This is a genomic window from Achromobacter sp. GQ309, assembly GCF_059759315.1.
Genome location: NZ_JCAXDP010000009.1, coordinates 112,043 through 168,977 on the forward strand (window position 1 = coordinate 112,043; position 56,935 = coordinate 168,977).

The following is a 56,935-nucleotide window of genomic DNA, read 5'->3' on the forward strand; positions in this document are numbered from 1 at the left end:
CATGGGCTCCCCCGCCAACCGGCGCTGCGCGAGCGCCTCATACGCCGCCGCCACTTCGGGCGCCAGCGGATCGGTGTCGTGCGCCAGCAGCCACGCGCGGGGCTTGTTCAGCACGTGCTCCAGCAGCATGCGCACTTCCAGGCGCGGCAGCCGCGCGTCGAGCAGCAGACTCTTGATCTGGGGCGCGGTCATGGCGTCGGCCTTAAATGTCGTCGCCCAGCGCGGCAAGCTGCTCGGCCTGATGCTCGGCGATCAGCGCGCCGGTCAGTTCCTCGAGGTCGCCTTCCATGATCTGCTGCAGCTTGTACAGCGTCAGGTTGATGCGGTGATCGGTCACGCGGCCCTGCGGATAGTTGTAGGTGCGGATGCGCTCGGACCGGTCGCCCGTGCCGATCAGGCTCTTGCGCTCGGCGGCTTCCTTGCTCTGGCGCTCGCGCTCTTCCTTGTCCTTCAGGCGCGCGGCCAGCACCTGCATGGCCTTGTCCTTGTTGCGGTGCTGCGAACGGTCGTCCTGGCATTCCACCACCAGCCCGGTCGGCAAGTGGGTGATGCGCACGGCCGAATCGGTCTTGTTGATGTGCTGGCCGCCCGCGCCGCTGGCGCGGAAGGTGTCGATGCGCAGGTCGCTGGGATTGATGACGATTTCGGACATGGCATCGGCTTCGGCCATGATGGCCACCGTGCACGCCGACGTGTGGATGCGGCCCTGCGCCTCGGTCGCCGGCACGCGCTGCACGCGGTGCGCCCCCGATTCGAACTTCAGCCGGCCATACGCGCCGTCGCCGTCGATGCGCGCGATCACTTCCTTGTAGCCGCCCAGCTCGGACGCGCTTTCCGACATCAGTTCCACGCGCCAGCCACGCTGTTCCGCGTAGCGCGTGTACATGCGCAAGAGGTCGCCCGAGAACAGCGCGCTCTCGTCGCCGCCCGTGCCCGCGCGGATTTCCAGGAACACGCTGCGCCCGTCGTTGGGGTCGCGCGGCAGCAGCAGAAGCTGCAGCGCCGCTTCCAGCGATTCCAGCTTGACGCGCCCGGTCTTGATCTCTTCTTCGGCCATGGCCTTCATGTCGGGCTCGGACAGCATCTCCTGCGCGGTCGCGATGTCTTCCTCGGTGCGGGCGAACGCGGTAAAGGCTTCGACCACCGGTTCCAGTTCGGCGCGCTCGCGCGAAAGCTTGCGGAAGCGGTCCATGTCGGACGCGGTTTCCGGTTCGGCAAGCAGAGCATCGACCTCGATCAGGCGATGGCACAGATGCTCCAGCCGGCTGCGCATGGAAGATTTCATGAGGGGAGGACCAAAAGAGAAAACAGAGAAAGCGGGCGCCCACAAAGCGAACGCCCGCCAGGAGGCGGGGCGTGGGGCAGAGCCGCTAACGGCGGGAGTCGCGGCCGGGGAAGAGGCGCGGCATCCAGGCAAGCAGTTGCTTGCGGTCGTCGCCTTCGCTGCGGTTCAGCGCCGCAAGCGGGCCGTGCAGGTACTTTTGCGTGAGGCCGTGGGCCAGCTGCTCGAGCACGGCTTCGGGCGATTCGCCCCGCGCCAGCAGGCGGCGGGCGCGTTCCAGCTCGGCGGCGCGGACGTCTTCGGCAGCCTGGTGCAGGTCGCGGATGACGGGCACCACTTCGCGGGATTGCATCCAGTGCATGAAGCCCTGGACGCGGGTTTCGATGATGGCTTCGGCCTGCACCACCGCGGCGCGGCGCGCGTCGGTGCCGGTCTGCACCAGCCGGCCCAGGTCATCCACCGAGTACAGATAGACGTCGTCCAGACGGCCGACTTCGGGTTCGATGTCGCGCGGCACGGCCAGATCGATCATGACCATCGGGCGGTGACGGCGCAGGCGCGTAGCCCGTTCAACCATCCCCAGGCCGAGGATGGGCAGGGAGCTTGCCGTACAGGAAACGATGACGTCGAACTCGGACAGCCGCTCGGTCAGGTCGGACAGCTTCATCGTGCTGGCCGAGAAGCGGTTGGCCAGCAGTTCGGCGCGTTCGGCCGTGCGGTTGGCCACCACCATGCTGCGCGGACGTTGCGCGGCAAAGTGCGTGGCGCACAATTCGATCATTTCGCCCGCGCCGATGAACAGCGTGCGGGCCTGGTCCAGGTTGCCGAACACGCGCTCGGCAAGACGCACCGCGGCGGCGGCCATGGACACGGATTCGGCGCCGATGGCGGTTTGCGACCGGACTTCCTTGGCGACCGAGAAGGTGCGCTGGAACATCTGGTGCAGCAGCGTGCCGAGGGATCCGGCTTCGCCGGCGGCGCGCACCGCGTCCTTCATCTGGCCCACAATCTGGGTTTCGCCCAGCACCATGGAATCGAGGCCGCTTGCCACGCGGAAGGCGTGACGCACGGCGTCGTCTTGATGATGGCGATAGAGGTGCGGGCGCAGCGTGCCGGCGTCCAGGCGGTTGTGTTCAGCCAGCCAGGCGGGCAACTGATCCGCCACGTGGCCGTCGGCCGCGCAGTAGATCTCGGTGCGATTACAGGTGGACAGGATGGCGGCTTCGCGGACGGAGCCGCCGAATGCCGAACGCAAGCCTTCGAGGGCGGGCTTGACCAGATCAACGGGCATGGACACGCGTTCGCGGACCGACACCGGCGCGGACGTGTGATTCAGACCGAAGGCAAGGACAGCTACCGACATGTGTGAGGGATGGCGGAAAGCCACCCGCGGCTAAGCGTTAAGTACTGCCACTATAAGAACAATGCGTCGCAGCCCGCTTGTCGCGCGTCAAAGGCGGGAAAGCATCCGGCTGTAACAGCAAAACCGCTGACGATTATACTCCTGCGGGTTATCCCCAGGCCATTCCCGTCCCCAATCGCGGACAGTTGGCGCCCAATCGTGCCTTGTAGGCAACAGTTGACCGCTTTGCTGCCCCTGTACGGCGACATCGCGTGCCGGGTCACGAAAAAAAGCGACGCTTCCCCCGCCCGGCTGGCACAACGCCAAAAAATTGTGTATAGTTGCGGACTTCGTTGGCCTGGTAGCTCAGTCGGTAGAGCAGAGGATTGAAAATCCTTGTGTCGGTGGTTCGATTCCGCCCCAGGCCACCAAAAGAATTTCCGGGAGCTTCGGTTCCCACAAAAAGCCCAGCCTTGCGCTGGGTTTTTTGTTGATGGCGTCGCTGCGCCGCCCGTATTTTTTAGTGGTGGCGCTACACGCCGCCCGTATTTTGTTAGTGGTGGCGCTACAGGCCGCCCGTATTTTGTTAGTGGCGGCGCTAAACGCCGCCACGTGTCCCGACATTTTGTGTATAGTGGCGGGCTTCGTTGGCCTGGTAGCTCAGTCGGTAGAGCAGAGGATTGAAAATCCTTGTGTCGGTGGTTCGATTCCGCCCCAGGCCACCAAAAAATTCAGATCTTCGCCATGCCGAGGATTGTTTCTCCCAGATCGGGATGCTGCTTCCCCGACAGCCAGCGGATGGGGCCGCCGCGGGGACGTGCAGTTGTACGCCGCCGCACACAAGCCTCCATCACATCTCCTCGATTTCATCGCCCGCGAGGTCTCCGTGCGTAAATATCGATCGATTGCACCGGTGAATGGCCGCATGCGCCAGCTGAACCGCCGACAGCGCAAGAAGTTGCACGTTGGCGAATTCCAAGAGCTCCATTTCGAAGTGCGCGGCTCGCTCGTTAGCGGCATCGATGAAGACGCGTTCCTCAATGAGTTCATTGCGTGGATTGAATCCTGCAACCTTTACTTTGCCGGCGGCTTCAACGAAGGCGAGATCGGTGGCATAGTGCTTGCCGGAGCGGGGTCTCCAACCGAAGAGCAACGGCAATCTGTCGTCCGCTGGTTCAAGGAGCGCCCAGAAGTTGCCGAAGTCGAGGCGGGCAACTTCCAGGATTCCTTTTACGGTTACGACTGAGAACCGCCCGAACTGCGACGCTAGCGACCTAAGTCGGCGTTAATCTACTCATTATCTGCACAATATTGAGCAATTTATGAGCAGATTGCCGACGCTTCGCCAATCTCATGATGGGTACGACTGCCGTCTGCCAAAGAGCTACGCTTCGAAACCCCGCGTGAACAGCAGCCACCACCGTGCACGTCCTGCGCGCTCACGCCCGGTGAACGGTCACGCAGGCCCAGCCCCCGATTTCAGCACCCGATCTCAGCCCCTTAACGTCTTCAGGCGTTCCATGATGAGATCGGCACGCTCCGGCTCGGCAAGAAGTCCTGGAAGCACATTCGCCAAGTCGGGATTCTCGACGAGCTTGGAGATCGCGGCGCCCATGGCCTGGCGCAACGGCGCAGGCGAGGCGGCAAGTTCCGCCGCCAATTCCTCACGCCCATCCACAATGTTCAATATATCTTCCAGGTCGTGACTGTTCATAAAGTCACCTCCCCCCCGGCCAGCAAATGCCTCTAGCTTCGTCGCGACAAAGGCGACGGCGCTGATCAGCTTGATCGTCACCCCCCGTTCCAGCTCCATATCGCCAGCCGTCTCGACCGCGTAGGAATACCAGCGATTGGAGAAGCCTAGGATCTCCGGCTGAACGGGCATGAGATCGAAAAGCACGCCGGATTCCTTATGCACCCAGCGGCAAATGACATCACTGCTGACATCGCGCGCAAACCCACGCGCCGCAACGGCTTCTTCGAACCTATGAAACGCTGCACGATTGGCCTCCAGCACAGCGTCCACGTCGCGCGTCGCACGCACAGGGTCCGCCAAAGGGTCCGTGATCAGAAGGCCCGCCACAGCTCCGCCGACAAATACAACTTGTTCCCGCAATTCGCCCAGCGCCCTGGCGATGCTACGTAAATAGGGCAAGTTTGGGTCATCCGTTCGCATCTAAGACTCCTGCATCGGCGCGCATCAGTTCGGCCTCCAAAAGTTGCGTAGCGAGGTCGCGCTCACGGGCTCTGCCTGTGCGCAAGGCATCCACCAACGCCAGCATGCGGTGCAGGGCCGGATCCGCAAGCGCGGCCTGCGGCGCCGTCCGATACAGCGGCGAAAGCGTTGGTCCCTTGGCCACGCCCGTGGGATACGCCCAGACGGGGGCCTCCCCTGGCGCGGCGTTCAAGCGGCTGGCTAGCGGCTCGGTGCCGAAGGCAGTCGGAATGCCACGCTTGACCGGCCCCGGCGTCGCCGGCCAGACATAACGCACACCGTGGACGACAAACTCCAGAATATTCCCTCTTACCGGCCGCCATTTACCGCGTGCCGGCGCCACCGCCAACCCTGACGCGACCGCCCGCTTGACGCTTGCGTGGGCCTCCGAGGCGCTCATGTGCAACGCAGAACCCAGCGCAGCGTAGGTCCAATGCTGCGGCGGGTGGGCAGCAGCCTTGAGTAATACCAGGAGGTCTTGAGGCTTCAGGTCCATGAGCATATTCGCTATTCGCGAATAGCGAATATCACCCATGAACCGGTTTTTTGCAACTGCTACATGCGGCGCTCAGCGCCAGAGGCGGCTTCCGAATCGCAGCCTCCCGCACTCGTGCGTCCCTCTTCCCGCAACAGCCCTTCTAGCCCGCCGCATTTCGCGATATCGTGACATGCCGCCGTTTCGCAGTCGATCCCAAGTAACCGCACGTCCGTCCCCCACCACGGAGTCGCAACATGCGCGCACGCGCACGAATCCTCTTCTGGCTGTTTGGCCTGGTGCTGGGATGGGCGCGTGTGGCGCTTGCAGCGGAAACGCCGGCGCCTGCCGCGCCGCCCGCCGCGATCCAGATGGCCGAGATTCCGCTGCGGGCGGACACGGATTTGCGATACGCCGAGGGCGTGTTGCAGCGCGCGGCGACGGCGGATCCGTTGAGCGCGCTGATGCCGCCGCTCGATGCCATCGCCAAGTCCGCGGACGAAAAGCTCTACGAATTCCAGCCGGCCCAGCTGCGCAACTTTCCCATCATGCGGCTCGAAAGCCTGGAGCGGCACTGGCTCTTTGACGTGCGGCGGCTGGCGCGCTGGCGGGCCGACATGCGGCAGGCGACGGCCTGGTACGCGAGCGACGCGGCCGAGCTGCTGCGCCGGCGCACGGCGTGGCAGGCGATCAAGGACGCGCCGGGCGCGGCGGGGCTGCCGGCGGCATTGGCCGACCGCGTCGACGTGGTGATCGCGCAGTTGCTGGCGGCCAGCCAGGCGCTGTCCGTGCCGCTGTCGCGCCAGGTCGAACTGGAACAGCGGGCCAACGCGATCGAGGAACAGATCAAGGCAGGCCAGCGTCAGGTGATGGAGGCGATCAGCTATGTCGATGCGCGGCTCCTGCGCGTGGATTCGCCGCCGCTCTGGGCATTGGACTGGTCCGGAAGATCCGACCAGGACACCATGACCCTTTTGCGCCAAGGTCTGGACATCGAGGTCCGCTTCGCGCGCGACTACGGCGCCGCCGGCGCCAGCAATCAGCGCGCGCTGCACACTTTGCAACTGCTGCTGCTGCCGCTGCTGATCTGGCTGGCCAGAAAAAGCCGCAACGCCATCCGCACCGGCGTCATGAGCGAAACCGCTGCCGGTGTGCTCGGGCGGCCCATCTCCACGTGGGTCCTGTTGTCGATGATGGGCGTGCTGGCTCTGGAGCCGGACGCGCCGTTGATGGTGCAGCAGATCGCCCTGGTGCTGGCGGCGGTGCCGGTGCTGCGCCTGCTTCCACCCGCCAGCCGCCGGCATCTCGATCATTGGCCGCGGGTCATCACCGCGCTCTTCCTGGCCGAGCGGCTGGGCTTTCTGTTCCTGGCCAACACCCTCTTCTATCGTGTGTCGACCGTAGCGGCGGCGGTGGCGGCCCTGACGGCCATTCTGTGGCTGCTGGCGCGCGGACGGCGCCAGACCTATCCGCCCGGTTCCGAGCGGCTGGTGCGCGCCTTGCGCGCCGTCGCCTGGTGCGCGGCAGCCCTGCTGTGCGTGTCGCTGGGCGCGAACCTCATCGGCAATGTGTCGTTGTCCGAGATGCTGACCAGCGGCATCATCGGCAGCGGCTACTTCGGGCTGGTGCTGTATGCGGGCGTGACCGTCATCATCACGCTGCTGCAGCTTCTGCTGGCCCGTCAGGGCATTTCGCGCTTCCGGCTGGCGCGCGAACACGCGCCGCCGCTGGTGCTGCTGCTGATCCGCCTTGTCAGTGCCGCCGCGATCGTGGGCTGGGCGGTCTACACCATGGACCGGTTCCGCGTCCTGCGCGCCACATACGCCTTCGTGACGCAGGTGCTGTCGTACACGCTGGAAGTCGGCGAAGTCTCGATCAGCCTGGGCAACATCCTGGTCTTCGCGATCTCGGTCGTGATAGCCTTCTGGGCCGCGCGCGCGGTGCGCCTCATCCTGCACGACGAGGTCCTGACCCGCATGTCGCTGCCGCGCGGCGTCGGCAACAGCATCGCCTCGCTGTCTTACTACCTGGTGCTGCTGCTGGGTTTGGGCATCGCCCTGTCGGCCGCGGGTTTCCAGACCAGCCAGCTCACCATCGTGTTCGGCGCCCTGGGCGTGGGCATCGGCTTTGGCCTGCAGGGCGTGGTGAACAACTTCGTGTCGGGCCTGATCCTGATGTTCGAACGGCCGATCCAGCCCGGCGATGTCGTGGAGATCGGCGGCACGTCGGGCCAGGTAAGGGATATCGGCATGCGCGCCACCCGTATCAAGACGTTCGACGGCGCCGACGTGATCGTCCCGAACGGCACGCTGCTGTCCGACAAGCTGACCAACTGGACGATGCTGGACCGCAGCCGCAGGATCGAGATCAGCATCGGCCTGGCCTACGGCACCGACCCGCGGCAGGTGCTCGCGCTGCTGGACGACGTCGCGCGGCAGACGCCGGGCGTGGTCACGGAGCCTGCGCCCATGGTGCTCTTCATGGGCTTTGGCGCCAGCACACTGGATTTCAGCTTGCGCGCGTGGACCTACGACTTTGACCGGTGGATCGAGATCCGCAGCGACATGCTGGCGCGGATGTACGACGCGCTGCGGGATGCGGGCATCCAGATCCCCTTTCCGCAGCGGGACCTGCACTTGCGCAGTGTTTCGGAAGAAGCTGGCCGTGCGCTCCACGCGGCCTGGCCGGCCGACCCGCACGGGCCTGGCCCCGCGCGAACCGGCAGCCGGGACGGCGGCCAGCCGTCAGGGGCTTGAGCGGCCGGTTGCGCGCACGCATGAGCGCCCATGCCGCCCGGTGCGCCGGTTCACTCCCCAGCCATCACCGGCACCGTCAGCCCATTCTTCACCCGGCTCATCACCACCAGCGTCGAAAACCGCTTCACGTTGGGATTGCCCCAAAAGTGGCGCTGCGCGAACACCTCATATTCCGCCATGTCCCGCATGGTGAGCGTCAGCACGAAGTCGACCTCGCCCGTCACCGACAGGCACTGCATGATCTCGGGCGCGGTCTGCATGGCGCGCTTGAACTGGTCGAGCTTGTCGGCGCGCTCGCTTTCCAGCGACACCAGCACCACCATCGTGATCCCGCGTCCCACGGCGGCGGGGTCCACGACGGACACGTCGGCCGTCACCACCTTGGCGTCGCGCAGCCGCTTCATGCGGCGCAGGCAGGACACGGGCGACAGGTTCACGCGTTGCGCGACGTCCTGGCTGGTGCGCTGGTTGTCTTCTTGCAGGCTTTGCAGGATCTGCAGGTCGAAATCGTCTAGTTCCATGGGGCGCTCGGAACGCTTTTTAGGTGAAACATCGGGCAGGTTGCGGGTATCGGCCGATTCTAATCGTGGCTACGACGCAAACCGTCGAGAATTTGACGGGAAACTTCATTTCGAGCGTGCCGGACGCAGGAATTATTCAAGCCGCTTGCTTACACTGGGAGCCCTCCGCCCGCGCCGCCGGGAATTTCCACGCAGCACCCTGCAATGCCCTCACTCCAGCTTTTCCTGCTGTTCCTGGCCGCCGACGCGGCCTTGAAGCTCACGCCCGGCCCCGACATGGCCCTAACGCTGTCGCGCGGCATGACGCAAGGGTTTCGGCCCGCCTTCCATAGCGTGCTGGGCAACGTGGCCGCCGGTTTCATCCAGGTTCCGGCCGTGGTGCTGGGCCTGGCTTCCGTGCTGCGAACCTTTCCCACGCTTTTCGTCGGCATCAAGGCGGCGGGCGGCCTGTATCTGGGGTACCTGGGCATCAAGGCGATGATCCGGTGCGCGAACGCCGCCGAGGTATCGCTGGCGGCCCGGCCGGGCGACGCGCGCGACGCCTTCTGGCAGGGCTTCATCACCAACCTGCTCAATCCGAAGGTGCTGCTCTTCATGATCGCCTTCCTGCCGCAGTTCACCTCGCCGGACAATGGGCCGGTCTGGATCCAGATGCTGGTGCTGGGCATCACGATGAAGGCGCTCAGCCTGCCCTACGGCAGCTGCTTTGCGTACGGCGCGTCGCGCATCCGCGGCTGGGTCGCGCGCAATCCGTGGTTCCTGCGCGCGCAGCAGGGCATTCTGGGCGCGATCATGTTGGGGCTGGCGATCTACGTGCTGGTTTCCACGGCGATGAATCCGCAGCCCTGACCGTCCACGCCACATCCCTGACACAAGCGTTTTTGCACAACCCCCGCCTTCCATGACCGCCGCCACCTTGAACAACGGACACAACAGCGCCACGTCCACCCTGCTCCCCACCCTGTCGCTGATCGGCGCCATGGCCTCGCTGTGCGTGGGCACGTCGTTCGCGAAATCGCTGTTTCCGGAAGTGGGCGCACAAGGCACCACCGCGTATCGCATCGTCATCGGCGCCATCATCCTCTTGGCCTTCTGGCGGCCGTGGCGCTTTCCGCTGACGCGCGTCAATGCCGCGAAGATCGCCCTGTACGGCGTGACGCTGGCGTGCATGAACCTGCTGTTCTACATGGCGCTGAAAACGCTGCCGCTGGGCATTGCCATCGCCATCGAATTCACGGGACCGCTGACGCTGGCTGTGGTGCTGTCACGGCGCGCCATCGACTTTGTGTGGATCGCCTGCGCGCTGGCCGGCCTGATCCTGCTCATTCCCACCGGCCAGTCCGTCCACGACCTCGATCCGCAAGGCATCGCGTACGCGCTGGGGGCAGCGGTGTGCTGGGCGCTGTACATCATCTTCGGCAAGATGGCCGGCAACGTGCATGGCGGCCAGGCGACATCGCTGGGTCTGCTGGCGGCCGCGATGGTCGCCCTGCCCGTCGGCGCGGCGCACGCGGGCATGGCGCTGCTGGATCCCAAACTCATTCTGGCGGGCGTGGCCGTCGGCATCCTGTCCAGCGCTTTGCCCTATTCGCTGGAAATGGTGGCGCTGCGGCGGCTGCCGCAAAAGACGTTCGGCGTGCTGCTGAGCATGGAGCCGGCGATGGGCGCACTGGCCGGGGTCGTCGTGCTGAACGAACACCTGTCGCAGACGCAATGGCTGGCGATCGGAGGCATCATCATCGCCTCCGCCGGCTGCGCCGCGACGGCGCAGCGCAGCCGCAAGGCGCCGATTCCTGCGCCTGACTGATCGGCACCCTTCGCGGGCGGACACTGTCTCATCAGGTGTCTGACACTACCGCGGTCAATCGCCCTTGACCCCGCCATCAACCAAAACCCGGCTCGCGCTGCGGCAGCGATAGCGGGTCGAAGTCTTCCCAGTGGTTGTTGCGCCAGCGGCCGTTGGCGTGTTCCACGTCGGCGCCACCAGCATCGCGCAGAATGCGGCATGCCAGGATCTCGCGCTGCGGCCTGACCCGCACGGCGACCATGACCCCGGCCTGACGGATCTCGGCATGAGAGTCGGGATTGAAGTGGCCGTGCTGCGTGGTGCCATGCCCCGTCACCCAAAGCGCGCCGAACAGCGACCCGAGGTACGCGCCCACACCCGCCGCGGCCAGTATTGCGGCAGTGGAGTCGCTGAGTTCCGCCGCGACGAATCCGCCGAACACCGCAAACACGGCCCCTACGCCGCCCGCGCCCAGATAGGCGCCCATGTCGGCGCGCCCCGCGTCGGGGTCGGAACGCCGGTCGCCGCCATAGGGAAAGCGGCCGTGCTCGCCGGCGGGATTGACGTAGAAGGTATGGATATCCCAGTCGGGAAAGCCGCTGGTGGCAAGGCGGCTGGTGGCGGCCTTGGCGGCTTCAAAGCCCTCGAAGCGGGCAGCTACGATCAAAGACATGGCAGTCTCCTCGCCCGCGGTCCGGGCCGGATGCGCATCGTTTCATCGTACGCCCGCGCCGCCGCCGTGCACGCCGGCGTTACACCTTGCGGCGGCTGTTACCCCGCCCTTTGCTACCCAAACCCTTCTCACCCAGCGCCAAGTCCCGTTTACGCCTTGCCCGGCAACGCGTCACCCCGGCCCCTTATTCCGCGGAAAGCCCCTTGCCCTGAATGACCGCGCCCCAGCGTTCGTGCTCCTGCAGCGCGTACGCGCGAAAGGCATCGGGCGTGCTGCCGGTCGGCTCCAACCCCTGCAGCGTCAACTGCCTGACGACATCCGGCGATGTCAGCGCCTGCCGGATCGCCTGACTGAGCTTTTCCACGATGGGCGCGGGCGTGCCGGCCGGCGCGACCACGCCCTGCCAGGCCGCCGCCTCGAAGATCGGCCCGCCGGCCTCGGCAAACGTCGGTACGCCCGGCAGTTGCGCAGACCGTTTGGCGGACGGCATGGCAATCGCGCGCAGCCTGCCCGCCTGGATCAGCGGCCGGGCGGCGGCCAGGTCCGCCATCATCAGCGGCACCACGCCCGCGGCAACGTCCTGCAGCGCGGGCGGCGACCCTTTGTACGGCACCGCGGTCGCGCGGCCGCCGACGGTTTCCATGAACAGTTCCATCGCCAGATGATGCGGGCTGCCCACGCCCAGCGACGCATAGCTGCCCGGCGGCTCGCGTTTCAGGTAGGTCTTCACGTCGTCCAGCGTGTGCAGGCCCGAATCAGGCGCCGCGACCAGCACGATGGGCAGCGCCACCAGCGTGGACACCGGCGTCAGTTGCTGCTGCGGATCGTAGGGCAGATCGTCGTACAGCCACGGGTTGAGCGCCAGCGTGCTCATGCCCGCGGTCAGCACCGTGTAGCCGTCCGGCTGGGCGCGCGCGGCCTCCTGCGCGGCGACGATGGTGGCGGCGCCCGGGCGGTTCTCCACCACCACCGGCTGCCCCAGCGTCTGGCCGACATGCCGGGCCACGATGCGCGTCGCCAGATCGCTGCCCCCTCCCGCGCTGAACGGCACCAGCCACCGGATGGGCCGATCGGGATAGTCGGCCGCCCACGACGCGGCCGGCATGGCCGCGGCCAGCGCCGCCGAAAACAGCATGCGCAGCACGCCCTGGAACATGACGCTCACTCCTTTTGAACTTCAAATGCAGGATTGTTGCCGATCAGGCGCGCGCGGCGCTCAGCCAGCGCAGTCCGGCCGACGTGGAACCTGCGGGACGGTACTCGCAGCCGATCCAGCCGGTGTACTGCAACTCGCGCAGCACGCCGAAAACCCAGCCGTAATCGAGTTCGCCCCGGTCCGGCTCCTGGCGCAGCGGCACGCCGGCGATCTGCAGGTGGCCCACGCGCCCGGTGGGCAGGTACTCGCGCAGCTTGGCGGTGACGTCGCCTTCGACGATCTGGCAGTGGTACAGGTCCATCTGCACTTTCAGGTTGGGCGCATTGACCGCCTGCACGACGGCGTGCGCGTCCTCCTGGCGGTTCAGGAAATAGCCGGGGATGTCGCGCGTGTTGATCGGCTCGATCAGCAGCGTGACGCCGGCCGAACGCGCCTCGCGCGCGGCCCAGTCGAGATTGGCGTGATAGTAGTCCAGCATCGCCTCGCGCGAGGCATCAGGCGGCGCCACGCCCGCCATCACATGGACATTGGAACAAGACAACGCGGTGGCATAACAGAGGGCCTGCTCGATGCCGGCCTGGAACTCGGCCTGCCGGCCCGGCAGGGCCGCCAGCCCGCGATCGCCTTGCGCGCTGATGCCGGGCGGCGCATTGAACAGCACCTGCGCCACCCCGGCGGCGTCCATGCGCTCGCGCACGAACGCGGCGGGCGCTTCATAGGGAAACATGCACTCCACGCCCGCGTAGCCGTCGGCGGCGGCCGCCGCATAGCGGTCCAGGAACGCATGTTCCGTGTACATCATCGACAGATTGGCGGCGAACTTCAGCATGGCGGGCTCCTGGCGCGGGATGCCGCCGCGGACAGCGGCACCCGCCGAAAATAGCACAGCCCGCCGCCGCACCCAACCGGGTCAGTACGTCATGCGCACGCCCAGCAGCACGCTGCGGCCGGGCAGCGGCGCAACCGTCGAGATGAACGAGGCGTGGTTGTAAGCCAGCTTGTTCAGCAGGTTGGTGCCGCGCAGGAAGACCTCGTAGCCCGTGGCGCCGTACTGGCCGCGATAGGCCACCACCGCGTTGACCATGTTGTAGCCCGGCGTGGTGTCTTCATAGGCCGCAATGTCCTTCTGCGCGAACACGCGTGCGTATTCGACGCCGCCCGACCACTCTTGCCACTTGAAGTTGCCGCGCACGCCCGCACGTCCGGCCGGAATGCGCGGCAGATTGCCGTCGCCGCCCGTGAGCTTGCCGCGCACGTAGTCGCCGAACACCGCCGCCGAGAAGATCGGCGTGAACTGGTGCCGCAGTTCGCCTTCCACGCCCGTGAATTCCGCATCCTGCTGCGTGTATTCGATCAGGCGGAAGTCCTCGTAGCGATCCAGCGTGTTGGCGTAGATGTAGTTCTTCACGCGGTTGTGGAACACGCTTGCCGAGAACGTCGTGTCGCCCGAATGCTTGCGCAGCGTCAGGTCGATGTTGTGCGACGTTTCGCGCGTCAGGTCCGGATTACCCAGTTCATACGTATTGGTGGCGATGTGGATGCCGTCCGCATACAGCTCCTGCGCGTTGGGCAGGCGCTGCGAGCGCGACAGCGACAGCGCCACGGAATACTGCGGCGCAAAGTCCCAGATCGCGGCGGCCGACAGCGACGTGCCCGACAGACTGCTGCGCGGCGCGCCGCCCGACGGCGACACGCGCTGCCAGTCCTGACGCGCGCCCAGCTCGAAGCGCCAGTCGTTCAACTGGTATTCCTCCAGCAGGAACACGCCGTTCGAACGCGTCTTGCTCGGCGGCAGGAATGCCTCTTCGCCTTCGGCGCTGAAATCGCTGTATGCGTTCTGCAGGCCGATCACGCCGCGCCAGCCGGCGATGGGCTTGTGCTGCAGTTCCACCCGCATGTCGTAGCCCTTGTTCTTGAAACGCGTGCCGACCTCGCCGCCCTCGATCTCGTCGTGCTGGTAATCCGTCAGGCCACCGCGGAATCGGATCTTCTCGAAGCCTGCGAACGGATCCTGGTATTCGGCACGCAGGTCCATCCGGTTGCTGCGCAGCTTCACGTAGGGCACGCCGCCATGTTCATGATCATGGTCGTGGTCGTGGCCTTCCTCGCCTTCGTCCCCATGGTCGTGGTCATGGCCGCCGCAATGCAGATGCGTGCCGTGCGGATGGCAGCCTTCGTATTCGTGGTTGTGGCCGGGCAGGCCGTATTCGCTTTGCAGGTGCGTGAACGCCACGCCCACGTAGCCGCGCGGCGTGATCCACGACATGCCGACCGAGCCCTGCGTCGACTCGCTGTACGAGCCTTCCAGCTTGCCGCCGGGCCAGTCCGGCACGTCGTAGTCGCTGGTGCGGCGCTTCATGCCTTCGACGCGCACCGCGAACTGGCCCTCGCCCGCCGTGATGCCCACCGCGCCGGCGCGTTCCTTGGTGCCGGTGGCGCCGCGCAGTTCCGCTTCGGCCGCGATGCCCTTTTCCGGCACTTCGGTCGGAATCTTCTTGTCGATCACGTTCACCACGCCGCCGATCGCGCCGCCGCCGTACAGCAGCGTGGCCGGGCCGCGCAGCACTTCGATGCGGTCGGCCAGCAGCGGCTCGACGGTCACCGCATGGTCGGGCGAGATGGCCGAGGCATCCATCACTTCGGACCCATCGGACAGCACCTTTACGCGCGGAGCAGTCTGTCCGCGGATCACCGGACGGCTGGCGCCGCCGCCGAACGTGTCGCTGTTGACGCCCGGCAGGTTCTTGAGCGTTTCGCCCAGCGTGCCGTTGCGCTGCTCGATCAACGCATCGCCTTCCAGCACCGAGGCCGGCAGCGTGGTGCTGTTCAGGTCCAGCCCCAGCGGATTCGCGGAGACCGTGATCGGCGCCACGGTCTGCGTGCGGGTCTCGCCTTCGGTCTGCGCCTGGGCGACGGGCGCCATCAGCATCAGCGAGCACACCAGCGGCTTCAAGGGCGCCCGGCCAACCGCTCGAACGCGCGATGCTTTGCCGCGCGCTTTCCCCATCCCCAGCTTCTTACCGTTCATCTTTACTCTCTCGGATGTTATATCATTACAAACCAGCAGGCGGATGATATAACATTTCACTACGCATGCAGCGGCGTCCGGAAACGAAAAAGCGCGATTCCCCTGCAGGAATCGCGCTTCGGTGAAGCGGTCAGTGGCGCAAACGCGGGAAACGACGTCCCGCGTCCGTATCAACCCGCCTTGAACTCCTTGTTCCAGAACTCCAGCATCTCCGCCTTCTTCTCGGTCAATCCCTTCAGGTCGTACGCGTGCAGCAGCTTGACCTCGGCATCCGAGAAGCCCACGCGCTTCAATGCCTCGGGCAGCGACGCGTTGGTGACGGTGGGCGCGTAGCCCATCTTTTCCGCAAAGCCGATCTGGCCCTGGGGATCGAGCATGGCGTTCAGGTACGCCCACGCCGCGTCCTTGTTGCGGCTGTTCTTGGCGACGGCGGCTTCAAACGACACCGGCACCGATCCTTCCTTCGGAATCACGAAGCCCAGCGGCAGTCCGCTGTCCTTCCATTGCAGCGCACGCGCCTTCCACATGACGGCGATCGCGATTTCGCCGGACTTGAAGGCGGCCGCGACGGCTTCATTGGACGGGTAGATGCGCGGCGCGTTCGGCTTGAGCTTGGCCAGGAACCGCTTGCCGCCCTCGTAGTCCTTGGTGGTGCCGTCCGCGCCCAGTCCCACGAAGACCGAGTTGTAGAGATAAAGAATGTCGGAGAAGCCGACCTGGCCCTTCCACTTGGGATCCAGCAGCACCTGCAGCGAATCGGGCGGCGTCGGGAATTTCTCGGTGTTGTAGACCAGCGTCATCGCGCTGAAGATGTGCGGAATCGAGTACGGCGTCTTCAGCGTGTCGATCGCGTTGGCCAGGTTGGGCAGCTTCTTGACGTCCAGGGGCTCCAGCGTGCCGGAGCGCTCGGCGTCGTACATATCGACTTCACCCAGCAGCGCCACGTCCATGCTGCCGCGGCGCGAGTTCTTTTCGGCGCGCAGCTTGGTGACGCGGCCCACGGCGTTACCCGTGTCGTAGACCACCTTCACGTCCTGCTTGGCGACGATGGGATTGATGATCTGCTGCAGCAGGTTCTGGTAGTCGCCGCCCCAGGTGCCGACCACGATTTCCTTTTCGGCGGCGTGGGCCATGCCGGGCAGCCAGCCCAGGGCGGGCGCAAGCGCCAAGCCGGAGGCGGTCTTGATGAAGCCACGGCGATTCAGGTTTTTCTCTTGCATGACAACCTCGTATCGAAAAGAACTGACGACTAGCTACGGTGCACCGCGCGGCAGGCCAGTCTGGCCGCGCGGCCTTGGATTCAACGGTGTTCAGACCAGCATGTCGACCGGCGCATGCGGCGCGGAGGCACGGATTTCCTCGGCCTCGATGTCGCGCGCAATCACGATGATCGCGTCGCGCGCATCCGGCTGCCGCGTCAGCCGCTGCGGCAGGCTGAAGGTCGAGCCGACGGACTGGATCAAGATGGGTTCCTCGCAATCGCTGACGCGCACCACGGCTTTGACGCGCAGCAGGCGGTCGCCGCAGAGCCCGGCCAGGTTGTCCAGCCATTCGGAAAAATCGGTCCAGCTGATGCCGGGCTGCGCGCGCGCCGCCATCACGCGAATGCGCGGATGCGCCGCGCCCTGCCCGCCTGCCGACAGCATCCGCGCCGCCAACCCCGCCAGGTCGGACGTGCCTTGCGACGGCGCGAACGCGGCCCGCACGGCGCGGGTGCGATCCGGTTCCGCGACAACGACGGCCAGCGGATTCAGGGCCTCGGCACGCGCGGCACGAGCGCCCAGCGCACCGGGAACGGCCGGCAGCAGATCGGTCTTGGTCAGCACGATGCGATGCGCCGCCCCGAACTGCGCCATGGCCTCGTCCATCTCGGCCAGCGCGTCGGGATCACGCGCGCAATCGTCGGTGCAGACCACCGTCAGCCGCAGGCCGCGGCTGGCCAGTTCCGGATCCGCGAGCGACGCGATGATCGGGCCGGGCCGCGACAGCCCGCTGCATTCCAGGATGACGCGTTGCAAGGGGCCTTCGCCTTCGGGGCGGGGCGCGTCCAGCAGCGCGCTCAGCGTGTAGACCAGGTCGCTGCGCAGCGAGCAGCACACGCAGCCGTTGGCCATCAAGGTCATCGGCACGTTGTCGCTGTCATTGGCCACGATGGCCCCGTCCACGCCGACCTCGCCGGCCTCGTTGACGATCACGCCGGTGTCACGCGATTCCGGATCGCGCAGGTAGTCCACCAGCAGCGTGGTCTTGCCGCTGCCCAGAAACCCGCACAACAGGAACAGGTCGATGGCCATCAGGGTGCGTCCTCGCCCGTGTCGCATGGCGATCCCGACGGTGCGCCGCCGGTCGGCGGACGCTCGCCATCCGGATCGTCGGCCCAGCTGTCGCGGACCATCGCGCGCACGTCGGCCAGCAGCTCGGCGGTGTCGTACACCACGCCCGACTTGATGGTGGTCTGCAGGCAGCGCTGCCATTCGACCTTGGCGGTGTCGTCGTTCAGCCGCATGGCGCCCGTGCCGAACAGCAGCTTGAAGTCGGTCAGCGGGTTCTGGTCGTGGATCAGCAGGTCGGCGCGCTTCTGCACGTCGATGGAGCCGGTGTCGTCATCGATGCCCAGCAACGCCGCACTGTGCGACGTGGCCGCGCGCAAGACCTCGATGGGATGAAAGCCCGCTTCCTGCAGCAGCTCAAGTTCGCGGACGAAGCCGAATCCATAGATCTGATAGATGAAGCCCGAATCGCTGCCCGCGCAGACGCGTCCGCCCAGGTTCTTGTATTCGTTGATGAACTGCATCCATAGCCGGTAGTTCTGCTTCCACTCGATCTCGTTGGTGGTGCTCCAGCGATACCAGTAGGCGCCGTGGCCGCCGCGCTGCGGCTGGAAGTATCGCCACACCGCCTTCCACGTGTACTCGTCGTGCCAGTCCGCGCGGCGCGCGCGCATCAGGTCGCGGTTGGCGTCGTAGATGTTGAAGGTGGGCACGAAGGTGTGGCCCAGTTCCAGGAACTCGTCCATGACCTGGCGCCACTTGGCCGACCCCGGCTGCGCGGCCTGCATGAAGGTCTGGCCGGCCACCGCAAAGCGGTAATACTCGTCGCTGTAGTTGTAGTCCGTCGGAAACGACTGCACGACGCGGTCTTCGAACAGCGCCTCGGGCAGGCCGTAATAGTGTTCGGAACTGGTCAGCCCCCAGCGCGCGGACTTCATCGCGTTCACGCGCGTCACTGCCATCTGCGCATGATGGCAGCCCGAGCGCAGGCCTACCTTGGCCGCCTCGTCCAGCGCCGCTTCCATGATGGCGGGCGGGGCGCCGAAGAACTTGATGCCGTCCGCGCCGCGCGCGGCCAGCTTGCGCACCCATTCGCGGCCCTGCTCGGGCGTGTGGATGGTCTTGACGCGATCGTTCACCGCCGGGAACACGGAATGCACGATCATGCGCGGCGCGGCGATCTGGTTCGCGGCGGACAGCTCGCGCTGCTCCATCGTCCAGCCCAGGCCGCCCATCGCGCCCATTTCGCGCACGGTGGTGACGCCGTGCGCCAGCCACAGCTTGTAGATGTAGTCGGCGGGCGGCACGATGCCGCTCATGGCGTGATACGGCGTGCCGATGTGCGCGTGCGCGTCCACAAAGCCCGGCGTGACGAACTTGCCGTGGCAGTCGATCTCGTGGTCGCCCGGACCGGGCCGGCGCTTGGGATCGATGGCCTTGTGCGGCGTGCCCACATTGACCAGCGCCGTGATGCGATCGTTCTCGATCACGATGTCCACCGGCCCCCAGGGCGGCGCGCCGGTGCCGTCGATGATCGTGGCCCCGCGCAGGATCAGCCGCGGAAACGGTCCCAGGCCGCGGTCGCGCGGCGCGGGCGCCGAAGGCGGATGCCAGCCCTTGGCCGCGTTGACGTCACGCGACTCTTCGCCGACTTCCGACTGCGAAAACGTGGGATCGCTCATGGCTCCTAGACTCCCAGCTCGTTGTGTTCGATGACGCCGCCCTTCATGATCAGGCCGATGTGCTCGCCCTGTCCCAGCAGGCAAGACAGGTCGCGGTACGGATTGCCGTCCACCAGCAGCACGTCCGCCAGTGCCCCTTCCTGGATGCGGCCCAGCTGGCCGACCTGGTTCAGCACTTCGGCGGCAGTCGTGGTGGCGCACTGGATGACTTCCTGCGCGGACAGCACCTCGCGGCGGATGCGGAATTCGTCGCTCTGCAGGCGCTGGGACGGGCCCAGCAGATCCGACCCGTAGCCGATCTTCACGCCCGCCTTCTTGTAGATCTCAAGCGAATGCAGGCCTGCGGTGCGCACCGTCGCGATCTTGGCGACAGAGTCCGCCGGCAGGCCGTAATCGGCGCCTTCGTTTGCCAGGGCCTCGTAGGTCACCAGCGTCGGCACCACGAACGCGCCCTTCTCGGCCATGAAGCGCGCCACGCGCTCATCGACCAGATTGCCGTGCTCGATGGTGCGCACGCCGTTGCGGATGGCGCGCTCGATGGCGTCGGCGGTATAGGAATGCGCCATCACGTAGGTCTGGCGGCTGGCCGCCTCGTCGACGATGACGCGGATCTCTTCTTCCGAATAACCGAAGGAGGCGATGGGATCGGTGGGCGAGGCCACGCCGCCCGAAGCCATCATCTTGATCTGGTCCGCACCCATCTGCAGTTCCTGGCGCACGGCCTTGCGCACGTCGTCGATGCCGTCGGCGACGCGACCGATATCGCCCGCACGGAAGCAGCAGCCGCAAAAGCTCATGGGACGCAGGTGATCCGAGCGCGGACGCGGATCGCCGTGGCCGCCGGTCTGGCTGATGGCGCGGCCCGAGATGAACAGGCGCGGTGCCTTGACCGTACCTTCGTTGACCGCGCACTTCAGGCCCCAGCCCGCGCCGCCCGCGTCGCGCACGGTGGTGAAGCCCCGGCGCAGCATGGCGGCCATGATGGGCACCGCGCGCATCATCACCAGCGCGTCCGGCAGGACGCCCTGCGTACTCAGATTCAACTGCGTGGCCAGCACGTGCACGTGCAGGTCGATCAGACCCGGCATCAGCGTGCGGCCCGCGGCGTCGATCACGCGCGCCGAGGAAGCGCTGATCGGCTTGTCCGACACTTCCTTGATGACGCCATCCTCGACCAGCACGTGGTGCCCCTCCAGCAGGTCGGACTGCAGGGGATCGAGCAGGTTCGCATTCTTGAACAGCACAGCAGACATGAGAATTTCCTTATCGGGGTATCCAGGTCAGGACGCCATCGTCTTGATATAGCGCCGGTGAATCAGCCAGTTCGAAAAGAGGGCAATGACAAGCGTGCCGCACACCAATATGACTGCGAGCGCCGCGCCGAACGGCCAGTTCGAGGCCTTGGTGATCTGGTCGTATAGCGCCGGCGCCATCATGGTCAGCCCGGAACCGCCCAGCAGCACCGGCGTGGCGTACGCATTCATGCACAGGATGAACACCAGCATCGTGCCCGCGGCCACGCCTGGCGCGGCGATCGGCAGCACGATGCGCCGGAAGGTGGTGAAGAAGCTGGCGCCCACGTTGCGCGCGGCCTCTTCCACCGACAGGTCCATGCCTTCCAACACGCTTTGCAGCGTCAGGATCAGGTACGGCATGACCACCGCCGTGGTGCCGATCACCACCGCCGTCGGCGTGTACATCAGCGTCAGCGGCTTATCGATGATGCCCAGCCCCTGCAACACGGCGTTGACCACGCCCGCGTTGCCCAGCGCCACCATCCAGCCGGCCGCGCGCACCACGTTGCCCACCATCAGCGGAAACACCAGCAGGATCACGAACAGGCTCTTGTAGCGGCTTTGCGTTCGCGCCAGGAAGTACGCCACCGGAAAGCCCAGCACCAGCGCCAGCACCGTGCACAGCGCCGCGATGCCCAGCGTGGTGAAGAAGATGTCGCGGTAGTACGGGTCGCCAAAGAACTTGGCGTAGTTCTCGAACGTGAACGCGGTCTGCATCATCTCGACCGGGTCGAAATGATTGAAGCTGTAGCGCGCCAGCTGAAGGATGGGGATCATGATGATCACCAGCACCACCAGCGAGGCCGGAAAGGCCAGCCCCGGGCCCAGCCAGCGGCTGGGGCGTCCGTCCTGCGTTGCGGTCGTCATCGCGCCTCCTATTGCGTGAAGGCGACGCAGTCGTCGGGTTCGAAGCACGCATACACGCGCTCGCCGGCGGTAGGCGGGGCGGCGCGCGTGCCGGCATTGACGATCTGGCTGATCAGGCGGTCGCCGCCATCAAGCTGCACACGCACCTCCAGCACCGATCCCAGATACAACGACGATTCGATGACGCCTGGCAGCGCATTGCCGCCAGACGGCTGCGCTTGCAGGCGTACACGTTCCGGCCGCACGCCCACATGCGTGGCATTGCCGCCGCCCGGCGCGGCGATGCGCTGGCCGGCCTTGGTTTCGAACTGGTCGTTGGCCTGGCCGCGTCCCGTAAAGACATTCATCTTGCCCAGGAAGTCCGCCACGAACAGATTGGCGGGCCGCTCGTACAACGTGTCGGGCGCGCCCACCTGCTGCACGATGCCGTCGTGCATGATGGCCATGCGGTCGGCAATTGCCAGCGCTTCTTCCTGATCGTGGGTCACGAACACGGTGGTCAGGCCCAGGCGCCGTTGCAACGCGCGGATCTCCTCGCGCACTTCCAGGCGCAGCTTGGCGTCCAGATTCGACAACGGTTCGTCCAGCAGGAACACCTTGGGTTCGATCGCCAGCGCCCGCGCAATCGCCACGCGCTGCTGCTGGCCGCCGGACAACTGGCGCGGATACCGGTCGCGCAGTTCCGTCATGCGCACCATGTCCAGCACGCGCCGGATCTTTGCATCGCGATCGGCCTTGGGCACCTTGTGCATTTCCAGGCCGAACGCCACGTTTTCCGCCACCGTCATGTGCGGAAACAGCGCGTAGCGCTGGAACACCATGCCGGTGTCGCGCTTGTGCACCGGCAGCCGCGTGACGTCGGTTTCACCGATGCGGATGCGCCCTGCCGTGGGCGTGATGAAGCCGGCAATCATGCGCAGCGTGGTCGTCTTGCCGCAGCCGCTGGGTCCCAGAAAGGTGACCAGTTCGCCTTCGGCAATCTCCAGGGAAAAATCCGACACCGCGACCGCCGCGCCGAACTGCTTGCGGATGTTTTCGATTGAGACCTTCGCCATTTCTTACACCACCTGACTGAGTTTCACATAGCGGTCGGTCACAAGCATGATGATGCCCAACAGCAGGATTTGCACCGAGGCCACCGACGCGATCGTCGGGTCCAGGTTGAATTCGAGGTACTGCATGATCGCGATCGGCAGCGTGGTGCGCCCCGGGCCGACCAGCGACAGGGACAGCTCCAGGTTCTCGAACGACACGACAAAACTGAACAGCGCCGCGGCGACGATGGACGGCCGCAGCATCGGCAGCGTCACGCGCATGAAGGCCTTGGGCGCGCTTGCGCCCAGGTTGCGCGCGGCTTCCTCGATGGAGCCGTCCAGCCCGGCCATGCCCGCCGTCACAAGCCGCACGGTCCACGGAATGGTGAGGCACACGTGCGCAATGACCAGGCCGCCGAACGTGCCGACCAGATCCTGATCCAGCACGTTTTCAGCGCGCAGGTAAAAGAGATAGACGGCCACGCCCGCGACAATGCCGGGGATCAGCAGCGGCGACAGCAGCAGCGTGTTGACGCCCTTGCTGCCACTGAAGCGGTAACGCGCAATGGCCACCGCCGCCAGCACGCCCATCGTCACGCCGATGAACGCGGCCACCAGCGACACTTGCAGGCTGAAGATGAAGCCGTTGGCGAACGCGGGGTTTTCCCACGCCTTGACGTACCAGGAGAGCGTGTAGCCCGATGGCGGGAAATAGAGGATGGCGTCCTTGAAGAAGCTCAGCCAGACCACCAGCACGATGGGGCTGAGCATGAACGCATACATGAGAACCACGAAAACGCGGTGCAGCCACGTGGCCCACGGGATCACGCGCAATGGCTTTTCCCGCGAGGCTGCGACGGCTGAGTCCAAAGGAGGCGCACTATGCAAATCCGGTTCCTTTCAGCAACTGCCGGCTTGGTTTGAAACTCCTCCGAAGACTCTGCGGTCTCTACGGTTAACCAAAGCATATCGACGGGTTGCTGCACCGCTCAAGTAGGGATAACCCACGTCGCGCCAGAACTCGCGGGTTATCCCTGCGGTAGCTCCGATGACGGTGCAACCCACTGCGGCGCAACGCCGCCGCAGGTGCTACCCGACACCTGCCGCGCTGCTACCCAGCAGCCTGCAGGCCGGACACCGCTTGCAGCACCGCCACGCGGCTCTGGCCCAGCACCATGCCTTGCCAATCTTCCTGCCCGCAGTAAAACGCGTCGCGTGTGGCCTGCAGGATGTCCTGTTGCAAGGCATCGCTGGCGTCGGGATGCGCGCGCAGCCAATTGCGTCCCCGCAGTGCATGCACCACCTCGTCCCAAGGCTTGGTGCCGAACTCCAGCGCCATCAATGTCGGTTCCGACTCGGGGCAGGCGTCGTAGATGAGACCCGCGAGATGGCCCGTGATGTCCACCGAGGCCGAGCTGCCTTGATACGGCACGGCGATGTCGCTGCCCCACCACTGCCGCGCGCGCGCCACTTCCGTGTCGTCGCGCCGGCCGGCGTAGATCTTCTCGCCGTGACCGCGCGGCCCCAGGCCCGTGTGCACGTCGATCCAGCCGATGTGCGCGTGGCGGCTGGCGTGGGTTCGCAGGATGTCGCGCAGGGTCAGCAGCGACGGCGAATGCCCCGCGCCGCCATAGAACAGGCCATCCGGATGCGTGTACTGGCCGCGCGACACTGCCTGCGTCGTGGCGGCCAGGCCGTGCGTTTCGATATGGCGGGCGATGGCCTGGCGGTTCTGCTCCGTAGGCGGCCATTCCTGCGGCAACAGCAGCTCGTGGATCTCGCCATAGCCTGGATTGGCCGGGAGCGCGCGGCCGTCGAAGGGCTGGGCATTGCGGTTCAGGTCGACGTTGCCCTCGTCGGTGCGAGCGATCCACGAAAAGCCGTACGGGTTCACGGCGTGCACCAGCAGCAGCGCCACGCCTGCCTGCCGCGCGCGTTCCAGCATCGGCGCGTCATCCAGCAGCGCAAGCTGGCAACCTGATCCGCAGAAGCCCTCCACGCCGTGCGTGGCCGACGTCACAATCAGGAGCCGCTGCGCGTCGGCATCGCCGATCAGCGCCACGTCGGTGGCCAGCGGCTCGCCCTGGCTGCCCACGGCCGCGATGCCGTACGACGCAACCTGCGTGGCCAGCGGCGCGGCGGCCGCCAGGAAGCGTTCGCGCGCCTGGGCGTAGCTGCTGGAAAAGTAGCGTTCAACGGATTGCATGTCAGGGCTCCTGGCTGTCGATGTCATGGCCGGTGCGGTCCTGAATCCAGAACAGCACCACGGTGGAAAGCGTCACGGTGACCATCAAGTACCACGCGGGCGCCATCGGGTTGCCGGTCACGTGCAGCAGCCACGTCACGAAGAATTGCGCGAAGCCGCCAAAGACCGAGATGCCCAGACCGTACACCACGGACATGCCCGTGGTGCGCACGGCCTTCGGAAACAGTTCGGGCAGCATCGTGATGACGGGCGCGGTCTGCAGCGCCAGCAGCACGGCCAGCAGGGCGATGACCGTCATCAGCCGCCCGGTGCTGGGCGCCGACACCAGCCATTGGAAGCACGGCAGCAGCACGCAGACCGTGACGGCTCGCGACCAGAAGATCACCCGCTTGCGCCCCACGCGGTCCGCCAGCATGCCGACGAACGGCGCCAGCGCGAAACCGATCGCGCCCAGCACGACGCTAGCAAACAGCGTGGACGTGGCAGGCAGGCCGAGTTCCTTGGTGGCGTAAGCCGGCATGTAGAAGCCGATGATCTGCGCGCACACCATGCCGCCGATCACGAGCAGGATGCCCTTGACGATCGTGAGCTTGTGGTCGGCAAAGACGCGCCGCAGCGGCTGGTGGCCGGCAGCGGTGGTTCTGGCGCCGGCGGCAGGCGCGGGTTCCAGCGTTTCCTCCAGATTGCGGCGGATGTAGGCGCCCACCGGCACCGTCAGAATGCCGATCACGAACGGCACCCGCCAGCCCCAGGCCTGCATTTCTTCCTTAGTCAGCGCCGCCGTCAGGATCGTTACGGTCAGCGCGCCCAGCATCACGCCGAGCGACTGGCTGCCGAACTGCCAGCTCGAATAGAAGCCGCGTTTGCCGGGCGGCGCGTGTTCCACCAGCAGCGTGGTCGAGGCGCCGACCTCGCCGCCCGCCGCAAAGCCCTGGATCAGCCGTGCCAGCACCATCAGCACGGGTCCCAGCACGCCCATCTGCGCGTGGGTCGGCGCCACGGCGATGAGCGCACAGCCCAGGCCCATCAGCCAAAGCGTCAGCGTCATGGCCGCGCGGCGGCCGTGCCGGTCCGCGTACGAGCCGATCAGCATGCCGCCCACGGGCCGCATCAGAAAGCCCACGCCGAAGGTGGCGGTGGTCAGCAGCAACTGGCCGTAGCCGGATGCCGCGGGAAAGAAGAGCGGCCCGATGACCAGCATCAGGAACGTGAAGACGGTGAAGTCGAAGAACTCGAGCGCGTTGCCGATGGTGGTGCCGGCAATGACGCGGCGGCGCATCGACGGCGTGTACAACCCCGGGCCGCCTGCGGCGATGGCAATAGACATTGTTTTCCCCTTGATGTCCGGTGCGGGGCCGCCGGTCCGTGCGTCCGGATCGCTTTGCGCGCCCCACCGCCGTGAATATACGGATGGCGCACGATAAGCAAAAGACAGTATTTTTGTCGCGATGAGCACTTTTGCTTATAGCCCTGCCCGCCCAATCCGGAACGACTTGCCCATGAACCTGCGCCAACTCCGCGCCTTTGTGCTGATTGCCGAGCATCGCAGCATCCGTGCCGCGGCGCGGGCGCTCTTTGTCACCCAGCCCGCCGCCACCCGCAGCCTGCGGGAGCTGGAGCAGAGCGTGGGCGCGGAGCTGGTGCGCCGCAGCGTCAAGGGCGTGGAACTGACCACTTACGGGGAAGCGTTATACAAGCGCGCCGTGCTGATCCTGCAGGAAGCCCGCAAGGCGCAAGAGGAGATCGGCCAGATGCGCGACGGCGAAGGCGGCACGCTGAACCTGGCCATCAGTTCCGCGGCGCTGACGGTCCTGCCCGCCGCGCTGGCCGCGTTTCGCGCACGCATGCCGCGCGTCTCGGTGGCCTTCAACGAGGTCGCGCCGCCCTACAGCCACGAGCAGCTGGAATCCGGCCGCTACGACTTCCTGGTGCAGACCGAATACGACGGCGACATCGACGACGGGTTTGCGCGGACCACGCTGTTCACACTGCCGCTGGCGGTGGGCGCACGCGCGGGCCATCCGCTGCGCGGTGCGCGCACGCTGGCCGAGCTGCACGATGCGCTATGGCTGCTGCCGGGCAATATTCAAGCCCCCGCGAACCTGCTGCGGCTGGCGTTCGATGCGCATGGGTTGCCGCCCCCGCGCGACGTGATTCCCTGCCAGTCCATCGCGGTGGCGCTGGCGATCATTGCGGAGAGCGACGCGCTGGGCATCTTCGTGCGCAATCTTTTCGATCATCAGTTGCTGCCGCGCGGTTTACGCATGGTCCGTCTGGATCATCCGCTGCCCGCGGCGCGCGTGTCGGTCCTGACGCGTGCCGACTCGCCCCCAACGCCGGCCGCGCAATGCTTCATGCATTGCCTCCTGGACGCGCAGGCAGCCCATGCCGACGGCACCTAGGCGAACCCGCCGATAGACCGGGTTACTATTGCCGATGGCCCCGCCGATGACGTCGAGACGGGCCTTTTTGTTTCTCCCCCCACTCCCCGTCCATGGCGTTTCCCCGACTTCCCGCTGTTCCCACCTTGACCGACACGGTCGCCAAACGTCTACTCGCCGAGATCGACGAAGGACGCGTGCTGCCCGGTGAAAAGCTGCCCACGGAATCCGCGCTGGCCGAACAGTTTGGCGTCAGCCGCACGGTGATCCGCGAAGCCGTGTCGCGGCTGCGCCAGGATGGCGTGGTCGAAGCCCGGCAAGGCAGCGGCGTCTTCGTCACCGGGCACACCGGCAACCGGGCGCTGCGAATCGACGCGGCCGAGCTCTCGTCGCTGGAGGCCGTGCTGCATATCGTGGATCTGCGCCGCGCCCTGGAAACCGAAGTGGCGGCGCAAGCCGCCGCCAGCCGCAAGAAGCAGGACATGGTGGAGATCGACGCGGCGCTGGCTGCGATCTCGCAGGCCGTGGACAACGGCGGAGATGGCGTGAAGGAAGATGTGGCCTTTCACCGCAGCATTGCGCGCGCCACCGGCAACCCGTACTTTCTGACCACCCTTGCGTTCGTCAGCCAGTTCCTGGAAGCCGCCACACGCGTCACCCGCGGCAACGAGGCGCGCCATGCAAATCTGATGCGCGACGTATTGCAGGAACACATCGCCATCGTCGAAGCCATCCGGCGCAAGGATGTGGACGGCGCCCGGGAAGCCGCCCGCATTCACATGGTCAATGCCGCCAAGCGGTTGAGCCAGGCGCACCGCTGAGCCGGACTGAAGCGCGATACCGGACTACATTGCCGCGGACTGCACCGCCCCGGCCTGCACAGGCCGCTAGCGAAACGCCTTCGTGAAAAAATCCCGGCTGCCGAAGTTGCCGGACTTCAGCGCGATGCTGATGTCGGCCTGCGCCACCGGCGCATAACCGGCGCACCACGGCACGCCCGGATCGATCTGGTCGCCGATCGTGATCTGCTCCAGGCCCAGCGCCTGCACCACCGCGCCCGAGGTCTCGCCGCCGGCCACGATCAATTGCCGTACGCCGCGCTCCACCAATCCGGCTGCGATGCGCGCGATTGCCGCTTCGATCATGGCGCCCGCCTGGCTCGCGCCCAGCGCGCCCTGGGTTTGCCTGACGGCGTCAGGCTGCGCCGTGGAATAGATGAGCACCGGGCCGTCCTGCATGCGCGGCTCGGCCCAGGCCAGCGCCTGCCCCGCCACGTCCTCGCCGGCGGCCAGCTTCATGGGATCCAGCGCCAGCGCGGGCCGGCCGCTTTCAATGAAGGCCGCCACCTGCGCATTCGTCGCGGCGGAGCAACTGCCCGCCACGACGGCCTGCAAGCCTTGTGCGCGCACCACGCCGGCGGAACCCGTGGCCGACAGCCCCCAGTTGCCGGGCAATCCGATGGCCACACCGGAACCGGCCGTCACCAGCGGCATGCCGTGCAGCGCCGGGCCCAGTGCCAGCAGGTCGTCGTTGGATACGGCGTCGACGATGGCGATCTCGATGCCCTGCGACATCAATTCCTGGATGCGTTCACGAATGGCGGCGGTGCCGCGCGCGACCACGCTGTAATCGATCAAGCCCACGCGGCGCGACGTTTGCGCCGCCAGCACCCGCACGAGGTTGGCGTCGGTCATCGGCGTCAGCGGGTGATGCTGCATGCCGGATTCGTTGAGCAGCACGTCGCCCGCGAACAGATAGCCCTTGAACACGGTGCGCTTGTTGTCGGGAAACGCCGGCGTCGCGATGGTGAAAGCGGTATCCAGGCTCGTCATCAGCGCATCCGTGACCGGGCCGATATTGCCCTGCGGTGTGCTGTCGAACGTGGAGCAGTACTTGAAGTAGATCTGTTCGGCCCCTTGCGCACGCAGCCACTGTAGCGCTGCGAGCGATTGCGCGATGGCCTCGCCGGGCGGCAGCGTGCGGGTCTTCAACGCGACCACCACAGCGTCCGCGTCGTCCCGCAGCGGCTCGCCCGGCGTACCGATGGTCTGCACCGTGCGCATGCCCGCGCGGACCAGATTGTTCGCCAGATCGGTGGCGCCCGTGAAATCGTCGGCGATGCAGCCCAGCTTGATCGTCATTTGGCCTCCGGCAGGGAAATGCCCGGGAAAATCTTGATCACCGCGCTGTCGTCTTCGCGGCCATGGCCGGCCGACGACGCCTGCATGAACATCTGGTGCGCGGTGGACGCGAGCGGCAGCGGGAACCGGGTATGTCTTGCGGTATCCAGCACCAGCCCCAGGTCCTTCACGAAGATGTCCACTGCGGACAACGGCGTGTAGTCGCCCGCCAGCACGTGGGGCATGCGGTTCTCGAACATCCAGCTGTTGCCCGCGCTGTGCGTGATGACCTCATACAAGGCATCGGCGTTCACACCTTCGCGCAGGCCCAGCGCCATGGCCTCGGCAGCGGCCGCGATGTGCACGCCGGCCAGCAACTGGTTGATGATCTTGACCTTGCTGCCCGCGCCCGCGCGGTCGCCCAGCCGATATACCTTTCCCGCCATCGATTCCAGCACTGACCCGCAAGCCTCGTAGGCGGCCGCGCTGCCGGCGGTCATCATGGTCATCTGGCCGGCGGCCGCCTTGGCCGCGCCGCCGGAGATGGGCGCGTCCAGATACAGGATGCCCTGCTCAGCCAGGCGCCCTTCCAACGCCACGGACCAGTTGGGGTCCACGGTAGAGCACATGACGAATACCGATCCGGGCCGCAGCGCGGCGGCAAGGCCGTCGTCGCCAAACAGCACCGACTCGGTCTGCTGCGCGTTGACGACCACGCTGACCACGATATCGCAGGCCTGCGCCATGTCCGCCAGGCTGGCGCACGCCACGCCGCCCTGCGCCGCGAAGGCCGCCGCGGCATCGGCGCGAATGTCGTACACGTGGACCGCGTACCCGGCGCGGCGCAGGCTCTGGGCAATGCCCGCGCCCATCGCGCCCAGGCCGATGACGCCAACGCGGCGCGGTGTTTCTGTGGGTTTGCTCATGTCGTTCGTTGTCCGGAAGCGGGATGCAAAAGGGAAAGGCGGCGACTCAACGCTTCAGGTCGTCGGCCATGTAGGCGCGGACGATGTCGGCAAAACTGCCATCGCCCGTCAGGCCAAGACGGGTGGCGCGCGACGTGTCCCAACGCCCCGGCCAACTGCCGACGATGCGCTCGACACGCGCGTCCGCCTGCCAGCTGATGCGGTCGGCAACCTCGTCGCCCGCGACCTCGCGCAAGGCCTGCGCCATCTCGGCCGCCGTGACTGACACGCCAGGCAGGTTGATCGGCGTCCGGTCCGCCATCGCGTCGGCATCCAGCTCGCAGCCTGCGATCAAGGCAGCGATCGCGCCACGCGGCGACAGCAGCCACAGCCGCGTGTCCGCGCCAACCGGGCACACGGCTGGTTCGCCATTCAGGGGTTCGCGGATGATGCCGCTAGCGAACGACGACGCCGCGGCGTTCGGGCGGCCGGGACGCACGCTGATGGTCGGCAGGCGCAGCACACGGCCATCGACGAACCCGCGCCGCGTGTAGTCGGCCAGCAGCAGTTCGGCGATGGCCTTCTGCGTGCCGTAGGACGATTGCGGATTGAGCGCGGTGTCGTCGCGCACCGTGTCGGGCAGATTGCCGCCATACACCGCCACGGAGCTGGTGAAAATGACGCGAGGCTTGTGGCCCAGCGCGCGGCAGGTTTCCAGCAACGCGCGCGAGGCGTCCAGATTGATGCGCATGCCCAGATCGAAGTCCGCCTCCGCCTGTCCGCTGACAATGGCGGCCAGATGAAAAATGGCGCGCGTCTCGGTATCGATGGCTTGCCGCAGCACCGCCGGGTCGGCAATGTCGCCTTCCAGCGACCGTACGCGCGGGTCCTGCAGATCCGCCGTCACGACGTCCAGCAGATCGATTTGCGTGATGGTCTGGGGCATGCCGCCTTCCAGCGACAGCGTGCCGCGCTCGAGCAGTTTGCGCGCCAGCCGCTGGCCCAGGAATCCGGCGCCGCCGGTGATCAGTATCTTCATGATGGAATGCTCAACGATGGGTGAGATAGGGTTGGGCCCAGCCCAGGCCTTCGGACGTTCCGGCGCGCGGGCGGTATTCGCAGCCGATCCAGCCTTGATAGCCCAACGCGTCGATACGCTGGAACAGGTAGGGGTAGTTCAGTTCGCCCAGATCGGGTTCGTGACGGTTTGGCACGCCCGCAATCTGGATGTGGCCAATGCCGGGCATATCGCGTTCGAGCTTCATGGCGATGTCGCCTTCGACGATCTGGCAGTGGTAGATGTCGAACTGCACCTTCAGGTTGTCCGCGCCCACGTCATGGCGAATGGCCTGCGCGTCGTCCTGCCGGTTCAGGAAAAAGCCGGGAATATCGCGCGTGTTGATGGGTTCAATCACCACGGTCACGCCAGCGGTGGCGGCCGTGCGCGCGGCAAGCGCCAGGTTCCTGACGTAGACATCCCGGTGCGCCGCGCGGTCCTGGCCGGGACGGATCAGGCCTGCCATCACGTGCAGATGGCGGTTGCCCAGCACCGCGGCGTATTCCAGCGCCTGGTCCAGTCCGCGCTTGAACTCGTCTTCGCGTCCAGGCAGCGATGCGATGCCGCGCTCACCCGCCGCCCAGTCACCCGGCGGCGCATTGAACAGGGCCTGCGTCAGGCCGTGCGCATCCAGGCGCGATCGGATCTCGGCCGCCGTGAAATCGTAGGGAAACAGGAATTCCACCCCCGTGAACCCGTCATGCGCCGCGGCGGCGAAGCGCTCCAGGAAGGGATGTTCCGTGTACATCATGCTGAGGTTTGCGGCCAGGCGCGGCATGTCGGTTCCTTTGATGCAGAGGTGATTGCGGACGCCGCGCTAGCGGTTGACCAGCTTGGCCGGCGTGAACCAGACCGCGATGGCGCCAATGACCAGCACGCCCGCCAGCACGTACATGCCGGACGCAGTGGAACTGGTCAGGTCCTTCAGGTAGCCGATCATGTAGGGGCTGGCAAAGCCGGCCAAGTTGCCCACGGAGTTGACGATAGCGATGCCGGCGGCGGCGGCCGTGCCGGACAGGAACGCGGTCGGCAGCGACCAGAACAGCGGTGCGCAGGTCAGCACGCCCGCGGCCGCCATGGACAGGAACACCAGCGATACCACGGTGTTGTCGGCGAAAGAAGCCGCCGCAGAGAAGCCCACGGCGCCCGCCAGGGCCGGCACGATCAGGTGCCAGCGGCGCTCGCGCCGGCGGTCCGCGGAATGGCCCAGCAGGTTCATCACGACGATGGCGCACAGAAAGGGGATGGCGCTGAGCAGGCCGATGTTGAACGCCCCCGTCACGCCCGTGGACTTGATCAGCGTGGGCATCCAGAACGTCAAGCCATACTGGCCGGCGACGAAGGCAAAGTAGATCAGGCACATCCACCACACGCGCGTGTCGGCGAACACCGCGCGCAGCGAATGCTTCTGCGTGCCTGTCTCCTTCTGGTCCTGTTCGATCTCGCGCGTCAGCAGCTTCTTTTCGTCGTCGCTCAGCCATTTGGCGCTGGCGATGCCATTGTCCAGATACATCACCGTGACCACGCCGATCACCAGCGCCGGCACGGCCTCGATCAGGAACATCCATTGCCAGCCCTGCAAGCCGTGCATGCCATGGAAGGCCTCCATGATCCAGCCGGACAGCGGATTGCCGAAGATGCCCGCCACGGGAATGGCCGACATGAACAGCGCGATGATCTTTGCGCGGCGGTGGGCCGGGTACCAGTAGGTCAGGTACAGGATCACGCCGGGATAGAACCCGGCTTCGGCCAGCCCCAACAGGAAGCGCAGGATGTAGAAGCCCGTCGGGGTTTCGACAAACATGAACATGCCTGACAGAATGCCCCAGGTGATCATGATGCGCGCGATCCAGATGCGCGCCCCCAGCCGGTGCATCAGCAGATTGCTGGGCACTTCGAACAGGAAGTAGCCAATGAAGAAGACGCCGGCGCCCAGACCAAAAACGGTTTCACTGAAGCCCAGGTCCTGCGACATCTGCAGCTTGGCGAAGCCGACGTTGACGCGGTCCAGGTAGGCGATGACATAGCAAAGCATCAGGAACGGCACCAGCCGCCAGAACACCTTGGCATACGCGCGAGCGGTTTCGCGGGACTCGGGCGGCGACGAAGCCGCAGGCGCGGCGTGGGACGCCAGTTCCATCGGGGGCATTACCAGTCTCCATCAAGAATGCGCCGCCTTGATCCGCGCTGTCGCGGCCGGCAGGCTTTGTACGAAAAAGCGGATCAGTAGCGGGCGCCGAACGTGGCGCGCAGGGTCTCGATGGCCTCGTCCGTCAGCGGCTCGGGACGCGGCTGAGTCATCAGCCACAGGCGGGCGGTTTCTTCCAGTTCCTCGAGCGCAAACGACGCGTGGGACACCGACTTTTCCCAGACCACCGGGCCCAGCCGCTCGAACAAGGCGCCGCGCACCTGCCCCGCCACGGCGGCGACTTCGGCTGCCGCCTGCGGGTCGCCCGGACGGCGATAGCCGATCAACGGGATGCGACCCACCTTCATGACCTGGTAGGGCGTGATCGGCGGCAATACCTCGTCCGGACGCCACACGCCCGCGAGCGTCAGCGCGACCAGATGGGTGGAGTGCGTATGCACGATGCCGCGGGAATCCGGGCTGGCGCGGTAGATGCCCTGATGCAGCAGCAACGTCTTGGACGGCTTGCCGCCGGCGACCCAGTTGCCGTCCAGATCGACCTTGGCCAGCTCGGCGGGATCCAGCCGGCCCAGGCAGGCGTCGGTGGGTGTGATGAGCCATCCGTCGTCCAACCGGGCGCTGATGTTTCCGGCTGCGCCGACGGTATAGCCACGCGCATAGAGGCTTGCGCCGATGGTGCAGATTTCTTCGCGGATGCGGGCTTCTTCAGTCATGGAATGTCCCCGGGCGGCAGGGACGGGCAACGAACAGCAGACGCGGCGAAGCAGGCATGACGACGATGTCTCTTGAATAGAAGTTATCGGGTCATCATACAAATTTTGGCGATGAGCGGGTATGGGGTAAACCCGCGCATCGCCGATTACGCTTGCGCGCGATCAACGCCCGCCGCGGTCGGCGCGGCGGTGTTCATCCAGGCCGTCAAGGCCATTGCCATCAGCACCAGCAGCGACGGATACAGCATGCTCAAGTTGCGCGCCTCGCCCTCGGCGGCGAACAGCAGAAAAAGCGGCACATTGACCGCCAGCGCCATCAGCACGTGCAACCGGAACGGCGCGGGCAGCAGGCGCCAGCCGGTGACGGCCACGCCCGCGATCATCAACACCATCACGGCGCTCAGCCCTTTGGGCAGCGCGACGCCGTAGGTGCTTTCGGTGCGGAACCAGTTGCCGGGGTCCAGGAAGTAGAAGAAATTCGCGCCCGGCTGGAAACTCACCGCACCGCCCGGGTTGCCCGCGTAGCGCACGCGCAGCGCCAGATACACGCAGCCGCAGACGAACACGAGCCCCGCAACGACGGTTGCAGCCTTGAGGCGCGGCAGGCTGAGCCGAAGAATGGGATACAGCGTGACGACATAGAAGAAGAACGCCTCCTTGTTCCAGGTCGCCATTGCGGCAACGACGGCCAGCAGGCCCAGCCGCCCTGCCGCGCGCACAGGGCGTTCGACCGGGATGCGCCAGGCAAGCAGAATCGCGCATGCCATGAACAGCACTTCGAAGAAGTCGTAGAAGAAGCCGCCTTCGGTCAGAAAGAACGGCAGCAGCAACGCAATGACGAGCGGCGCCGCGGTGGCGGCGGCGTCGCTGGCGCCCGCCCGCAGGCACACCGACCGCATGGCGAACAGCGAGCCGAGCAGCGCCAGGAAGGTCAGGTAATAGACGATGTGATAGCGCAGCGTCACAGGCGCCTGCATCGCTTCCGACGCGGGAAAACGCATGGCCAGTCCTGACCGGCTGTTCACGCGGCGCGGGTCGGTCAGCCGCTCGGACAGGCGCTCGACGGTCGCGGCCGGCATCAGGTCTTGAATGCCATTGGCGATGGCCGGCGCGAACTGGCGGTACACGTAAGGCCGGTACGCGGTGCCGTCGACCATGGACGCCAGCGAATGCGGGCCGTGCCCGTCGTTCAGGCGCCACTTGGTATAGAACCCATTGAAGGCCGCCGCGGCGACCATGACATAGAGCATCGCCAACAGGAATCGGCGGTAGCCCACGCTATTGAAAAAACGGATCATCGGACTTCCAGGGAGACGGCTGGTTGGGGCGCGGTCTGCGGCCCCAGCCACTTTGCCAGCGCCAGCGCCAGCAGGCACAGCAGCGCCGGATACAGCATGCTCAGATTGCGCATTTCGCCGGGCGAACAAAACAGCAGGAACAGCGGCACGTTGATGGCCAGCGCCAGCTTCGCGTGTCCGCGCAGGGCATCTGGCAGCCGCGGCCAGCCATTGATGGCGATGCCCGCGAAGGCCAGGATGCTGAAGAGACTGAAGCCGCGCGGGAGCAGAACGCCATAGGTGTTCTCGGTAAGCAGCCAGTTACGGGGGTCAACGTAGTAGCGCAGGTTGTCCCACAGCTGGAAATCCACGGTGGAGCCGGGATTGCCCGCGTAACGCATGCGCAGCGCCAGATAGACGCAACCGCTCACCAGCAGCAGCACCGTCACGACGCCCGCCGCCGGCAGGCGCGGCAGGTTGCGCCGCAAGAGCGGGTACAGGGCGGGCGTGAAAAAGAAGAAGGCTTCCTTGTTCCACGTCGCCAGCCCCGCCAGCGCCGCCAGCGCGCAAAGCCGGACCGGCGTCTGGCGCGACGCGCCCAGCGCCAGCAGCACGGCGCTCATGATGAACAGCAGTTCGACGAAATCGTAGAAGTAGCCGCCCTCGGTCAAAAAGAACGGCACCATCATCGCCAGGACCGCAGGCGCTGCCGTCGCGGCCACCGCACCCGCCCCCGCCTGCTGCGCCACGCGGCGCATGACGAACAGCGAAGCCAACAGCGCGGCAAACGTCAGGTAGTAGACGAGGTGGTAGCGCAAGGTGACTGCCGGCAGCAGGGCCTCGGACGCCGGATAGCGCATCGCCAGACCCGAACGGCTGTTCACGCGCCGAGGTTCGGCCAGACGCTCGGACAGGCGCGCCACGGTGGCCGGCGGCAGCAACGCCTGGATGCCGTTGGCCAGCGCGGGCACGAACTGCCGATACACATACGGACGGTGGGCCGTGCCCTCGACCATCTGCGACAGCCCGAGCGCCGCATGGCCGTCGTTGAGCCGCCACTTGGTGTAGAACCCGTTCATCACGGCGGCCGCCACGACGACGTAGGCGCAGCACAGCAGGAACCCGCGATACCACGCGCTTTGAAACAGGCGTTGCATGGCTGCGCCTACTTCGAGACCAGGAAGACGCCGACGGCGATGAACGCCGCGCCCGCCATCCGCATGGCCGTGATGGTCTCCGTGCCGGACAGCAGGCCGTAGACGAACACGCCCGCAATCGCGCAGGCCACCATCAGCGGATACGCCAGCGTCAGATCGAGCTGGCGCAGCGCCAGCGCGTAGAAACCAAAGCCCAGGCCGTACGCGCCGATGGCGCCCGCATAGGGCAGCGCCTGCGTCAGCAGGGACGGCGTGGGTCCGTGCGCTGCGGCGGACCCCGCCGCCTTGAGCGCCACGCTGGCCACCACGCTGCAGGCCCCGCTGAGGATCAGCCAAAGATATGCCATGTCTACGTCCTTACCAGCAAAACCACCACCGCCACCCAGGCCAGCACCGCAAGGCGGATCTGGTTGTCGGCGAGCAGATCGCGGCCCGGCTCTTCGCCCGATCCCCCCTTGTACAGCAGGTAGATATACCGGAAGACGCCGAAGGTGACGATGGGCAGCGTGACGATCAGATGCTGCGTGCCGTGCAACGCGGCGGTGATGTCGTCAACCGTATAGAGGCCATACGCCAGCAGCGTCGTGCTGGCGGTGATGCCCACCAGGATGTCCAGCAGCTGCGGCGAATAGTGGCGCAGCACGGTGCGCGTGCTGCCTTGCGATGCCGGGGCATCGAGAGGCGCCGACGCGATCTCGGCACGCCGTTTGGCAAAACCCAGGAACAGGGTCAGCATGAAACTGCACAGCAGCATCCAGCGCGACGGGATGATGCCCACCGCAAAGGTGCCGCAAGCCAGGCGGATCATGAAGCCCGCAGCAATACAGAACACATCAACCAGCACCTTGTGCTTCAGGCTCAGGGTGTAGGCAATGTTCAGGGTCAGATAGCTGGCCACGGCCAGCGCCACGGGCCAGAGCCCGCACGCGAGCGGCAGGCCGAGCGCCGAGCCGAACAGCACGACGATCAGCGCGCGGGCGGCGGGCAGGCCGACCCGTCCGCTGGCAATGGCGCGCAGCCGCTTCTTGGGATGGGCCGCATCGGCGGCGCGGTCGTGATAGTCGTTCAGGACATAGACCGCGCTGGACGCGAGGCAGAACGCGACAAAGCCCACGCCCACGGCAAACACCAGCGCGGGGTTCGTCCATCCGTGGCTGAAGATCAGGCCGATCAGCACGAAGCCGTTTTTCAGCCATTGCTGCGGACGCAGCAGGGAAATCAGCGCCCTCATGGCTTGACCGCCTGCCCGCGGTACCAGGCATGTTGGGCCGCGTCGATGAGCCACTGGTCGCCACGGCTGTCGCCGTAGGCGTGCAGTTCATATTGGTCCGGACCGCCGTAGCGCTCGGTCAGGCGTCGCAACTTTTCAGGGCCCCAGCAGTTGTGTCCGTCAAAGTCGCCAGTCAGACGGCCCTGCGCATCAATCGCCATGCGCGTGCAGATGAGGTCGTCGAATCCGAGGTAGCGGGCCACGTCGTCGAGGTAGATGTCGGGCGAGGCGCTGACCAGCACGCAGCGGTCGCCGCGCTGCTGGTGCCAGCGCAGCCGCTCGATGAGCGCGGGCCGCAGCGGAATGGTGTGCACCCACGCGCGGGCGATGCGGGCCAGCTCGGTGCGCGAGCGCCCGCGCAGCGCGGCGCGGCAGAGCGACTGCTTGGCCTCTTCGTTGCTGCGCAGACGCAGCGCGAACGCCGTCAGCGCCGGCGCGGTCCGCACGAACGCCGCCAGCAAGCCGACCCACGACAGATGGGCCAGGAAGGGAATGAATGTGTCGCGCTGAGTGAGCGTGCCGTCGAAGTCGAAGGCAGCGATCACGCGCGTGGGAGCGGGAAACTGCGTTTGTGTAGCCATACTGCTATCGCGACGGAACCCGGCCGGGCCTTGCCGTCACAAACTATGCCGGAAAATGCGTCAGCGCCCAAGGCGCAAACGCGTGATGTCAGACGCAGCCTCGCCCTGCGCGCAAGCCCGCAGCGAAACATGTGCCGTTTATTTCAAAATTTTTGTAGTTGTAACACATCGGATTACAAGTCATCATAGCCCGCTCCCGATGCGGGCAAGCAGGAAAGAACCGCACGAAATCCGCCGCTCTTCCCGCCGCTTTCAGTTTTCCCCCGGCTTCAAGGGCGCGCCGACCCAGTGCCGGGGCGAGTCATCCCTGCTGCGCCTTGAACGCGCCTTCCTCTTCCAGCACCTGGTTGGCCACCTTGAAAGCGTCCAGGCCCGCGGGAATGCCGCAATAGACCGTGGCCTGCAGCAGGATCTCCTTGATTTCCTCGACCGTCACACCGTTGTTCAGCGCACCCTTGACGTGCAGCTTGACCTCGGCGGGCCGGTTCAGGGCCGTCAGCATGGCCAGGTTGAGCATGCTGCGCGTCTTCTTCTCAAGCCCGGGGCGGCCCCAGGTGTAGCCCCAGCACCATTCAGTCGTGATGTGCTGGAACGCCATCATGAAATCGTTGGCGCGCGCGATCGAGCCATCCACATAGTCGGCGCCGAGCACTTCACGGCGCAGTTCCAGACCTTGGTCGAACAGCGCCTGGGTTTCCGCCTGGGTTGGTGTCTGGGTTTTGGGGTCAGCGTCTGCCATGGGATGTTCCTCCGGGATGGTGGCGGCGGAACTCGAAGATCCGCCTGCGGGTGATTGTTCGGCCGATTGTGGGCGTGCGGCATCCCGCCCGTCAAATCCCGCAGCTTCACGCAAAACGAGGAAGGGCTGATGACGCCGGCGCGCGGTTTACAGCGAATACCGGTAGTCGCAGTTCAATGTGGCTTGCAGCGGCGCCGGATAACCGCTGGCCGCCTTGCCGCCGGGACGCGGACCCAGCAGCCGGGCCTGGAACGTGCCGGCCATGTCGCCATCAGCCGTCTTTTTCACAGCCACGGTGGACGGCAGCGCATACAGCGTCAGCGCCTGTCCATCCGTCGGCGCGACCAGCGTGAACACCGACTGCGGGAAATTGGCGACAACATAACCGGGCGCCTCATCCGACGTGAACGACAGCGTGGCCGTCGCATAGGTCAGCGTCAGCGCCAGTTCCTCGGAAGACGGCGAAGGAATGTCGCCCTTCAACACCACCTTGCCGCTCTCTGATATGCACGACAGCGATGCGGGCGCGGAACCGGCCTGCGCGGTACCGGCCAGCAGGGCGATGGACAACAGACAGGTGGCGCGTGCAATCATGGTCACTCCTCACCGGCGCCAGCGTGGCGCACGCCGGCAAAATTTCGTCAGGAATATATCAGACGGTCATCCCCGTCTGCCGCGATCCGTATAGGATGGAGCGTCGTCCATCAGAAGGAGCGTCCCCATGCCATCAATGCGACATCCGGTTCTGGCCAGCGCACTGGCCGCGGCGCTCGCCGCCGCCCTGCCCTTCGCCGCCCACGCCGAGTCCGTCACGCTGCAGGTCGAGCAGGTCACGCCCGGCGCCGATCCGCACACGAACGCGCGCGTCGTCGACATCAAGCTCAAGCCTGACAGCGTCAAGACGCTGGCGAATTTCACGCGCGAGCGCGTGGGCCAGCGCGTGCAGTTCCGCGCAAACGGCATTCTGCTGTCCTCGGCCACGCTGATGAGTCCGCTTGATGGCGACAGCCTGCGCATCACCGCAGGCGAGCATGGCTTTGCGGGCAAGTCCGCCGAGGAAATCGCGCAAGGCATCATGAAGGACGGCGCGCTGACGATGGACGACGAAAACCGGTAAGCACGCCCGCCCCTTGCATCCACAGGCTGACGCCCGCGCACGCGGCGTCAGCCTTTTGTTTTGGACAAGATGGCGCAGGCGCAACAGGTTTCAGTCATCTGTCATTAACCTTTCATTTCGGACTTCTAGTATTGCTCGTCCCCATCGGGCATCAGACCCAAAGCCAGGAGTTCAAATGAGCAAGTCCATCTCCGACAAGACCGTCCGCAATCCCAGCAAGAGCACCCCGTTCAGCGAGATTCTCGAAAAGAACATGTCCCGCCGCATGGTGATGCGCGGCGGTATCGCCGCTGCGTTCGCGACGATGACCAGCCTCGGTCTTGCCGGCTGTAATGGCAGCGACGACGATGACGACGATGCCGGCAACGGTGGCCAGAACCCCGCGCCGGAACAGCCCGGCACGGAGACGCCTCCGGCGCCGGCCCCGGTCAAGCTGGGCTTCGAGTCGCTGCCCACCTCCATGACCGACGCCTGTGTCGTGCCGGCCGGCTACATCGCCCATGTGTTTGCACCGTGGGGCACGCCGTTCAACGACAACGCGAATCCGTGGGACCGCAACGGCAACAACAGCTCGACTGACTTGCTGAACTCCACCGGCATGCACCACGACGGCATGCACTTCTTCCCGATCAACGGCAGCTCCACCGAGGGCCTGCTGGCGGTCAACCACGAATACATCGACCAGAAGGCGCTGCACCCGAACGGCGCGACCACCGTCGCCGGCAAGCGCCCCATCGAGGAAATCCGCAAGGAAATCAACGCGCACGGCGTCGCAATTCTGCACGTGCGCCTGGAGAACGGCCGCTGGACCATCGTTCACAACTCGCGCTACAACCGCCGCTTCACGTCGGCCACGCCGATGAAACTGGCCGGCCCCGTCGGCGGCACGGACTGGGTCAAGACCCCGTACTCGCCCAACGGCACGATGGTGCGCGGCACCAACAACAACTGCGGCAACGGCTACACCCCGTGGGGCACGTACATCACGGCCGAAGAAAACTGGGCCGCCTGCTTCGTGAACACCGGCACGCAGCCCCGGGACCAACTGCGCGTGGGCGTGCCCGATGACGTGGGCCGCTACCAATGGGAAACCGGCGCCAACGATCCGCTGGAAGTCCAGGGCGAATTCGCGCGCTTCAACATCACCGAGACCGGCGCCGACTTCACGCAGGACTATCGCAACGAGGTCAACGGCTTCGGCTACCTGGTCGAAATCGATCCCTACAACGAGAACAGCATTGCCACCAAGCGCACCGCGCTGGGCCGCTTCGCGCACGAAGGCTGCGCCTACGGGCTGCCCGAAGCCGGCAAGCCGCTCGCCTTCTACAGCGGCGACGATTCGCGCTTTGAATACATCTATCGCTTCGTGTCGGAAGCCGTGTGGGATCCGAAGGACGCCGAGCGCACCGACCGTCTCGCGGTGGGCGCGAAGTACCTGGACAAGGGCACGCTGTACGTCGCGCGCTTTGACGCCGATGGCACGGGCCAATGGATCGCGCTCACCGGCACGACCGTGGGCGCCGGCGGCCGCACGCTGGCCGATGAGTTCGGCAGCCTCGAAAACATCATCATCAACACCCGCGGCGCCGCGGACTTCGTCGGCGCCACGCCGATGGACCGCCCGGAATGGACGGCCACGCACCCGACCAACGGCGACATCTACCTGACGCTGACGAACAACTCCAGCCGCAACGCCAGCCGCGGCACCAACCCGGCCAATCCGCGCCTGAACAACGTCAACGGTCACATCGTGCGCTGGCACGACGAGCCGGGCTCGACCAAGTTCAAGTGGGACATCTTCGTGTTTGGCTCCGACGCCGGCGCCGACGCCGACACCAACCGTTCCGGCCTGACCACGCTGAACCAGCTGGCCAGCCCGGACGGCATCGGCATCGACCCGCGCGGCATCCTGTGGATCCAGACAGACAACGGCATCGACGGCGGCCGCAACAACAACGTGGCCAAGGCAACCAACGACCAGATGCTGGCCGTGATCCCCGGCGCGCTGGCCGACAGCACCGGCACGGGCCCCGCGATCAACGCGACCAACCAGGCCGACCTGCGCCGCTTCTTTGTCGGCCCGAACGAAGCCGAAGTCACGGGCTTTGCCTTCACGCCGGACTACACCAGCATCTTCCTGAACATCCAGCACCCGGTGAACTGGCCGGCCTACGACACGGAAGATGCAACCACCGCCACCACGGGCGTCGTCCGCCCGCGTTCGTCGACGGTGGTGATCCGTCGTGCCGACGGCGGTCCGATCGGGGTGTGATGACATGTCATCCGGGGTGACCCGCTCACCCTGAACGCCGAAAGACAACAGCCACCCGGATCGGGTGGCTGTTTTTCATTGGCGGGCCGCGTGAGACCGCTAGCGGGCCAGCACCGCCATGCAAGCCTCGAGCACGCGCCCCGGATGAATCGAATTGATCGCTTTCGATCCTGCTTCCGGCACGACGTCGCGGGTGTAATCGCGCGCCCAGAACCATTCGGGATTCGATTCATTGAACACGCCCACGTAGGGCACGCAAAGCCCCTGCGCGATATGCGAAGGGCCGCAGTCGTTGGAGACGATCAGCCGGGCGTCCTGCATCAGAGCGACCAGCTCGGCCACGGAGCGGGAGCACTCCATGCGGAAGTCCGGCCGATTCATGTCTTTCAGGCGCTGGCGCTCGGCCGCTTCGGCCGGACCCAGGACAAACGTGAAATTGGCGGTCCCGCCCAGCCGCGCCTGCAGCAGGTCGGCCAGCGCAACATAATGGTCCAGCGACCACCGCTTGAACTGCCCGGCGCCGCCGCCCGGAATCAGGACGATGTCGGCCGGCTGCACCTTGCCCGCACAGGGTCGGCCGATTTCGACGAAGCACTGGCGCGCAATCGCTTCGGGATCGTGTTCCTGCAGCGTGGACAGCAGCCGCAGGTTTGCCAGGCCGATGTATTCGCGGATGTCCTTGGTGTGGGAGTGCGTCCAGACGCAGTCGCCGAGCCGGCGGTTGCTGAAGCCCAGCCGCAACTTGGGCCGGCGCAGCAGGTTGATGAGCGCAAAGCGCTCGCTGGAATGATGCAGCGTCAACGACGCGCTGGCGCGTGGGGGCAGCGCCTTGACCTGATCGCCGAATGCTTCTGCGCGGACGAACTGATCCACCCATGGCAGCTGCGTATAGAAGGCCTCCACGTCAAACCGCGAGACAACGCGGACACGCTTGTCCGGCCACAGTTTCTTGACCTGGTACAGCGCAGGAAACGCCACAATCTGGTCGCCAAAGCGTGCTTTGTTACGAACGAATACGACGATGTCGGACATGGTTCCTCACCTGATGAAATCACGCAAGAAATCCTGATTTCTTGTAGAAATGCGCACAATCAGAAAACTCCGAAATCAACGCGTGGACGAGCATACCTCAGCCCGGGCAACCCGCGCCGGTGCGCGTTGCCGGCAGGGGTGTATCGCCCGACGTATTACCGGCAAATTTGCGAATCTTCTCGGCCAGTTCGGGCGTCGCTTTCTCGTAGCCGTAGCAGTAAGGCGGCGTCGGCGCCGACTCGGGGCGATAGTCCTTGAGCACCGGCTTGGCATCGCCCAGATACAGGTTGTCCTTCAACCGCAGAAAGGCCTTGAAATCGCGGGTGTAGCCGTGATCCGCCTTGCGCTTTTCATAGGCGCCGCGATCGGAGTCGCCGTTGTCCAGTGCGCTGCGTGCCGGCGCAATCGGGATGTAGCGGCAGTAGTTGACGTTGATGCCTTCCACCGTAGGGTAGAACTCGGGCTCGACGCACTTGCGCTGCGCGTCGTTGTTGAAGATGTTGCCTTCGACCAGCGCCTTGGCCTCCAGGCTGAAACTCATGCCGTAGAAGTCCCAGTTTTCGAGCAGGTTGTTGAACAGGTGGAAGGTGCCGAACTGCGCGCGCGGATTGCGCTGCACGGTGTTGAAGAAATAGTTGTGATGCAGCGTCACGCGCGCAATCGAATCGCGCTCGTAGTTCTGGAAGAGATTCTTGGACGTGATGTTGTTCAGCAGCATGACCTTGTTCGAGTTGTGGAACTTCGTCCACGAGATCGTCACGTCGGTCGAGCCGTTTTTTACGTTCAGCAGGCGGTCCGACATCCGCGACAGGTCCATGTGGTCGACCCACACATCGCGGCTGTCGTTGGCCACATTCACGGCCTGCGTAAGCCGCGTGAGCCGCCCGTCGATAGTCAGATGCGTCAGGATGACGTTCTTCGCGCCGTACACGCCCAGGCCGTCGTCGATCAGGGCGACACGCTTGCCGCGGCCGTCGATGGTCGTGTTGGACGGAACACGCAACTGGGTTTTCAGGACGATCGTCATGTCGGACGCGAAGCGTATCCATGCCGGTCCCTTGCGGGCCTGCGCCAGCGCGGCGCGCAGCGTACCGGGTCCGGCGTCCTGGTCCGAAGTCACCTCGATGAATTTGCCGCCCAGACCGCCCGTGGCTTTGGCGCCATATCCTTCGCGCTGCGCCAGCAAGCTGGCTACGAACGGGCAGTGTTCATCGGGCGCCGCGCATTGCCCGCTTGCTGCCGCTGCCCCGCCATACAAGCCGGCCAGCGTCAGCAGCCACACCATCACTGTCTTTCGTAGTCGCATCGCAACCGCTCCCTCAAATTTCACGCGGACGGATCTGCCGCCGTCACATGGCGCCAGATGCCGCCGCTCAACCGCAGGTTCTCCGGCGGGCCGGCAAGATGCTCGCGCAGCCGTTCAAAGTACGCCTGTTGCCAGCGCTGCGCGTACGCGTCCGCGTCCTCGCCGGGATTGGCGGCCGGCAGCATTTCCAGCGTGTAGGCCACCTGCCCGTTCTCCCAGCGGGGCGCGTAGAACACCGACGGCACACCCATCCGGTGCGCCAGATGCGCCGCGAATCCGGAATACGTGACGTCCTGGCCTTCGAAGGTCGTGCGCGGCGCGGCGGGATTCGCCGCGCCGTCGATGGCCAGGCACAGCACAAAGCCCGAGTTGATCGCGCGCATGCAGGCCTTGGCGACCTGCGCCTCGGTCTGGTCGGCCGTCGAGATCAGCGCCTCGGCGTAACTGCTGCGGGCGATGCTGGGCGCCGACGCCAGCCAGCGCGACGGAATGCCGACCAGTTCCAGCGCCATCAGGCCCGCATACATCGGCCCGACGTGCGCAGTGGCGACCACGACGCCGCGGCCGGCGGCAAGCAGCGGCGCGAAGAAGCGCTCGCCGGTATCGAGCTCACCCAGCATGGCCATCGCCTCTTCGACGCGCTCCTCGCGGCATTCGAGCCAGTCGAACAGCAGATGGTCGATCATGTGACCCCAGCGCGCGCGGCGTTCCCACGTGGCGCGATCGATGCCGGTGTCGCCGCGCATCGACCAGGCCCAGTCCAGCCGCGCCTGCGGAATCGGCGCGGTGTCGAGTTGTTCTTCCATGCGCGCCAACGCTTCCTGGAAGGTCTCCGGCAGCCGCGCGCCACGCTTGGCGACGTATTGCTCAAACAGCGCCTCGGCCTCGTCCTTGCGCCCGGCCTGCGACAGCGCGCCAATGGCGGACCGCTGCCACAGCAAGTTGTCCGGCGACTTCTTCAGCAGGAACATCATCTGCTCGGCCGCCGCGTCGTACTGCAAGGTGTAGCGCAGCGCGCGGGCGTACAGGCCCCGCGTCTGCTCAAGATCCGGCGCCAGTTCGATGGCGCGCGCCAAGGGCGCCACGGAATCCTTGTAGCGTCCGGCGCGCAGCAGGGTTTCGCCGTGCAGCGTCAGTAGCCGCACGTCGTCGGGCGCGGCCTGCAGGCCGGCTTCGAAGTGCGTCAGCGCATGGGTCTTGCGATCGTCTTCGGTGCCGCGCCGCAGATGCGCCAATCCCAGCGACGATCGCAGCGCCGCGCAATCCTGGCCCGCGCGCAGCGCGCCGTCGCCCAGACGGATTGCAGCCGCAGTGCGGCCGTCGGCCAGCAACGCGCGCACCGCCATCGTCGCCACGCGTTCATTGGGCAGCTTGTCCGGATCCAGCGACGCCGCGATGCCAGAGGCTTCGGCGATGTCCCCATTGCGCACGAAGGCCATCATCCACGCATAAGCGTCTTCGGGCGCGCTCTGCGCCAGCGGCAGGGTCGTGCGGGCGACTTCCGCCGCCTCGGGCACGCGTCCCGCCTGCACACGCATCTGGATGCGCGCGGCATGCAGCGACGCATTGCCGGGCTCGATGCCGGCGGCGGCATCGGCTTCGGCGATCGCCCTGTCCCACTGCTCCAGGCGGCCGAGCAGACTGGCGAGCAGGCGCCTGTCGTCGACCCGCGCGGGGTACACAACGACAAGCGTTTCCAGCGCCGCGATGGCAGAGGCCAGCTTGCCCTCTTTCACGTCGGGCGAGACCAGCAGCCGCCGGACCTCGCGCCAGCCGTCCTTGGCCGGGCGCAGCGCCGGTTCCAGCGCGGCCATGCCGCTCGCCGGGTCTGCCGACGCGCGGATCTGTCCGATGACCTCTCGCAGGCGCGCCGTGGCGTCCCGCGGTTCGGCGCCGGCGTCCGGCCGGCGGCTTTCAATGACCGTATCAACCATGACGCAGCCCCCTCAACAAAGCCATCGCGACGCGAGCGATGAACATGAGCACAAACCCCAGTGCCAGCGCTTGCAACAGCAGGATGCCGGTGCGCGGGCTGCTGGGCCGATCCGTCGGCACCGGCTGCGCGATGATCGACAGATACCGCTGCAGGCGCAGCGCGTCCGTCATCGCCTGCTGGTACGACTGCTGCGCCAGCGTCAGGTTGGAATCCGCAAACACCTGGGCATTGCGCAGCGCCTCGTATTCTTTCAGTTGCTTGGCTTCCGTATTGCCGTCGCCGCTCAGGCGCTGGCGTACGGATGCAAGCCGCTTTTTCAGGGCCGCCACCTGCATCTGCGCAGGCTTAAGCATGAAATGGTCCTTGTTATCCAGCGCGCGGATCTTGTCCAGGTTGATCTGCGCGGTGCTCAGCTCGCCTTCAAGCTGGCTGGACAGGTTCAGCAGCATCGACACCGTCGCGCTGGGGTCGATGTTGCCGTGCTTGGTGCGCCACGTGGTCAGCGCGTCGCGCGCGGCCAGCGCCTTTTCCTCGGCAAACTTGACCGACTCTTCGCTCACCTTCAGCTTGTCCGCCACGCCCTTCTCGTTCATCGAACTGACGAACTGCTCGGCCAGGCCGATCAGCTCCCGGGACAGCGTGGCCGCGTCTTCCGACGAGAACGCGCTGACGCGCAGCACGTCGATCTGCTCCAGCGCGTTGAACGACACGTGCACCGACGCCTGATAGGCGCGGTACAGATCGTCTTCGCTGGAATCCTCGGCCAGGCGGTTGAACGGGTCCAGCCCATCGTTCATCAGATAGCGGCGCAGGCCGACCTTCTTGTCCAGCTGCTGCATGCTGTCGCGCGACTTCAGAAAGTCCGCAACTGCCCAGCCATCGACGAATCCGCCGAGCATGCCGCCCGAGTTGCCCGTCGTGAGCAGACTGGCGGCCGCGCCGCCGCCGCCCTGCTGGCCGGATGCCGACTGCACGAAGAACCGCGACTCCGCCTCATAGCGCGGCGTGGCGACGATCAACAGGTAGATCACCGCCAGCACCACCGGCACCAGCACGATCACCGCGTTGATCCAGCGATGGCGGCGTCGCTCGCGCAGGGCCGACTGCCGCTCGCGGCGGCGGCGTTCGATCTCGGATCCGCCTTCAGAACCCGAGTTGGCCTTCGTCGAAGCCGCCTCCGAGGACGTCGTCGCCTGTGCCGGAGTCGCTCCGTGATCGTCGCGGGGGATACCTGCGGAGGCACTGGTCGAGGTCGTCGTCGATGCTGAGCGCGCTTCGTTCATAGATCAAGCCTTTGAAGCAATAATCCGCCAACTGATTCTGGCGATAACTGGAAAAAATGAGTGTCCGGCCGACCAGGCGCTCTTCGAAAAGCGCCAGCCAGAGCCGGGTGAAACGGCAGGGCTCGAAGGGGATGCTCCCTTCGATCACGTAGACATCGAACGCGGGCGCCAGCGCCAGCGCGAACGAAAACTCCTGCCGCACATAAAGCGGCCAATGCTCCATGGGCTTGGCCAGCATCTTCGGATCGCTGATCAGGTCCGCGACCAGTTCGTACGTGGCGTCGGGGTCGATCTCGTACATTTCGCTGACGAAATCGATCATGGACAGCCCGCTGGCCTTGCCGCGGATGAAGCCCTGCCGGCCGATCGCCCACGACACATTGCCGTCGTGCTTGACGAAGCCCTGCCGCGGCGGACGCAGACAGCACAGCACGTCCACGAGCTGGCGGTGCATCTCCGGCGCGGGCGACAGCAGCGCATAGCGCCCGGCCGGGATGTCGAGCGTGGCGTTGGCCAGCAGCGGCTGCCTGCTGCCGAAGGAATAGGGTTCGTCGGTTACGCCATTGAGATGGATCATCTTTCACCCTCACATTGGCTGAACGTTGGGACGGGCCAGGCGCTCTGCCACCAGCGCGATCACCATCATGAACACCAGCGAGGTCAGGAAGTAACCCAGGCTGGCATCGTGCGACTCGTACGCATGGAAGTACGCCGAGCGCAGCAACTGCATGCCGTGCGCCAGTGGCGACCACAGCATCCACGGCCGCAATTGCTCGGGAAACTGCTCCGACACGAAGAACACCGCCGCGAAGATCTGCAGGAAGCGCTCGATGATCGGCGCCAGCCGCAGGAAGAAGTGCCAGTAGGTCGCAATCGACCCGAACAGCACCCCCATCGCCGCGCCCGCCACGCCCATCAGGACCACAAAAAGAATGAAGCCGGCCCAGCTCTTGGGCAGCGTGATGAGCCCGATCGCATGGCCCGCGGTGATCAGCACCCCAAACACCACCACATACACCGATACGTAGATCATGGCCTGCACCAGCGCGCACATCAGCGGCGTGACGCCCTGAAAATTCAGCAGGCCGCGTGCCGAGACATACGCCGTACTGCTGCGGAACGCGATCTGACGGAACATGATCCAGGTCGTCGCGCCCAGCAGCGAGAACGTCTGCACGTCCATCCCCAGGATGTAGTGCGTGCCCATCAGGATGTACAGCGACGAAATCAGGGTCAGCAGCACGACAGGGCCGACCAGCGCCCACACCAGCGCGATGCGGCTTTCGCCGTGCATCACGCGCAGCTGGTAGATGAACATCGCCATCAGCGTGCGGCCGATCGGCCGATGGCCGGCGGTGTCCTCCGAATGCCCCTTATGCAGGGAGCGCAGCCGGTCGCGCAGGATCGCGAGATCACCCGCTTCGCTCTGCGCAACCTCGATCTCCAGCGCGATGTCATTGCGTGACGCATGGCGGCGCGCTTCACGCGCCTCGTCCTGCTTGCGACGTTCCACGCGGCGGGCATGCGCGACCGCCAGCCGCTCATCCTCGGCCACCAGCTTGGCCGGCATGTAGCCCGGCGCAAACACCTCGACGCCCGCGCGGATGTCCTGCTCCAGCAGGCGCACGATGATACGCAGGCGCCGCCGGGAGAAGTCCGCCAGGGTCTCGTCGACCTGGCTGCGCACGATCTCGGCGTCCAGCTCCGCCTGCACGGCCTCGTACACCGCCCGCCGCGCCGCGACGGAGTCGTGCGGCTCGCCCTGCAGGCGGGCCAGCAGCGGCTTGAACAGCACGCCCGGCGGAGCCTTGGCTTCGAACAGCGCGGCCGGATCCAGCCGCCAGTTGGCGACGCCAGACCCCACCGTGTAGCTGTTGTCCTTCCGGCGCGAGCGCCAGCCTTTTATCCGATCCTCGTTGCTCATGGACGCGTTATTGGGCAACGCCGGTCGAACCGCCGCCCGAATCGCTGTCGATGGCTCGCGTGGCGCTGAAGCCGGCGCTCATCGTGACACGGAAGGCCGACAGCACCTTCTGCACCTGCGTGAACGGCGCGTCCGAGATGTAGATGGCCTGTCCTTCATGCACCGTGAACTCGCGGGCCAGCGCCACCTGCTCCGGCCGCGTGAGGTCGAACTGGTACACGACGGGCAGCAAGTCCGGCTTGCCTTCGGCCCCCGCTTGCGCGGGCGTGAACAGGAACACCGAACGCGGATCGGCCAGCTTGTCGTCCAGGCCGCGCGAGTCCGCCAGCGCGTCCAGCACGCTGTAATTGCGCTTGCTGATTTCCACGCGGCCCTGCTGGCCGGCCGCGCCGAGCACGGTCAGGAATTCCTTGGCGTCGTAGGCGGTGATCACATCGCCCGAGCGCAGCAGGATGTCGTTGTTCTGGTTGCGGTAGATGTCGGCCAGCCGCACCGAGGCCACCTGGCTGTCGCGGCGCAGGCTGATGATGAGCTGTTCGGGGTTGGTCTGCACCGGCGCGGCCTGCGCCAACGCGCTGCTCAGGCGCTGGGCGGTCTGCGTGATGGGGTACATGCCGGGCTTGGTCAGATTGCCCTGCACCGTCACCATCTGCCCGCGCGCGTCGGCCGCGCGCGTGACGCTGACGTCGGCGCCGACCACGAGCTTGCTCAGCCGCGCCACGATGGCGTCATGCAACTGGCCCAGCGTCAGGCCCTCGGCGCGGAACTTTCCGATGATGGGAAACGTAACGTTGCCGGCACTGTCGATGTCCTGGTTACCCAGATCACTGACGCCGGACGGGTCCGCGGCGAACACGCCGAGACCGCCGCGTTCCCACACTTTCACGTTGATGCCGTCACCCGGCACCAGCTTGTCGAAACCTGCCTGCGTCAGATCGCGGTAGCGCACCGGAAAGTCCGCCACATCAGGCACCCGGCTCTTTCGCGCGAGTTCGCGCGACACGGGCATCACGATGACGTCCTTGTCATCGTGAGCCCCCGTCATTTCGCTAAGCATCGGGCCGGACCGTGGGAGCTGGCAACCCGTGAGTGTCAGCGCTGCAAGCAGCAGCATGGCAAGCGTCGCATGGCGCCGCGCGCCCAGGGCCGGGACGTTCATTAGCATAGGTTCCTTCAACTTCAGCACTTTTAAAAAGAGCAACTACCCGTCACGCCTGCATCAGGCGCTTGGGCGCAACGTCAATGCGCTCGTCGTTCTCGGACTCGGTCATGGCGGGCATGCAGATGCTCATGAACTTCGTGAGCATCGCGTCCAGCGAGAACAGCTTCTGCGCCCGCTGGCGGCTATTTGCCCGCATGTCCGCATTGCTGCGCACCTGGTCCACCATGTTCAGGACCTTCTCGCAGGCCTCGTGCATGTCGGGATGATCCACGCAGCTGAGCAGGTGGCCCGTCTCGTCCTCGACAAAGCACTCTTCCGCGCCGCCGGCCGGCGTGGAAATCACCGGCACGCCCAGCAACTGAGCCTCGATCAGCACATTCGGCAGGCCTTCGTAGCGCGACAACAGCACGCTGGCGTCCATCTTCGAATACCAGAAGCCCACGTGATTCGACAGCCCCACCAGCAACAGGCGCTCCAGCACGTCGTGCTCCAGCGCCAGCGCCTCGATGTTCTCGCGCAGGCGTCCGTCGCCCACGAGGAAAAAGCGCGCCTGAGGCCGCTCCTTCAGGTAAAGCGCCGCCAACTTGATGAAGAGCTGCGGACGCTTGTCCGGCTCCAGGCGGAACACGCCGCCGATCGTCTCGGTGGCGTCCTTGGTGCGCTCGTGGAAGGCTTCCCACTTGGCCTTGTCGGCGTCCGAGGCATCGGTCGCCAGATCCGGCACGCCGTTGTACAAGATGTGGAAGCGTTCCAGCGGCAGGTCCAGCCACTCGGCGTACGCTTCCGCGGCCTTGCGGCTGTTGCTCACAAACACCACGCCCGGCACGAGGGCCAGCGCCTGAAACAGCTCGGGATACTCTTCGCGGAAACGGTCTTTGCGGATGTTCGGGGGCAGGCCGCGGAACACCAGGTGGATCGTCGGCGTGCCGGCCAACAGCGCCGCCAGGGCGCCAAAGAGGCACGTGCCGTCCTGCCACAGGCTGACCACGTCGAAACGGTTGGCGCGCAGCACCGGCGCCAGGCGCGTCACGCCGTAGTGAACCGGCGGAGGCAGCTGTTCCAGCAGGCGGCCCAGGTTGCCTTCCGGCACGGACTGGTGCGCCACCGAGATGGCCGGCAGGCGGTTGATCTCCGTGACCGGAATCTGCGCCTTGATGAGCACCGGCAGGAAGAAGTCGTCCTGTTTCTTGGGCGACCCGGAGGGCTCGGTGTGCTGCTTGACCAGCACCTCGACCTTCTTGGGCCGCATCAGGATGTCGGGCGGCTGCAGTTCCGGCGACGCGGCCAGGCGGGTCAGCTCGCCCGCCAGACGGGTCAGCTGGCGCTCGGCGCCGCCCGGTCCCAGGCTGCCGGTGACCAGCGCCACCGACACGGGCTTGTCCGGCGTGTTTTCGGCGATCTTGCGGTTGCGGAAGTGCAGGATCGCGTGCTTCATCGACACGATGCGCACGTCCTTGCCCGCCAGCGACTCTTCGGATTCGAAGCGCTGATAGAACGCGTAGTCGCTGGCCAGCCCCTCGGCCAGTTCGGCCGCCTTGCTGCCGGGCGTCAGGTGCTTGGCCACGGGCGCGATTGCGTCCCACGCGTCGGCCAGGAGGCCGCGCTTGCGCAGACGCTTGGCGAACTCCACGCGCATGTTGCGATCCGTGTGCTGCGAGATCAGACGCCGGAACAGCGCGTCCGACTGCTCGTGCGCGCGGATGTCGCTCAGCAGCTTCGCCCGCGCAAACAGGCGGTCCGGATTCGTCGTCTCGGCCGGCAGGTGACGGTCGACCAGCGCCATGGCTTCGTCCAGGTGCCGTTCCTTCACCAGCCGCGTCGCGCAGTAGCGCACGATCTGCAGGTCATCCGGGCACTCCTCGAGCAGCGTGGCCCACTGCTCGGCCATGCCCTCGTTCAGGCCCGCCGACTCCTGCAGGCGGAGCAGGAGGAAGCGGACCTTCGAGTCTTCCATGTGATCGCGGGCAAGCTGCTTGGCCCGCGCCAGGTTGTCCTGAGCGACTTGAACCCGCCCCGATGCCGCAACGATTTCCTCCAACTGCGCTTGAACTTGCTGAAGATCGGACTTGGCGTCCACTCGCTCGGTTATCAGAGGGGGATTCATGCTGCCTTTCTCCGGTTGATCTTCTCGATCCAGACAAGGCAGCGCTCGATGTAGTGGTCGTACTGCGCCGGGTTCTCGGAACGTTCCTGCAACTGCTTCCAGTACGGCAGAGCTTGCTCGAAGCGGTGCAGACGCATGGCGCCGACCGCGGCCAGGCGCAGGCCGATGGGATCATCCGGCACCAGCGACACGATGCGTTCGCCCAGCGCCAGGCGCTCGGTCGTGCTGGACGGTTCCAGGGCGCGCGCTTCGGCGTACAGATAGGCCAGGATGCGGCGCTTTTCGTGGTCCACTTCCGGCATGCCGGGCCACGACTGCGCGACGCGGTCCAGCAGCTTCCAGGCGGCCTGATGATCGCCGTTCGACAGGATCTCGCGAGCGCCACGGATGGCGCGCGGGCCGAGCCGGCCGAGTTGGCGTTCGGCTTCGTCCTTGGCGCTTTGATCGGCGCCCGAATGACCCAGCACATCCTTGTACGCGTCGATCGCTTCACCGAACCAGCCGCCATTGAAGGCAACGCGGGCAAAGTGCAGCTTGGCGCTGAACGGGGCGGCATCGCCGGAGGCGGCCACCTCCAGGTGACGCATCGCCGTCTTCTTGTCGCCCAGCGCGTCAGCCGCGCGGCCACGCATGGCGTGCAGTTCGGGGAAGTCCACGTTGGTGTCGATGGCCAGGTTGGTCAGGTCGATCACTTCCTTGTGGTTGCCGGCCACCAGGGCGGCACGCACGCCCAGGCGCATGGCGCGTTCGAACGCGCGCTGTGCACGGGCGCCGGCCAGCGCGTCGGGGTTGAGCAGACGGTGCGCGCAGATGCGTTCGGCGGCGTCGCGCAGACGTCCTTCCTCCAGGGCGCGGTTGCCTTCCTCGGCCCACGTCGCGGACTGCGATTGCAGCCATGCGCTGATCTCTTCGTTCTCGCTCTTGCCCAGGCCGCAAGAGGCTGCCAGCGTTGCCGCGGCCATGATGCAACCGCGCCACGAGGCTTCCTTGACCAGCTCCAGCGCGTCGCCCTCTTCCAGCTTGGGCTGTTCGCCGGCCAGGTCGCGCAGTGCGTCGCGGTCGCCTGCCAGCAGGCGGTCGCGCCACAGCACGGCAAAGCCGCGGCCGTAGTTCGGGATCGCCGCGCGCACTTCGTGCACCCAGCGGATCGCCGCTTCCATGTCGCCACCCGTCTGCAGCAGGGACAGCACCGTGTCGGCCGCTTCCACCGCCATCGTGTCGGTCGGTTCGGAGATGCGGAACAGCTGCTTCCAGTTGCCCAGGCTTTCGTCCACATAGCCCAGGTGGCCGGCGGACACCGCCGCGATGCGGACGATTTCCGGCGTTTCGATCTCGTCACCCAGCAGGCCTGCGGCCAGCGAGTACGCCACGTCGTAGCGGCCCAGCTTGAACTGGTTGCGCATCAGGATCTGCTCGGCCTTGCTGCCCGAGGACAGCGCATCGGCGCTGCCCAGAAGGGCCAACGACCCCTCGTAGTCGCCCAGTTCTTCCTGGATGCGTGCGAAGAGCACCACGTGATCCGGCAGGCTGGGGTAGCGGCGCAGCACATCGCGCACGCGGCGCGAGGCTTCGCGCAGCTCGCCCGAATCCCACAGCTTCTCGATGCGTTCGACGCTTTCTTCCGCGCCCAGCTTGGGCACCGAGACCTGCGGGGTCGAGGAGCTCATGCGCGGACGGATGAAGTTCTTGTACCAGTCGGTGTACAGGCGCTCGGCGAAGGCCGGCGTGTAGTGGGTCAGGTCCAGCCCGCCGTCTTCCATGGCGTCGGCCTGGCCCAGCTTGTTCATCAGCGGGGTCGGGTCATAGCACGGCACGCCGATGCGCTGCGCGGCGGCGGAGATGGCGGCGATCAGCTGCTGACGCTGTTCGATCGGCACGTTGTCCGGGGTGTGGGCGTTGACGTGGGTGACGAACACGACCTTGTCGCGGCCCAGCAGCTCGACGAGCTGGCGCATCTCCTGCTCGATCTCCTCGTCCGTCTGGTCGCGCTTGACGACGCGGGCGAGCAGGTCCCGGTCTTCATTGTTCAGGCTCTTGAAGACCGGATCCTGATCCAGCTGCGCGCGACGCTCGGCCAGGCGCTCGGCCACGGCCATCGACCAGAACGCGCGGGTGCGGGTGCGGTCGGCAAAGAACTCGCTGAAGTAGCGGACCAGGTAATTCGATTGGATGGGATGGCCGTCGATCGTCAGCAGCTTGCGCGAGGACAGCTCGACCATGTACAGGTCAGCCGGCTTGTGCGTGCCTTGGCGAGCCTGCTCGCCATTGGACGGACGGAAGATCAGGCGCTGCACGTCAGCCGGGATGTCGCTCTGGCTGAACATGAAGCGCGCCTGCTGGAGGGCTTCGGCGGCCGTGTGCACGAATCCGTAGTTGCGGCCGAGCTGAAGTTTGATCGGGTAGCGGCCCACGGCATCACGCAGGGGCGTGTGGATGCGGCAGGTTCCGATGGGAGCGATGGTAAATGCGGTCATTCAGGGTCTCTCCTGTATTGATGGATTACGAGCCTGAACTAGAGAGTCCAGTACAAAAGGTCGGCCGGGAGGCGCTTGGCATCCAGCACCGACTTCAAGTCGCAGACCATGCCGCCGTTCTTGACGAGCTGCGGCAGGTCTTCCCAGATGGTTTCCATGGTTTCGCGGTGCGGCACCGCCAGGATCAGGACGTCCATGTCGCGGAAGTCGCCGCGGTCGACGAGCTTGATCCCGTACTCGTGCTCCATCTGCTCCGGATCGACCATCGGATCGCACGCAACCGGCGTGATGCCGTACTGGCCAAGCGCGTGGTACAGATCGACGATCTTCGAGTTGCGGATGTCGGGCACGTTTTCCTTGAAGGTCATGCCCAGGATGCCGACGCGGGTGTTCGCATTCAGGCGGCCATTGCGGGCAAGCTGCTGCACCAGGCGCGAGGCGACGTGCGCGGCCATGCCGTCGTTGATGCGGCGGCCGGACAGGATGACTTCAGGGTGATAGCCCAGCTCCTGGGCCTTGGACGTGAGGTAGTACGGGTCGACACCAATGCAGTGGCCGCCCACCAGTCCGGGCGTGAACTTCAGGAAGTTCCACTTGGTGCCGGCGGCCGCCAGGACCTCCGAGGTGCGGATGCCGACCAGATCGCAGATCTTGGACATCTCGTTCATGAGCGCGATGTTGATGTCGCGCTGCGTGTTCTCGAGCACCTTGGCCGCTTCGGCCACCTTGATCGAGGAGGCGCGATGTACGCCCGCGTCGATGATCTGCTCGTACACGCCGGCAATCACTTCCAGCGATTGCTCGTCCTGGCCGGACACGATCTTGACGATCTTCTCCAGCGGATGCTCCCGGTCGCCCGGGTTGATGCGCTCGGGGCTGTAGCCCAGCTTGAAGTCGACGCCGGCGCGCAGGCCGGATGCCTTCTCAAGTTCCGGGCCGCAGATTTCCTCGGTGGCGCCGGGGTGGACGGTCGACTCGAAGACCACGATGCAGCCGGGGCGCAGCACGGGGCCGATGGCCTGGCACGCCCGAACCAGCAGGGAAAAGTCGGGATTGTTTTTCTCGTCGACGGGCGTCGGGACAGCCACTACGAAAAAGTCGCAGCCTTCCAGTTCGGACAACTGGTCGGTGAACTGCATGGGGGAGGCAAGCAATACGTCGCGTTCGATCTCGCCAGTCCAGTCATCACCCTCTTTCAGCCGTGCGATTCTCCGCTTGTCCACGTCAAAGCCGATGACATCAAAGCGCCTGGAAAATGCCACTGCCACGGGCAGGCCGACATATCCAAGGCCACACACTGCGATTCTCTTTACCACGGGGGACCTCACTGTTTTCGTCGTGTCGCAGACACTAGAAATCGACGCCCCGAAGCGAGCACTTCGACATGA

General features: G+C 66.0%; 50 protein-coding genes and 2 tRNA genes (1 of these 52 only partly in view). 10 read left to right on the forward strand and 42 right to left on the reverse strand.

What is annotated here, in order from left to right; all coding sequences use genetic code 11:
• The 3 genes from prmC to hemA all read right to left on the reverse strand — a co-directional run.
• On the reverse strand, positions 1-192 hold the start of the coding sequence (prmC, locus tag AC6CIE_RS25105) for a peptide chain release factor N(5)-glutamine methyltransferase (RefSeq protein ID WP_239214942.1). It extends 642 nt beyond the left edge of the window; only the first 192 of its 834 coding nucleotides appear in the window; the start codon lies at positions 190-192; the stop codon falls past the left edge of the window.
• Positions 193-202: 10 nt separating this feature from the next.
• Positions 203-1,285 carry a peptide chain release factor 1 gene (gene prfA, locus AC6CIE_RS25110; protein ID WP_175122139.1) on the reverse strand — a complete coding sequence of 361 codons (1,083 nt, stop codon included), beginning with the start codon at positions 1,283-1,285 and terminating at the stop codon, positions 203-205.
• Positions 1,286-1,370: 85 nt separating this feature from the next.
• Entirely contained in the window at positions 1,371-2,645 is a 1,275-nt protein-coding gene (hemA, locus tag AC6CIE_RS25115) for a glutamyl-tRNA reductase (protein WP_056559840.1), read from the reverse strand.
• Positions 2,646-2,979: 334 nt separating this feature from the next.
• On the opposite strand from hemA, the gene AC6CIE_RS25120 reads away from it, so the two are divergent.
• The 3 genes from AC6CIE_RS25120 (at position 2,980) to AC6CIE_RS25130 (ending at position 3,870) form a co-directional block, all read left to right on the forward strand.
• Positions 2,980-3,055 (forward strand) — tRNA-Phe (locus AC6CIE_RS25120).
• A gap of 218 nt (positions 3,056-3,273) precedes the next feature.
• Positions 3,274-3,349, forward strand: a tRNA-Phe gene (locus AC6CIE_RS25125).
• Positions 3,350-3,441: 92 nt separating this feature from the next.
• Positions 3,442-3,870: a YggL 50S ribosome-binding family protein gene (locus AC6CIE_RS25130; RefSeq protein WP_498094467.1), complete on the forward strand. Its 429-nt coding sequence runs from the start codon at positions 3,442-3,444 to the stop codon at positions 3,868-3,870.
• Positions 3,871-4,116: 246 nt separating this feature from the next.
• Here the strand turns inward: AC6CIE_RS25130 and AC6CIE_RS25135 are convergent, their stop codons facing one another.
• Positions 4,117-4,800, reverse strand: a complete 684-nt coding sequence (locus AC6CIE_RS25135) for a hypothetical protein (protein WP_498094469.1) — start codon at positions 4,798-4,800, stop codon at positions 4,117-4,119.
• Entirely contained in the window at positions 4,787-5,335 is a 549-nt protein-coding gene (locus tag AC6CIE_RS25140; RefSeq protein ID WP_279973898.1) for a hypothetical protein, read from the reverse strand. Before AC6CIE_RS25140 ends, AC6CIE_RS25135 begins: the two co-directional genes overlap by 14 nt.
• A gap of 236 nt (positions 5,336-5,571) precedes the next feature.
• On the opposite strand from AC6CIE_RS25140, the gene AC6CIE_RS25145 reads away from it, so the two are divergent.
• Complete coding sequence (locus tag AC6CIE_RS25145; RefSeq protein ID WP_498094471.1) at positions 5,572-8,070, forward strand: mechanosensitive ion channel family protein; 2,499 nt, start codon at positions 5,572-5,574, stop codon at positions 8,068-8,070.
• A gap of 50 nt (positions 8,071-8,120) precedes the next feature.
• On the opposite strand, the gene AC6CIE_RS25150 is transcribed toward AC6CIE_RS25145, so the two are convergent.
• On the reverse strand, positions 8,121-8,591 hold the full coding sequence (locus AC6CIE_RS25150) for an Lrp/AsnC family transcriptional regulator (RefSeq protein ID WP_498094473.1): 471 nt from the start codon (positions 8,589-8,591) through the stop codon (positions 8,121-8,123).
• Between the two features lie 204 nt (positions 8,592-8,795).
• On the opposite strand from AC6CIE_RS25150, the gene AC6CIE_RS25155 reads away from it, so the two are divergent.
• Together AC6CIE_RS25155 and AC6CIE_RS25160 are read left to right on the forward strand one after the other, a co-directional pair.
• Positions 8,796-9,440, forward strand: a complete 645-nt coding sequence (locus tag AC6CIE_RS25155) for a LysE family translocator (protein ID WP_175122136.1) — start codon at positions 8,796-8,798, stop codon at positions 9,438-9,440.
• A gap of 52 nt (positions 9,441-9,492) precedes the next feature.
• Positions 9,493-10,398: an EamA family transporter gene (locus AC6CIE_RS25160; protein ID WP_239214938.1), complete on the forward strand. Its 906-nt coding sequence runs from the start codon at positions 9,493-9,495 to the stop codon at positions 10,396-10,398.
• Between the two features lie 76 nt (positions 10,399-10,474).
• Here AC6CIE_RS25160 and AC6CIE_RS25165 read toward each other — a convergent pair whose 3' ends face one another.
• From AC6CIE_RS25165 to AC6CIE_RS25225, 13 genes are all read right to left on the reverse strand, one after another.
• The gene (locus AC6CIE_RS25165) at positions 10,475-11,050 is read right to left on the reverse strand and encodes a hypothetical protein (RefSeq protein WP_498094475.1); all 576 of its coding nucleotides are present in this window, start codon (positions 11,048-11,050) and stop codon (positions 10,475-10,477) included.
• Positions 11,051-11,234: 184 nt separating this feature from the next.
• Positions 11,235-12,206, reverse strand: coding sequence for a tripartite tricarboxylate transporter substrate-binding protein (locus AC6CIE_RS25170; RefSeq protein ID WP_495602622.1), 972 nt, complete (start codon positions 12,204-12,206; stop codon positions 11,235-11,237).
• A 43-nt stretch (positions 12,207-12,249) separates the two neighbouring features.
• Positions 12,250-13,035 carry a 2-oxo-tetronate isomerase gene (gene otnI / locus AC6CIE_RS25175; RefSeq protein WP_239214934.1) on the reverse strand — a complete coding sequence of 262 codons (786 nt, stop codon included), beginning with the start codon at positions 13,033-13,035 and terminating at the stop codon, positions 12,250-12,252.
• 81 nt (positions 13,036-13,116) lie between these two features.
• Complete coding sequence (locus AC6CIE_RS25180; RefSeq protein WP_414631296.1) at positions 13,117-15,213, reverse strand: TonB-dependent receptor domain-containing protein; 2,097 nt, start codon at positions 15,211-15,213, stop codon at positions 13,117-13,119.
• A 191-nt stretch (positions 15,214-15,404) separates the two neighbouring features.
• Positions 15,405-16,454 (reverse strand): ABC transporter substrate-binding protein, encoded by a 1,050-nt coding sequence (locus tag AC6CIE_RS25185; protein ID WP_175122131.1) that lies wholly within the window; start codon positions 16,452-16,454, stop codon positions 15,405-15,407.
• 90 nt (positions 16,455-16,544) lie between these two features.
• Positions 16,545-17,528, reverse strand: a complete 984-nt coding sequence (locus AC6CIE_RS25190; protein ID WP_498094477.1) for a CobW family GTP-binding protein — start codon at positions 17,526-17,528, stop codon at positions 16,545-16,547.
• Positions 17,528-19,186, reverse strand: a complete 1,659-nt coding sequence (locus tag AC6CIE_RS25195; protein WP_279973888.1) for an amidohydrolase family protein — start codon at positions 19,184-19,186, stop codon at positions 17,528-17,530. The genes AC6CIE_RS25190 and AC6CIE_RS25195 overlap by 1 nt, the downstream gene beginning before the upstream one ends.
• Before the next feature lie 5 nt (positions 19,187-19,191).
• On the reverse strand, positions 19,192-20,439 hold the full coding sequence (locus AC6CIE_RS25200; RefSeq protein ID WP_498094479.1) for a metal-dependent hydrolase family protein: 1,248 nt from the start codon (positions 20,437-20,439) through the stop codon (positions 19,192-19,194).
• Between the two features lie 27 nt (positions 20,440-20,466).
• Complete coding sequence (locus AC6CIE_RS25205) at positions 20,467-21,348, reverse strand: ABC transporter permease (protein ID WP_175139508.1); 882 nt, start codon at positions 21,346-21,348, stop codon at positions 20,467-20,469.
• An 8-nt stretch (positions 21,349-21,356) separates the two neighbouring features.
• Positions 21,357-22,403, reverse strand: coding sequence for a polyamine ABC transporter ATP-binding protein (locus tag AC6CIE_RS25210; protein ID WP_495602620.1), 1,047 nt, complete (start codon positions 22,401-22,403; stop codon positions 21,357-21,359).
• 3 nt (positions 22,404-22,406) lie between these two features.
• A complete protein-coding gene (locus tag AC6CIE_RS25215; RefSeq protein ID WP_175122125.1) occupies positions 22,407-23,216 on the reverse strand; it encodes an ABC transporter permease in 810 nt (269 codons plus the stop codon).
• Between the two features lie 277 nt (positions 23,217-23,493).
• Positions 23,494-24,588 carry a M14 family metallopeptidase gene (locus tag AC6CIE_RS25220; protein ID WP_498094482.1) on the reverse strand — a complete coding sequence of 365 codons (1,095 nt, stop codon included), beginning with the start codon at positions 24,586-24,588 and terminating at the stop codon, positions 23,494-23,496.
• A gap of 1 nt (position 24,589) precedes the next feature.
• Entirely contained in the window at positions 24,590-25,915 is a 1,326-nt protein-coding gene (locus tag AC6CIE_RS25225) for an MFS transporter (protein ID WP_498094484.1), read from the reverse strand.
• 172 nt (positions 25,916-26,087) lie between these two features.
• Between AC6CIE_RS25225 and AC6CIE_RS25230 the strand changes: the two genes are divergently transcribed.
• The gene (locus AC6CIE_RS25230) at positions 26,088-26,990 is read left to right on the forward strand and encodes a LysR substrate-binding domain-containing protein (protein WP_175122122.1); all 903 of its coding nucleotides are present in this window, start codon (positions 26,088-26,090) and stop codon (positions 26,988-26,990) included.
• Between the two features lie 92 nt (positions 26,991-27,082).
• Positions 27,083-27,790 (forward strand): FadR/GntR family transcriptional regulator, encoded by a 708-nt coding sequence (locus AC6CIE_RS25235; RefSeq protein WP_175139503.1) that lies wholly within the window; start codon positions 27,083-27,085, stop codon positions 27,788-27,790.
• Between the two features lie 66 nt (positions 27,791-27,856).
• Here the strand turns inward: AC6CIE_RS25235 and otnK are convergent, their stop codons facing one another.
• From otnK to AC6CIE_RS25300, 13 genes are all read right to left on the reverse strand, one after another.
• Entirely contained in the window at positions 27,857-29,110 is a 1,254-nt protein-coding gene (otnK, locus tag AC6CIE_RS25240) for a 3-oxo-tetronate kinase (protein WP_498094486.1), read from the reverse strand.
• Positions 29,107-30,015: an L-threonate dehydrogenase gene (ltnD, locus tag AC6CIE_RS25245; RefSeq protein WP_498094488.1), complete on the reverse strand. Its 909-nt coding sequence runs from the start codon at positions 30,013-30,015 to the stop codon at positions 29,107-29,109. Before ltnD ends, otnK begins: the two co-directional genes overlap by 4 nt.
• A gap of 46 nt (positions 30,016-30,061) precedes the next feature.
• The gene (gene denD / locus AC6CIE_RS25250) at positions 30,062-31,033 is read right to left on the reverse strand and encodes a D-erythronate dehydrogenase (RefSeq protein ID WP_498094490.1); all 972 of its coding nucleotides are present in this window, start codon (positions 31,031-31,033) and stop codon (positions 30,062-30,064) included.
• A 10-nt stretch (positions 31,034-31,043) separates the two neighbouring features.
• Complete coding sequence (gene otnI / locus AC6CIE_RS25255; protein WP_175139499.1) at positions 31,044-31,829, reverse strand: 2-oxo-tetronate isomerase; 786 nt, start codon at positions 31,827-31,829, stop codon at positions 31,044-31,046.
• Between the two features lie 39 nt (positions 31,830-31,868).
• Positions 31,869-33,191 carry an MFS transporter gene (locus tag AC6CIE_RS25260; protein WP_498094526.1) on the reverse strand — a complete coding sequence of 441 codons (1,323 nt, stop codon included), beginning with the start codon at positions 33,189-33,191 and terminating at the stop codon, positions 31,869-31,871.
• Between the two features lie 83 nt (positions 33,192-33,274).
• Positions 33,275-33,913 (reverse strand): 3-oxo-tetronate 4-phosphate decarboxylase, encoded by a 639-nt coding sequence (gene otnC, locus AC6CIE_RS25265; protein ID WP_218342639.1) that lies wholly within the window; start codon positions 33,911-33,913, stop codon positions 33,275-33,277.
• A 146-nt stretch (positions 33,914-34,059) separates the two neighbouring features.
• A complete protein-coding gene (locus tag AC6CIE_RS25270; RefSeq protein WP_218342638.1) occupies positions 34,060-35,211 on the reverse strand; it encodes a hypothetical protein in 1,152 nt (383 codons plus the stop codon).
• The gene (locus tag AC6CIE_RS25275; RefSeq protein ID WP_239214857.1) at positions 35,208-36,347 is read right to left on the reverse strand and encodes a hypothetical protein; all 1,140 of its coding nucleotides are present in this window, start codon (positions 36,345-36,347) and stop codon (positions 35,208-35,210) included. Before AC6CIE_RS25275 ends, AC6CIE_RS25270 begins: the two co-directional genes overlap by 4 nt.
• A gap of 8 nt (positions 36,348-36,355) precedes the next feature.
• Positions 36,356-36,694, reverse strand: coding sequence for a DMT family transporter (locus tag AC6CIE_RS25280; protein ID WP_175122112.1), 339 nt, complete (start codon positions 36,692-36,694; stop codon positions 36,356-36,358).
• Between the two features lie 2 nt (positions 36,695-36,696).
• Positions 36,697-37,578, reverse strand: coding sequence for a decaprenyl-phosphate phosphoribosyltransferase (locus AC6CIE_RS25285; RefSeq protein ID WP_498094492.1), 882 nt, complete (start codon positions 37,576-37,578; stop codon positions 36,697-36,699).
• Positions 37,575-38,198 carry an HAD family hydrolase gene (locus AC6CIE_RS25290; protein ID WP_498094494.1) on the reverse strand — a complete coding sequence of 208 codons (624 nt, stop codon included), beginning with the start codon at positions 38,196-38,198 and terminating at the stop codon, positions 37,575-37,577. The genes AC6CIE_RS25285 and AC6CIE_RS25290 overlap by 4 nt, the downstream gene beginning before the upstream one ends.
• A gap of 301 nt (positions 38,199-38,499) precedes the next feature.
• On the reverse strand, positions 38,500-38,937 hold the full coding sequence (locus AC6CIE_RS25295; RefSeq protein WP_498094496.1) for a carboxymuconolactone decarboxylase family protein: 438 nt from the start codon (positions 38,935-38,937) through the stop codon (positions 38,500-38,502).
• Between the two features lie 147 nt (positions 38,938-39,084).
• On the reverse strand, positions 39,085-39,531 hold the full coding sequence (locus AC6CIE_RS25300) for a hypothetical protein (RefSeq protein WP_498094498.1): 447 nt from the start codon (positions 39,529-39,531) through the stop codon (positions 39,085-39,087).
• Between the two features lie 127 nt (positions 39,532-39,658).
• On the opposite strand from AC6CIE_RS25300, the gene AC6CIE_RS25305 reads away from it, so the two are divergent.
• Both AC6CIE_RS25305 and AC6CIE_RS25310 read left to right on the forward strand, forming a co-directional pair.
• A complete protein-coding gene (locus tag AC6CIE_RS25305; protein WP_175139495.1) occupies positions 39,659-40,054 on the forward strand; it encodes a SecDF P1 head subdomain-containing protein in 396 nt (131 codons plus the stop codon).
• A gap of 175 nt (positions 40,055-40,229) precedes the next feature.
• Positions 40,230-42,326, forward strand: coding sequence for a PhoX family protein (locus AC6CIE_RS25310; protein ID WP_498094500.1), 2,097 nt, complete (start codon positions 40,230-40,232; stop codon positions 42,324-42,326).
• A 99-nt stretch (positions 42,327-42,425) separates the two neighbouring features.
• On the opposite strand, the gene AC6CIE_RS25315 is transcribed toward AC6CIE_RS25310, so the two are convergent.
• The 10 genes from AC6CIE_RS25315 to AC6CIE_RS25360 form a co-directional block, all read right to left on the reverse strand.
• Positions 42,426-43,358: a glycosyltransferase family 9 protein gene (locus tag AC6CIE_RS25315; RefSeq protein ID WP_498094502.1), complete on the reverse strand. Its 933-nt coding sequence runs from the start codon at positions 43,356-43,358 to the stop codon at positions 42,426-42,428.
• A 97-nt stretch (positions 43,359-43,455) separates the two neighbouring features.
• A complete protein-coding gene (locus tag AC6CIE_RS25320) occupies positions 43,456-44,664 on the reverse strand; it encodes a pectate lyase family protein (RefSeq protein WP_498094504.1) in 1,209 nt (402 codons plus the stop codon).
• 20 nt (positions 44,665-44,684) lie between these two features.
• Positions 44,685-46,598: a tetratricopeptide repeat protein gene (locus AC6CIE_RS25325; protein ID WP_498094506.1), complete on the reverse strand. Its 1,914-nt coding sequence runs from the start codon at positions 46,596-46,598 to the stop codon at positions 44,685-44,687.
• On the reverse strand, positions 46,591-47,622 hold the full coding sequence (locus tag AC6CIE_RS25330) for a KpsE/RkpR family capsule polysaccharide export protein (protein ID WP_175139529.1): 1,032 nt from the start codon (positions 47,620-47,622) through the stop codon (positions 46,591-46,593). The genes AC6CIE_RS25325 and AC6CIE_RS25330 overlap by 8 nt, the downstream gene beginning before the upstream one ends.
• Before the next feature lie 121 nt (positions 47,623-47,743).
• Positions 47,744-48,460, reverse strand: coding sequence for a hypothetical protein (locus AC6CIE_RS25335; protein WP_056559922.1), 717 nt, complete (start codon positions 48,458-48,460; stop codon positions 47,744-47,746).
• A gap of 9 nt (positions 48,461-48,469) precedes the next feature.
• On the reverse strand, positions 48,470-49,807 hold the full coding sequence (locus tag AC6CIE_RS25340; protein WP_175139490.1) for an ABC transporter permease: 1,338 nt from the start codon (positions 49,805-49,807) through the stop codon (positions 48,470-48,472).
• A gap of 7 nt (positions 49,808-49,814) precedes the next feature.
• Complete coding sequence (locus AC6CIE_RS25345; protein ID WP_175186603.1) at positions 49,815-50,972, reverse strand: polysaccharide biosynthesis/export family protein; 1,158 nt, start codon at positions 50,970-50,972, stop codon at positions 49,815-49,817.
• Positions 50,973-51,015: 43 nt separating this feature from the next.
• Positions 51,016-53,073, reverse strand: a complete 2,058-nt coding sequence (locus AC6CIE_RS25350; RefSeq protein ID WP_498094508.1) for a glycosyltransferase — start codon at positions 53,071-53,073, stop codon at positions 51,016-51,018.
• Positions 53,070-55,547 (reverse strand): hypothetical protein, encoded by a 2,478-nt coding sequence (locus tag AC6CIE_RS25355; protein WP_498094510.1) that lies wholly within the window; start codon positions 55,545-55,547, stop codon positions 53,070-53,072. The genes AC6CIE_RS25350 and AC6CIE_RS25355 overlap by 4 nt, the downstream gene beginning before the upstream one ends.
• Before the next feature lie 38 nt (positions 55,548-55,585).
• Entirely contained in the window at positions 55,586-56,845 is a 1,260-nt protein-coding gene (locus tag AC6CIE_RS25360; RefSeq protein WP_175139486.1) for a nucleotide sugar dehydrogenase, read from the reverse strand.
• Between the last annotated feature and the right edge of the window lie 90 nt (positions 56,846-56,935).

Excerpts from the sequence above, each read along its gene's own strand:
- prfA (WP_175122139.1), bottom strand. The coding sequence starts at position 1,285 with ATGAAATCTTCCATGCGCAGCCGGCTGGAGCATCTGTGCCATCGCCTG.
- hemA (WP_056559840.1), bottom strand. The coding sequence starts at position 2,645 with ATGTCGGTAGCTGTCCTTGCCTTCGGTCTGAATCACACGTCCGCGCCG.
- AC6CIE_RS25135 (WP_498094469.1), bottom strand. The coding sequence starts at position 4,800 with ATGCGAACGGATGACCCAAACTTGCCCTATTTACGTAGCATCGCCAGG.
- AC6CIE_RS25140 (WP_279973898.1), bottom strand. The coding sequence starts at position 5,335 with ATGGACCTGAAGCCTCAAGACCTCCTGGTATTACTCAAGGCTGCTGCC.
- AC6CIE_RS25145 (WP_498094471.1), top strand. The coding sequence starts at position 5,572 with ATGCGCGCACGCGCACGAATCCTCTTCTGGCTGTTTGGCCTGGTGCTG.
- AC6CIE_RS25150 (WP_498094473.1), bottom strand. The coding sequence starts at position 8,591 with ATGGAACTAGACGATTTCGACCTGCAGATCCTGCAAAGCCTGCAAGAA.
- AC6CIE_RS25155 (WP_175122136.1), top strand. The coding sequence starts at position 8,796 with ATGCCCTCACTCCAGCTTTTCCTGCTGTTCCTGGCCGCCGACGCGGCC.
- AC6CIE_RS25160 (WP_239214938.1), top strand. The coding sequence starts at position 9,493 with ATGACCGCCGCCACCTTGAACAACGGACACAACAGCGCCACGTCCACC.
- AC6CIE_RS25165 (WP_498094475.1), bottom strand. The coding sequence starts at position 11,050 with ATGTCTTTGATCGTAGCTGCCCGCTTCGAGGGCTTTGAAGCCGCCAAG.
- AC6CIE_RS25170 (WP_495602622.1), bottom strand. The coding sequence starts at position 12,206 with ATGTTCCAGGGCGTGCTGCGCATGCTGTTTTCGGCGGCGCTGGCCGCG.
- otnI (WP_239214934.1), bottom strand. The coding sequence starts at position 13,035 with ATGCTGAAGTTCGCCGCCAATCTGTCGATGATGTACACGGAACATGCG.
- AC6CIE_RS25180 (WP_414631296.1), bottom strand. The coding sequence starts at position 15,213 with ATGGGGAAAGCGCGCGGCAAAGCATCGCGCGTTCGAGCGGTTGGCCGG.
- AC6CIE_RS25185 (WP_175122131.1), bottom strand. The coding sequence starts at position 16,454 with ATGCAAGAGAAAAACCTGAATCGCCGTGGCTTCATCAAGACCGCCTCC.
- AC6CIE_RS25190 (WP_498094477.1), bottom strand. The coding sequence starts at position 17,528 with ATGGCCATCGACCTGTTCCTGTTGTGCGGGTTTCTGGGCAGCGGCAAG.
- AC6CIE_RS25195 (WP_279973888.1), bottom strand. The coding sequence starts at position 19,186 with ATGAGCGATCCCACGTTTTCGCAGTCGGAAGTCGGCGAAGAGTCGCGT.
- AC6CIE_RS25200 (WP_498094479.1), bottom strand. The coding sequence starts at position 20,439 with ATGTCTGCTGTGCTGTTCAAGAATGCGAACCTGCTCGATCCCCTGCAG.
- AC6CIE_RS25205 (WP_175139508.1), bottom strand. The coding sequence starts at position 21,348 with ATGACGACCGCAACGCAGGACGGACGCCCCAGCCGCTGGCTGGGCCCG.
- AC6CIE_RS25210 (WP_495602620.1), bottom strand. The coding sequence starts at position 22,403 with ATGGCGAAGGTCTCAATCGAAAACATCCGCAAGCAGTTCGGCGCGGCG.
- AC6CIE_RS25220 (WP_498094482.1), bottom strand. The coding sequence starts at position 24,588 with ATGCAATCCGTTGAACGCTACTTTTCCAGCAGCTACGCCCAGGCGCGC.
- AC6CIE_RS25225 (WP_498094484.1), bottom strand. The coding sequence starts at position 25,915 with ATGTCTATTGCCATCGCCGCAGGCGGCCCGGGGTTGTACACGCCGTCG.
- AC6CIE_RS25230 (WP_175122122.1), top strand. The coding sequence starts at position 26,088 with ATGAACCTGCGCCAACTCCGCGCCTTTGTGCTGATTGCCGAGCATCGC.
- AC6CIE_RS25235 (WP_175139503.1), top strand. The coding sequence starts at position 27,083 with ATGGCGTTTCCCCGACTTCCCGCTGTTCCCACCTTGACCGACACGGTC.
- otnK (WP_498094486.1), bottom strand. The coding sequence starts at position 29,110 with ATGACGATCAAGCTGGGCTGCATCGCCGACGATTTCACGGGCGCCACC.
- ltnD (WP_498094488.1), bottom strand. The coding sequence starts at position 30,015 with ATGAGCAAACCCACAGAAACACCGCGCCGCGTTGGCGTCATCGGCCTG.
- denD (WP_498094490.1), bottom strand. The coding sequence starts at position 31,033 with ATGAAGATACTGATCACCGGCGGCGCCGGATTCCTGGGCCAGCGGCTG.
- otnI (WP_175139499.1), bottom strand. The coding sequence starts at position 31,829 with ATGCCGCGCCTGGCCGCAAACCTCAGCATGATGTACACGGAACATCCC.
- AC6CIE_RS25260 (WP_498094526.1), bottom strand. The coding sequence starts at position 33,191 with ATGGAACTGGCGTCCCACGCCGCGCCTGCGGCTTCGTCGCCGCCCGAG.
- otnC (WP_218342639.1), bottom strand. The coding sequence starts at position 33,913 with ATGACTGAAGAAGCCCGCATCCGCGAAGAAATCTGCACCATCGGCGCA.
- AC6CIE_RS25270 (WP_218342638.1), bottom strand. The coding sequence starts at position 35,211 with ATGATCCGTTTTTTCAATAGCGTGGGCTACCGCCGATTCCTGTTGGCG.
- AC6CIE_RS25275 (WP_239214857.1), bottom strand. The coding sequence starts at position 36,347 with ATGCAACGCCTGTTTCAAAGCGCGTGGTATCGCGGGTTCCTGCTGTGC.
- AC6CIE_RS25280 (WP_175122112.1), bottom strand. The coding sequence starts at position 36,694 with ATGGCATATCTTTGGCTGATCCTCAGCGGGGCCTGCAGCGTGGTGGCC.
- AC6CIE_RS25285 (WP_498094492.1), bottom strand. The coding sequence starts at position 37,578 with ATGAGGGCGCTGATTTCCCTGCTGCGTCCGCAGCAATGGCTGAAAAAC.
- AC6CIE_RS25290 (WP_498094494.1), bottom strand. The coding sequence starts at position 38,198 with ATGGCTACACAAACGCAGTTTCCCGCTCCCACGCGCGTGATCGCTGCC.
- AC6CIE_RS25295 (WP_498094496.1), bottom strand. The coding sequence starts at position 38,937 with ATGGCAGACGCTGACCCCAAAACCCAGACACCAACCCAGGCGGAAACC.
- AC6CIE_RS25300 (WP_498094498.1), bottom strand. The coding sequence starts at position 39,531 with ATGATTGCACGCGCCACCTGTCTGTTGTCCATCGCCCTGCTGGCCGGT.
- AC6CIE_RS25305 (WP_175139495.1), top strand. The coding sequence starts at position 39,659 with ATGCCATCAATGCGACATCCGGTTCTGGCCAGCGCACTGGCCGCGGCG.
- AC6CIE_RS25310 (WP_498094500.1), top strand. The coding sequence starts at position 40,230 with ATGAGCAAGTCCATCTCCGACAAGACCGTCCGCAATCCCAGCAAGAGC.
- AC6CIE_RS25315 (WP_498094502.1), bottom strand. The coding sequence starts at position 43,358 with ATGTCCGACATCGTCGTATTCGTTCGTAACAAAGCACGCTTTGGCGAC.
- AC6CIE_RS25320 (WP_498094504.1), bottom strand. The coding sequence starts at position 44,664 with ATGCGACTACGAAAGACAGTGATGGTGTGGCTGCTGACGCTGGCCGGC.
- AC6CIE_RS25325 (WP_498094506.1), bottom strand. The coding sequence starts at position 46,598 with ATGGTTGATACGGTCATTGAAAGCCGCCGGCCGGACGCCGGCGCCGAA.
- AC6CIE_RS25335 (WP_056559922.1), bottom strand. The coding sequence starts at position 48,460 with ATGATCCATCTCAATGGCGTAACCGACGAACCCTATTCCTTCGGCAGC.
- AC6CIE_RS25340 (WP_175139490.1), bottom strand. The coding sequence starts at position 49,807 with ATGAGCAACGAGGATCGGATAAAAGGCTGGCGCTCGCGCCGGAAGGAC.
- AC6CIE_RS25345 (WP_175186603.1), bottom strand. The coding sequence starts at position 50,972 with ATGCTAATGAACGTCCCGGCCCTGGGCGCGCGGCGCCATGCGACGCTT.
- AC6CIE_RS25350 (WP_498094508.1), bottom strand. The coding sequence starts at position 53,073 with ATGAATCCCCCTCTGATAACCGAGCGAGTGGACGCCAAGTCCGATCTT.
- AC6CIE_RS25355 (WP_498094510.1), bottom strand. The coding sequence starts at position 55,547 with ATGACCGCATTTACCATCGCTCCCATCGGAACCTGCCGCATCCACACG.